61 protein-coding genes and 1 tRNA gene (2 of these 62 running past the window's edge) are annotated in these 56,940 nt (G+C 51.6%); 22 read left to right on the plus strand and 40 right to left on the minus strand.

From position 1 onward, the window contains the following. The 7 genes from EKM91_RS01735 to EKM91_RS01765 all read right to left on the minus strand — a co-directional run. Positions 1-309 carry the 5' portion of a type II secretion system protein gene (locus EKM91_RS01735; protein ID WP_125748822.1) on the minus strand. Its footprint begins 12 nt before the window's first position, so the window shows 309 of its 321 coding nt (coding positions 1-309); its start codon is at positions 307-309; its stop codon lies beyond the left edge, outside the window. Between the two features lie 17 nt (positions 310-326). Beyond that, positions 327-1,283: a type II secretion system F family protein gene (locus EKM91_RS01740; RefSeq protein ID WP_125748825.1), complete on the minus strand. Its 957-nt coding sequence runs from the start codon at positions 1,281-1,283 to the stop codon at positions 327-329. Next, on the minus strand, positions 1,280-2,131 hold the full coding sequence (locus tag EKM91_RS01745) for an ATPase, T2SS/T4P/T4SS family (RefSeq protein WP_125748828.1): 852 nt from the start codon (positions 2,129-2,131) through the stop codon (positions 1,280-1,282). Before EKM91_RS01745 ends, EKM91_RS01740 begins: the two co-directional genes overlap by 4 nt. A gap of 87 nt (positions 2,132-2,218) precedes the next feature. Beyond that, positions 2,219-2,962: a YebC/PmpR family DNA-binding transcriptional regulator gene (locus EKM91_RS01750; RefSeq protein WP_125748831.1), complete on the minus strand. Its 744-nt coding sequence runs from the start codon at positions 2,960-2,962 to the stop codon at positions 2,219-2,221. Positions 2,963-3,041: 79 nt separating this feature from the next. Further along, entirely contained in the window at positions 3,042-3,542 is a 501-nt protein-coding gene (locus tag EKM91_RS01755) for a VanZ family protein (RefSeq protein ID WP_125748834.1), read from the minus strand. Positions 3,543-3,656: 114 nt separating this feature from the next. After that, a complete protein-coding gene (glmS, locus tag EKM91_RS01760) occupies positions 3,657-5,471 on the minus strand; it encodes a glutamine--fructose-6-phosphate transaminase (isomerizing) (RefSeq protein ID WP_125748837.1) in 1,815 nt (604 codons plus the stop codon). Positions 5,472-5,698: 227 nt separating this feature from the next. After that, the gene (locus tag EKM91_RS01765) at positions 5,699-7,117 is read right to left on the minus strand and encodes a C69 family dipeptidase (protein WP_125748840.1); all 1,419 of its coding nucleotides are present in this window, start codon (positions 7,115-7,117) and stop codon (positions 5,699-5,701) included. Between the two features lie 145 nt (positions 7,118-7,262). On the opposite strand from EKM91_RS01765, the gene EKM91_RS01770 reads away from it, so the two are divergent. The 3 genes from EKM91_RS01770 to EKM91_RS01780 all read left to right on the plus strand — a co-directional run bounded on the left by EKM91_RS01770 (position 7,263) and on the right by EKM91_RS01780 (position 7,982). Next, a tRNA-Gln gene (locus tag EKM91_RS01770) sits at positions 7,263-7,333 on the plus strand. Positions 7,334-7,578: 245 nt separating this feature from the next. Continuing rightward, a complete protein-coding gene (locus EKM91_RS01775) occupies positions 7,579-7,827 on the plus strand; it encodes a GlsB/YeaQ/YmgE family stress response membrane protein (RefSeq protein ID WP_056989036.1) in 249 nt (82 codons plus the stop codon). A 14-nt stretch (positions 7,828-7,841) separates the two neighbouring features. After that, the gene (locus tag EKM91_RS01780; RefSeq protein WP_125580446.1) at positions 7,842-7,982 is read left to right on the plus strand and encodes a hypothetical protein; all 141 of its coding nucleotides are present in this window, start codon (positions 7,842-7,844) and stop codon (positions 7,980-7,982) included. 496 nt (positions 7,983-8,478) lie between these two features. On the opposite strand, the gene EKM91_RS01790 is transcribed toward EKM91_RS01780, so the two are convergent. The 16 genes from EKM91_RS01790 to EKM91_RS01860 all read right to left on the minus strand — a co-directional run bounded on the left by EKM91_RS01790 (position 8,479) and on the right by EKM91_RS01860 (position 19,089). Continuing rightward, complete coding sequence (locus EKM91_RS01790; RefSeq protein ID WP_125748843.1) at positions 8,479-8,772, minus strand: head-tail connector protein; 294 nt, start codon at positions 8,770-8,772, stop codon at positions 8,479-8,481. Between the two features lie 58 nt (positions 8,773-8,830). Further along, on the minus strand, positions 8,831-10,372 hold the full coding sequence (locus tag EKM91_RS01795) for a phage major capsid protein (protein WP_125748846.1): 1,542 nt from the start codon (positions 10,370-10,372) through the stop codon (positions 8,831-8,833). Further along, positions 10,362-11,540 (minus strand): phage portal protein, encoded by a 1,179-nt coding sequence (locus EKM91_RS01800; RefSeq protein WP_125748849.1) that lies wholly within the window; start codon positions 11,538-11,540, stop codon positions 10,362-10,364. Before EKM91_RS01800 ends, EKM91_RS01795 begins: the two co-directional genes overlap by 11 nt. A 4-nt stretch (positions 11,541-11,544) precedes the next feature. Further along, positions 11,545-11,724 (minus strand): hypothetical protein, encoded by a 180-nt coding sequence (locus EKM91_RS01805; protein WP_125748853.1) that lies wholly within the window; start codon positions 11,722-11,724, stop codon positions 11,545-11,547. After that, the gene (locus tag EKM91_RS01810) at positions 11,690-13,393 is read right to left on the minus strand and encodes a terminase large subunit (RefSeq protein ID WP_125748856.1); all 1,704 of its coding nucleotides are present in this window, start codon (positions 13,391-13,393) and stop codon (positions 11,690-11,692) included. The genes EKM91_RS01805 and EKM91_RS01810 overlap by 35 nt, the downstream gene beginning before the upstream one ends. Beyond that, positions 13,390-13,860, minus strand: coding sequence for a phage terminase small subunit P27 family (locus tag EKM91_RS01815; RefSeq protein ID WP_125748859.1), 471 nt, complete (start codon positions 13,858-13,860; stop codon positions 13,390-13,392). The genes EKM91_RS01810 and EKM91_RS01815 overlap by 4 nt, the downstream gene beginning before the upstream one ends. 101 nt (positions 13,861-13,961) lie before the next feature. Continuing rightward, entirely contained in the window at positions 13,962-14,399 is a 438-nt protein-coding gene (locus EKM91_RS01820) for an HNH endonuclease signature motif containing protein (protein ID WP_125748861.1), read from the minus strand. Then, positions 14,396-14,581 (minus strand): hypothetical protein, encoded by a 186-nt coding sequence (locus EKM91_RS01825; protein ID WP_125748864.1) that lies wholly within the window; start codon positions 14,579-14,581, stop codon positions 14,396-14,398. Before EKM91_RS01825 ends, EKM91_RS01820 begins: the two co-directional genes overlap by 4 nt. A gap of 4 nt (positions 14,582-14,585) precedes the next feature. After that, positions 14,586-14,921 (minus strand): phage head closure protein, encoded by a 336-nt coding sequence (locus tag EKM91_RS01830; RefSeq protein WP_125748867.1) that lies wholly within the window; start codon positions 14,919-14,921, stop codon positions 14,586-14,588. A gap of 12 nt (positions 14,922-14,933) precedes the next feature. Then, the gene (locus EKM91_RS01835) at positions 14,934-15,131 is read right to left on the minus strand and encodes a hypothetical protein (RefSeq protein ID WP_125748870.1); all 198 of its coding nucleotides are present in this window, start codon (positions 15,129-15,131) and stop codon (positions 14,934-14,936) included. A gap of 266 nt (positions 15,132-15,397) precedes the next feature. Beyond that, positions 15,398-16,852: a VapE domain-containing protein gene (locus EKM91_RS01840; RefSeq protein ID WP_125748873.1), complete on the minus strand. Its 1,455-nt coding sequence runs from the start codon at positions 16,850-16,852 to the stop codon at positions 15,398-15,400. Further along, positions 16,824-17,993 carry a hypothetical protein gene (locus EKM91_RS01845; protein ID WP_125748876.1) on the minus strand — a complete coding sequence of 390 codons (1,170 nt, stop codon included), beginning with the start codon at positions 17,991-17,993 and terminating at the stop codon, positions 16,824-16,826. Before EKM91_RS01845 ends, EKM91_RS01840 begins: the two co-directional genes overlap by 29 nt. Before the next feature lies 1 nt (position 17,994). Beyond that, positions 17,995-18,147, minus strand: a complete 153-nt coding sequence (locus EKM91_RS13760) for a hypothetical protein (protein ID WP_164508414.1) — start codon at positions 18,145-18,147, stop codon at positions 17,995-17,997. A 45-nt stretch (positions 18,148-18,192) separates the two neighbouring features. Next, a complete protein-coding gene (locus EKM91_RS01850; protein ID WP_125748879.1) occupies positions 18,193-18,384 on the minus strand; it encodes a hypothetical protein in 192 nt (63 codons plus the stop codon). Between the two features lie 137 nt (positions 18,385-18,521). Next, positions 18,522-18,740, minus strand: a complete 219-nt coding sequence (locus tag EKM91_RS01855) for a hypothetical protein (protein WP_125748882.1) — start codon at positions 18,738-18,740, stop codon at positions 18,522-18,524. A 67-nt stretch (positions 18,741-18,807) separates the two neighbouring features. Continuing rightward, a complete protein-coding gene (locus tag EKM91_RS01860) occupies positions 18,808-19,089 on the minus strand; it encodes a helix-turn-helix domain-containing protein (protein ID WP_125748885.1) in 282 nt (93 codons plus the stop codon). A 170-nt stretch (positions 19,090-19,259) separates the two neighbouring features. Between EKM91_RS01860 and EKM91_RS01865 the strand changes: the two genes are divergently transcribed. From EKM91_RS01865 to EKM91_RS14160, 5 genes are all read left to right on the plus strand, one after another. Beyond that, positions 19,260-19,826 (plus strand): helix-turn-helix domain-containing protein, encoded by a 567-nt coding sequence (locus EKM91_RS01865; RefSeq protein WP_125748888.1) that lies wholly within the window; start codon positions 19,260-19,262, stop codon positions 19,824-19,826. A 72-nt stretch (positions 19,827-19,898) separates the two neighbouring features. Beyond that, a complete protein-coding gene (locus tag EKM91_RS01870; protein WP_125748892.1) occupies positions 19,899-21,071 on the plus strand; it encodes a site-specific integrase in 1,173 nt (390 codons plus the stop codon). Positions 21,072-21,523: 452 nt separating this feature from the next. Next, the gene (locus tag EKM91_RS01875) at positions 21,524-21,790 is read left to right on the plus strand and encodes a hypothetical protein (protein WP_125748895.1); all 267 of its coding nucleotides are present in this window, start codon (positions 21,524-21,526) and stop codon (positions 21,788-21,790) included. A gap of 84 nt (positions 21,791-21,874) precedes the next feature. After that, complete coding sequence (locus EKM91_RS01880; RefSeq protein WP_125748898.1) at positions 21,875-23,077, plus strand: metal-dependent hydrolase family protein; 1,203 nt, start codon at positions 21,875-21,877, stop codon at positions 23,075-23,077. 26 nt (positions 23,078-23,103) lie between these two features. Continuing rightward, complete coding sequence (locus EKM91_RS14160; protein WP_274379965.1) at positions 23,104-23,229, plus strand: hypothetical protein; 126 nt, start codon at positions 23,104-23,106, stop codon at positions 23,227-23,229. 74 nt (positions 23,230-23,303) lie between these two features. On the opposite strand, the gene manA is transcribed toward EKM91_RS14160, so the two are convergent. The 5 genes from manA to cdaA all read right to left on the minus strand — a co-directional run bounded on the left by manA (position 23,304) and on the right by cdaA (position 28,737). Beyond that, positions 23,304-24,275 (minus strand): mannose-6-phosphate isomerase, class I, encoded by a 972-nt coding sequence (gene manA, locus EKM91_RS01885; RefSeq protein WP_125748901.1) that lies wholly within the window; start codon positions 24,273-24,275, stop codon positions 23,304-23,306. A gap of 27 nt (positions 24,276-24,302) precedes the next feature. Continuing rightward, a complete protein-coding gene (locus EKM91_RS01890) occupies positions 24,303-25,304 on the minus strand; it encodes a serine hydrolase domain-containing protein (RefSeq protein ID WP_125748904.1) in 1,002 nt (333 codons plus the stop codon). Between the two features lie 114 nt (positions 25,305-25,418). After that, on the minus strand, positions 25,419-26,774 hold the full coding sequence (glmM, locus tag EKM91_RS01895) for a phosphoglucosamine mutase (RefSeq protein WP_125748907.1): 1,356 nt from the start codon (positions 26,772-26,774) through the stop codon (positions 25,419-25,421). 23 nt (positions 26,775-26,797) lie between these two features. Continuing rightward, positions 26,798-27,895, minus strand: coding sequence for a CdaR family protein (locus tag EKM91_RS01900; protein WP_125748910.1), 1,098 nt, complete (start codon positions 27,893-27,895; stop codon positions 26,798-26,800). Next, positions 27,892-28,737: a diadenylate cyclase CdaA gene (cdaA, locus tag EKM91_RS01905; protein ID WP_125748914.1), complete on the minus strand. Its 846-nt coding sequence runs from the start codon at positions 28,735-28,737 to the stop codon at positions 27,892-27,894. Before cdaA ends, EKM91_RS01900 begins: the two co-directional genes overlap by 4 nt. Before the next feature lie 266 nt (positions 28,738-29,003). Here cdaA and EKM91_RS01910 point away from each other — a divergent pair, with 266 nt between their 5' ends. After that, positions 29,004-31,763 carry a cation-translocating P-type ATPase gene (locus EKM91_RS01910; protein ID WP_125748917.1) on the plus strand — a complete coding sequence of 920 codons (2,760 nt, stop codon included), beginning with the start codon at positions 29,004-29,006 and terminating at the stop codon, positions 31,761-31,763. A gap of 96 nt (positions 31,764-31,859) precedes the next feature. On the opposite strand, the gene EKM91_RS01915 is transcribed toward EKM91_RS01910, so the two are convergent. Next, complete coding sequence (locus tag EKM91_RS01915) at positions 31,860-32,207, minus strand: hypothetical protein (RefSeq protein ID WP_125748921.1); 348 nt, start codon at positions 32,205-32,207, stop codon at positions 31,860-31,862. Positions 32,208-32,371: 164 nt separating this feature from the next. On the opposite strand from EKM91_RS01915, the gene EKM91_RS01920 reads away from it, so the two are divergent. Both EKM91_RS01920 and pepF read left to right on the plus strand, forming a co-directional pair. Beyond that, complete coding sequence (locus EKM91_RS01920) at positions 32,372-33,166, plus strand: transporter substrate-binding domain-containing protein (RefSeq protein WP_125748924.1); 795 nt, start codon at positions 32,372-32,374, stop codon at positions 33,164-33,166. Positions 33,167-33,314: 148 nt separating this feature from the next. Then, complete coding sequence (gene pepF / locus EKM91_RS01925) at positions 33,315-35,126, plus strand: oligoendopeptidase F (RefSeq protein ID WP_125748926.1); 1,812 nt, start codon at positions 33,315-33,317, stop codon at positions 35,124-35,126. Positions 35,127-35,529: 403 nt separating this feature from the next. Here pepF and EKM91_RS01930 read toward each other — a convergent pair whose 3' ends face one another. The 3 genes from EKM91_RS01930 to EKM91_RS01940 are packed head-to-tail and all read right to left on the minus strand — an operon-like array spanning position 35,530 to position 37,345. Next, positions 35,530-35,832, minus strand: a complete 303-nt coding sequence (locus EKM91_RS01930) for a CHY zinc finger protein (RefSeq protein ID WP_125748929.1) — start codon at positions 35,830-35,832, stop codon at positions 35,530-35,532. After that, a complete protein-coding gene (locus tag EKM91_RS01935) occupies positions 35,810-36,781 on the minus strand; it encodes a biotin--[acetyl-CoA-carboxylase] ligase (protein ID WP_125748932.1) in 972 nt (323 codons plus the stop codon). The genes EKM91_RS01930 and EKM91_RS01935 overlap by 23 nt, the downstream gene beginning before the upstream one ends. 18 nt (positions 36,782-36,799) lie before the next feature. Continuing rightward, positions 36,800-37,345, minus strand: coding sequence for a biotin transporter BioY (locus tag EKM91_RS01940; RefSeq protein WP_125748935.1), 546 nt, complete (start codon positions 37,343-37,345; stop codon positions 36,800-36,802). Between the two features lie 129 nt (positions 37,346-37,474). On the opposite strand from EKM91_RS01940, the gene EKM91_RS01945 reads away from it, so the two are divergent. After that, a complete protein-coding gene (locus EKM91_RS01945; RefSeq protein WP_125748938.1) occupies positions 37,475-37,771 on the plus strand; it encodes a hypothetical protein in 297 nt (98 codons plus the stop codon). On the opposite strand, the gene EKM91_RS01950 is transcribed toward EKM91_RS01945, so the two are convergent. Next, positions 37,772-38,263, minus strand: coding sequence for a flavodoxin domain-containing protein (locus EKM91_RS01950; RefSeq protein WP_125748941.1), 492 nt, complete (start codon positions 38,261-38,263; stop codon positions 37,772-37,774). 102 nt (positions 38,264-38,365) lie between these two features. On the opposite strand from EKM91_RS01950, the gene EKM91_RS01955 reads away from it, so the two are divergent. Beyond that, positions 38,366-38,857, plus strand: coding sequence for a thiol peroxidase (locus EKM91_RS01955; RefSeq protein ID WP_125748945.1), 492 nt, complete (start codon positions 38,366-38,368; stop codon positions 38,855-38,857). 59 nt (positions 38,858-38,916) lie between these two features. Here EKM91_RS01955 and EKM91_RS01960 read toward each other — a convergent pair whose 3' ends face one another. Together EKM91_RS01960 and EKM91_RS01965 are read right to left on the minus strand one after the other, a co-directional pair. Then, complete coding sequence (locus EKM91_RS01960) at positions 38,917-39,900, minus strand: AEC family transporter (RefSeq protein WP_125748948.1); 984 nt, start codon at positions 39,898-39,900, stop codon at positions 38,917-38,919. A gap of 129 nt (positions 39,901-40,029) precedes the next feature. Continuing rightward, positions 40,030-41,685, minus strand: a complete 1,656-nt coding sequence (locus EKM91_RS01965; RefSeq protein ID WP_125748951.1) for a malolactic enzyme — start codon at positions 41,683-41,685, stop codon at positions 40,030-40,032. A 111-nt stretch (positions 41,686-41,796) separates the two neighbouring features. On the opposite strand from EKM91_RS01965, the gene EKM91_RS01970 reads away from it, so the two are divergent. Then, positions 41,797-42,666: a LysR family transcriptional regulator gene (locus EKM91_RS01970; RefSeq protein WP_125748954.1), complete on the plus strand. Its 870-nt coding sequence runs from the start codon at positions 41,797-41,799 to the stop codon at positions 42,664-42,666. A 9-nt stretch (positions 42,667-42,675) separates the two neighbouring features. Continuing rightward, a complete protein-coding gene (locus EKM91_RS01975; protein WP_125748957.1) occupies positions 42,676-44,046 on the plus strand; it encodes a class II fumarate hydratase in 1,371 nt (456 codons plus the stop codon). 81 nt (positions 44,047-44,127) lie between these two features. On the opposite strand, the gene EKM91_RS01980 is transcribed toward EKM91_RS01975, so the two are convergent. The 3 genes from EKM91_RS01980 to EKM91_RS01990 form a co-directional block, all read right to left on the minus strand. Then, entirely contained in the window at positions 44,128-45,111 is a 984-nt protein-coding gene (locus EKM91_RS01980) for an AEC family transporter (protein WP_125748960.1), read from the minus strand. Between the two features lie 36 nt (positions 45,112-45,147). Continuing rightward, the gene (locus EKM91_RS01985; protein ID WP_274379966.1) at positions 45,148-46,842 is read right to left on the minus strand and encodes a malolactic enzyme; all 1,695 of its coding nucleotides are present in this window, start codon (positions 46,840-46,842) and stop codon (positions 45,148-45,150) included. Positions 46,843-47,155: 313 nt separating this feature from the next. Beyond that, positions 47,156-48,067: a hypothetical protein gene (locus tag EKM91_RS01990; protein ID WP_125748965.1), complete on the minus strand. Its 912-nt coding sequence runs from the start codon at positions 48,065-48,067 to the stop codon at positions 47,156-47,158. Between the two features lie 105 nt (positions 48,068-48,172). Between EKM91_RS01990 and EKM91_RS01995 the strand changes: the two genes are divergently transcribed. The 7 genes from EKM91_RS01995 to EKM91_RS02025 all read left to right on the plus strand — a co-directional run bounded on the left by EKM91_RS01995 (position 48,173) and on the right by EKM91_RS02025 (position 55,692). Next, positions 48,173-49,105 carry a magnesium transporter CorA family protein gene (locus tag EKM91_RS01995; RefSeq protein WP_125748968.1) on the plus strand — a complete coding sequence of 311 codons (933 nt, stop codon included), beginning with the start codon at positions 48,173-48,175 and terminating at the stop codon, positions 49,103-49,105. A gap of 93 nt (positions 49,106-49,198) precedes the next feature. Continuing rightward, positions 49,199-50,143, plus strand: a complete 945-nt coding sequence (locus EKM91_RS02000; protein WP_125748971.1) for an AEC family transporter — start codon at positions 49,199-49,201, stop codon at positions 50,141-50,143. A gap of 229 nt (positions 50,144-50,372) precedes the next feature. After that, positions 50,373-51,557, plus strand: coding sequence for an RNA-guided endonuclease InsQ/TnpB family protein (locus EKM91_RS02005; protein WP_125748974.1), 1,185 nt, complete (start codon positions 50,373-50,375; stop codon positions 51,555-51,557). Positions 51,558-51,718: 161 nt separating this feature from the next. After that, positions 51,719-52,180, plus strand: coding sequence for a hypothetical protein (locus EKM91_RS02010; protein WP_125748976.1), 462 nt, complete (start codon positions 51,719-51,721; stop codon positions 52,178-52,180). Between the two features lie 155 nt (positions 52,181-52,335). Beyond that, positions 52,336-52,923: a WxL domain-containing protein gene (locus tag EKM91_RS02015; protein ID WP_164508416.1), complete on the plus strand. Its 588-nt coding sequence runs from the start codon at positions 52,336-52,338 to the stop codon at positions 52,921-52,923. A 65-nt stretch (positions 52,924-52,988) separates the two neighbouring features. Next, positions 52,989-53,957, plus strand: a complete 969-nt coding sequence (locus tag EKM91_RS02020; RefSeq protein ID WP_164508417.1) for a WxL protein host-binding domain-containing protein — start codon at positions 52,989-52,991, stop codon at positions 53,955-53,957. Beyond that, a complete protein-coding gene (locus EKM91_RS02025; RefSeq protein WP_125748986.1) occupies positions 53,941-55,692 on the plus strand; it encodes a hypothetical protein in 1,752 nt (583 codons plus the stop codon). The genes EKM91_RS02020 and EKM91_RS02025 overlap by 17 nt, the downstream gene beginning before the upstream one ends. A gap of 64 nt (positions 55,693-55,756) precedes the next feature. Here the strand turns inward: EKM91_RS02025 and lexA are convergent, their stop codons facing one another. Both lexA and murQ read right to left on the minus strand, forming a co-directional pair. Further along, on the minus strand, positions 55,757-56,383 hold the full coding sequence (gene lexA, locus EKM91_RS02030; RefSeq protein WP_125748988.1) for a transcriptional repressor LexA: 627 nt from the start codon (positions 56,381-56,383) through the stop codon (positions 55,757-55,759). 233 nt (positions 56,384-56,616) lie between these two features. Further along, a protein-coding gene (murQ, locus tag EKM91_RS02035; protein WP_274379967.1) for an N-acetylmuramic acid 6-phosphate etherase crosses the window boundary here: on the minus strand, positions 56,617-56,940 show its end. 567 nt of this gene lie beyond the right edge of the window; the window shows 324 of its 891 coding nt (coding positions 568-891); its start codon lies off the right edge, out of view — the gene reads right to left on this strand; it ends in the stop codon at positions 56,617-56,619.

The raw sequence follows: 56,940 nt of genomic DNA on the forward strand, positions 1-56,940 counted from the left end.
GAATTGCGGCGGAGATTCATTCAACGATAACTTCAGCCGCGCCGCCTGTTCCAATTGTGCACTGGAAAGGATCCCGGCTTTAGCCATGGCAGACGGCGACGTGAAATCGATTTGTTCGCGGCCGGGTTGATCATACGCCACGCTGATCTGCATGTTCATCGTCGCCATCGCCGCTTCTAAATTTTGCCGATCAGCGCGTTCCAGCTGCCCGCGGATCGTGACCACCAGCGCCAAGGTCAACACGATAATGATCCCTAATGCGGCCAGCACTTCGATCAAGGTAAAACCTTTCTGTCGTTTTTTGCGCACTACTGCTTCCTCCCTTGTCATGGTGATCCGATCCCGTGATAAAGCGGGCCTAAGATCTGCAAGTACACCCACACGATCTGCGCACCGATCGCCAAAAACAGCACCGGCTGGATCAAGGCCAACAGCCGTTCAAAACGCGCCGCCAATGCTTGAAATAAACTTTGCGCAAATAATGCCATGCCGGCTTGCACCAATTCAGGCGGCTGGCCCAATTGCACCAGCTCAGCTGCCGGCGCATAGATCAAAGGCTCTGCCATGGCGTCGCCTAACGCCGCGCCTGTGGCTAAACGGCTGATCACCCGCGCGCCGACGCCTTGCAAGACGCCTGGCGGCAGCTTCGCCAGTTGTTGACAATAAGCGCTTAAGCCTTGACCTGCGCCGAGAAAATGACTCGCCCCGACCACGAACTGATATTGATAATACCCGCGCACCACCCCTTTGATTCCTGGCACCCACCAACTCAGCTGCAGCCGCAAAGTCGGCCGCCGGCGCAATGCTAACGCTGCGATCCCGCTTACCAGCACCACTGCGGCCATGACAGCTAAAGGGACCCACCATCGCGGATCAGGCTGCATCTGCAAGGTCGGCAAAATCGCCAACCACAACACCAGCTGCAAGATCACTAACAACCCCATCAACACCGCCGGGTAAATGAGCAATTGCTGCAATCGGCGGCGATTGGCCACTTGCAGCTGCAAATAAGCTCCAGCTTGTTGCAAGCTTTCGGCTAATTGGCCATGCACGCTTGCCAGCTGCACTTGCAACACGATCACCGCGTGAAAATGCGCCTGCGCTAAGGCCTCAGCAAACCCGCTGCCTGCCGCCAAGGCCGCTTGCAAGGCCGTCCAAGCCGGCTTTTGCTTGGGCAGTGCCACCCCTAAATAGGCCAATCCTTGAGGCAAGCTGAACCCGGCGGCCAGCAGCTCGCCTAACAGTTGACAGGCGCGCAATTGGCTTTGGATCGGGACTTTCATGACACCACCTCCCCATGCTGCCACCGGATCAAATGCACTTGGGCATGAACTTGCGGCTCAAGCATCAACCGCACTTGCGCAGACGCCACCAAAGCCGCTTGCACTAAGGCTTGCCCTGCGCCTAGCGCCGTTAATCTCAGCGGTACCAGCTCGGCGCTGCGCGCATGCACAGTCGCTAACACAATGTGTCCGCTGATCGCCGCTTCGCAAGCACTGCGCGCGGTTTCGCCATCGCGGATCTCCCCGATAACCAAGATATCCGGGCGGTGCCGCAATGCCGCTTTCAACAGCGCCGCATAACCCATTTGAGCGGATTCATTGACTTGAAGTTGTAAAAATTCCGGATGCACGATCTCGACTGGATCTTCAATGGTCATCACCATCTTGTTCGGGGCTAGGCGTTTGGCCACTTGATACAACAATGTGGTTTTACCGCTGCCAGTCGGCCCGCTTAGTGCCAACAATCCTGGTTGGGCCAGTGTGTCCGCTAATTGCTGCACCGTCTTTGCGCTGACAGCATTCAACTCCGGGATCCCGTAGATCAAGCGGGCCACCAAGGTTTCGGCGCCTTGGGCATCGGCAACCGTACTGAGGCGCAATGCCACTTCCAACTGGGCCAAACGCAACGCCCCTAACTGCACGCGGCGGTGTTCGGCCACATTCATCCCGGCTTGATACTTCAAATAATTGATCCAGCGCGTTGCTTCTTCAGGCGGGACTGCGACTTGATGCACAAATCCGGCTGGCAGCCGAAAAAACAGCCCATAAGTTGCCGCTTGCGGCAACAAATACACATCACTTGCTTGTAAACTCACCGCCTGCGCCAGCCACGCGAGTAATTGCTCCACCTCCTCACCTCCTCAGACAATAAATTCGCCAAAAGGCACAAAAAAACACCCGCACAGTCATGACTGCGCAGGTGTTGATCCAACCGCTTATTCTGCGGTTTCTTCGTCTGGCCATTCGGCACTGGTGTAGACGTTTTGCACATCATCGTCGTCTTCTAAGGCGTCGATCATGTTTTGCATGGTTTCCAGCTTGTCTTCTGGAATTGGTACGGTGTTTTGCGGCACCATGGTCAATTCACTCGTGGTGAAGTGGAAGCCTTGTGCTTCAAGAGAATCACGAACCGCTGTGAATTCTTTAGGATCTGTATAGATCGTGAATTCCTCGTCCGTTGTTTGCAGATCTTCGGCCCCAGCTTCCAACACCGCTTCAAGCATCTGATCTTCATCAACGTCAAGGTCTTCACGATCGATCACAAACATCCCGCGTCGATCGAACATATAAGACACTGCACCGGCGCCTGCCATCGTGCCGCCATGACGAGTGATCGCCACGCGGACAGAAGAAGACGTCCGGTTCTTGTTATCCGTCAACGCTTCGACCAATACCGCGATCCCAGCCGGGCCGTAGCCTTCGTAGGTCACTTCATCATACTTAGTCGTATCGCCGCCATCAGCTTTATCTAAGGCACGCTTGACGTTGTCTTTTGGCATGTTGGCCGCACGGGCCTTATCCATGACTAACCGCAGCGCCGGGTTGTTGTTGGGGTCAGAACCACCTTGCTTAGCAGCCATGAAGAGCTCACGGGAGATTTTTTGGAAAATTTTTCCGCGCTTAGCATCTTGGGCGTTTTTACGGCCCTGGATGTTATGCCATTTGGAATGTCCTGACATCGTTAAACCCTCTTTTCTTGAATGTAAAGAAACTCATAAACGTTATGAGTATACCAAAAATTTTTTCTCCAAACAACGCCTAGCGCCTTTTTCTTCGCCAAAATGCCTGCACGATCAACACGATCACGATCGCGACTAACGCAGCGACGGTATCCAAAGCCACATCATCAAACGTCGGTTGACGATCACCAGTCAGCATCTGATGAAATTCATCTAATGCCGCTAACCCAGCGATACTAAGCACCGTCAACACCGTGCGCAGCCAAGTTGGCTTGACGTACTGGCGCAGCCCTAATGTGGCAAATATCCCGATCAAAAAATACGTCGACACATGGGCGGCTTTGCGCATGAAAAATTCCACCACATGATAATAGCCGATCGCATGCACGCTCACCACATCACCGGCGTAAGTGAAATGCAGCCGGCTGATTTGAGCCTCAAAAGGCTTGTTGCTAAAATAACGTTCGAGCCACGGAACGCTGGTTTGTTGCTGATAAGTCATGCTGGAGCTCACAAACAAGGTCGCGATCACCACCAAGGCCAACAATAACCATCCGTAGCGTTGCATAAAGGTCTTCATACTTGCCATCCTTTCACAAAGACCAATATACCATATTCGTCAAAACCGCTGATCAACAAAAAAACGCGCAGTCGTCACTGCGCGCAAAGGTGAAATTTGAATTGATGAAACGGCTTATTCCACGGTGACAGACTTCGCCAAGTTACGCGGCTTGTCAACATCGTAGCCGCGGTCAACGCTGGTGTAATAACCTAGCAATTGCCCTGGAATGATCGTCAACAGCGGCGAAACCAATGGATCGATATCATTGACCACTAATTGATCTTCATCTGTCGCTTGCGACGCACTGGCGATCCGCAAGACCTTCCCGCCGCGAGCGGCGATTTCATCGGCATTACTGCGGGTATGCGCCGCGGTGACGGGATCAGAGATATAAGCCACGACCGGCGTATCTTTTTCGATCAGAGAAATCGTCCCGTGCTTAAGCTCCCCTGCTGCAAACCCTTCTGCTTGGACATAAGAGATCTCTTTGAGCTTCAAAGCCGCTTCCAAGCTGGCATAATAATCGGTCCCACGCCCAATATAAAAGGCATTGCGGGTCGTCTTAAACATGTCTGTGGCAATTTCATGCAGGCGGTCTTTTTGATCGATCAAGGCTTGCTGCCCAGCCGCAGCCAAGCCGAGCTGATGAGCCGCATCAAATTCAGCCGCTTTTTGATTGCCTTTGGCGATCCCTAAGCCTTGCGCGACTAATGCTTCCAACCCGATCTGGCCGGTGTAAGCTTTCGTGGAGGCCACCGCGATTTCAGGGCCGGCATGCAATTCGAGGCAATAATCTGCTTCCCGCGCCAAGGTCGACGAGCCCACGTTCGTGATCGTTAGCGTTGGATGTCCCAGCGCCTTGATCTTGACTAAGACTTGGCGAATATCTGCAGTTTCACCACTTTGACTCAGGAAAATGAAGAATGGGTGCTTTGAAAGTAACGGAATGTGATAGCCAAATTCGCTGGCCAAATCCACTTCGGTCGGCACGCCGGCTAAAGTCTCGAATAACGGCTTGCCGACTAACCCAGCGTGATAACTCGTCCCAGCAGCCACGATATATAACCGATCAGCTTGCTTCAAGGCTGCTAACAAAGCTTCTGGCAAGACAACATTTCCATGACCATCCGTGTACTTTTCAACTAGGCGCCGCATCACCACTGGCTGTTCATCGATTTCTTTGAGCATGAAGAAAGGATAAGTGCCTTTGCCGACGTTGGCATCATCGATCACCACGGTGAATGGTTCGCGGCTGATCTTATCTCCAGCCAAGGTTTCGATCTCGATGGCGTCTTTGGTCAAGGTAACGATTTCTTCATCTTTTAATTCAACGTATTGGTCAGTTTCATTGATCATAGCCAACGCATCAGAAGCCACCACATTGAACCCGTCGCCTTTGCCGATCAATAATGGGCTCTTGTTCTTCGCCACATACAAAGCTTCTGGGTGATCGCGATCGATCAAGGAAAACGCATAGGAGCCATGCAGCAACTGCAGGGTCTTGCGCAATGCGGCTTTGGCATCTAACTGATCTTGAGCGGCAAATAACGCGATCAGCTGCACCACGATCTCAGTATCCGTATCCGAATGCAGCTCCACATCTGTCAGGTATTGTTGCCGCAAGCTGGCAGCATTGGTGATCACCCCATTATGCACCAAGTAAAAGCGGCCATCGTTAGAAACATGCGGATGCGCATTGGCTTCGGTTGGGCCGCCATTAGTCGCCCAACGCGTATGGCCGATCCCTAATGTCCCTTGGACTTCTGGACCAACCGCGTCTTTAAGGGCCTGGATGCGGCCCACCCGCTTGACCAAATAGTCATGGCCGTTTTGGTCATTGACATAGATCCCTGCTGAATCATAGCCGCGATATTCCAGTTTATCCAAGCCATTCAACAGCACTTGGGTTGCATCTGCCTTACCAATGACGCCAACGATTCCACACATAAACAACATCCTTTTCTTTTCCGCCTATAAATCGGACTAGACGGTTTTTTTTAATTGGTTTATTTGATAACGACACTAAATATATGACTATAGCAGTGAGTTGTCAAACATTTTTATGAGTGGTATATAAAAAATTAACTAAATTGGTATAGTTCATTTCCATCGAATTAGGCAACAAAAAAGCGCAAACGGTTAAAAACCACCGGTTGCGCTTCGTTCAGTACCGCTTATAAATTCTTGTCCATGTTGAAAGTGAGTTGCGAAAGTTCCAATCCTTGCATCACCATGCTGGCGATTTGCTGTTTGGTTTCCGCTTTGACCATCGCCACCAGTTGATAATTCGCCGCGGTGAGCGCTTCGGTCAACTCAGTGCCGCTTAATTCCGCCGTGGCGGCATCAGTTTTGGCGATATGCATGCGGAAGCGCTGATTGAGCTTGGTCAAATAGTCGCGGTTTTGCTGAATGAAATGGCTATAATGGCTTTCCACCAACATCCCCAACTCCCGATGCAGCCAATATGCGGAGTCTTTATCCACGTCAAATGTCATCGGCGTTTGGTTATACGACGGATCTGTATCTTCTGCGTTGCAATAAAACGGCACATACGGACTGTATGTCGGAATCCCAATGTTCAGCCACATGATGGCTTCTGCTCCATTGCGGACCTGCAAGATATGGGAATTTTGCGTGCGGTTCAAGCCGATCGGCCGATACCGGCGTTTGTCTGCTTCACTGCCATGGCCCAAAGGATCAAAGCGCGTCTCATTGTAATGGCTCCCTAAGATATAGGCGATGTCTTCGCGGGTGATCAAATGATCGGTGCGCATGATGAACGGCAATTCTGCCGATTCAGGTGTTTCTGGTGTTTCAGGATTCAAGATATGATGGGCATACCACACCCGCGGCGTATTATAGTGGCGGTCTTTTTCATTCATCGTGCCAAAGATATGGCGGAAGTTGAAGCCTGCTTTATCAGGATTCAGCTGATGCGCCTCAACAAATTCCTGCAGCCCTTCACTCCAAATGAAATTGTCCGCGTCTTCAAAGTCGACTTGCTGGATCGCGACTTGGTTGGCGGCCACCGCGTAGGCATCATCTGGGATGCGCTGAGCGACCCAGTGATGGCCGGTGACGATTTCCATGTACCAAACATTATCTTTATCAGAAAAAAGGACCGAATTACCTGCAGGCGACCCATACTGTTTGATCAATTGGCCGAGGTATTCGACCCCATGGCGCGCAGATTCGATGAATGGCAACACCATGTTCACCATTAAGTCTTCGTCTAACCCATCCACCACCAGCGGGTCGAAAGCTAACGCGCGTTCATTGCCATAAGTACTTTCAGTGGCCGACATCGCCACATTTTTTTCGTTGATGCCGCTTTCTTCGTAGTCCCCTTCAGCAGCCGTGTCGACGTTTGGCACCGCATTGTAGCGGTAGCCGTTTTCTGGCAGCGGTGCTTCAAACCCATTCAGCGGCGATTTGACCTTGAGCGCTTTTTCCCCCTTCCAGGCGGGATGCATATAAAACCGGTGCGGGGATAAAACGTGGAAAGTGTCGTCATTGCGCGCAATCATGGTCGTGCCATCGATGCTGGCATTTTTCCCCACCAAGATCGACGTGCATGCAGATTCAATTTTCATTAGTTGCCCCTCTTTTCCAAAGTGTTACTATTAGTGTACGCTCTGCAGTGCTTTTTTGCATCTGCCAGGGGAAAAGTTCCGGTGACCCGTTGACAACCTCAGGCTTATTTTGTAAGATATTACTCGTTGTTAAACAACGTCTTATTGGGTAGTAGCGAAGTGGTAACGCAGTGGACTCTGAATCCATAATCATAGGTTCGATCCCTATCTACCCAATTAATAACATTCATTGGCTGTCACTGGTTATAAAAATTCCGGTTTGACAGCTTTTTTATTTCTAAAAATTGTCATTGAATATCATTGGTTTTCAACTTTATAGAGTGGCGATAGAGTGGCGAGGATTTTTGCTAGGCAGGCGGTGGCCGTCCATTATGGGCGGCTATTTTATTATTTATTGTTGCTACTGTATGTTATACTGTGTTCGTCTATAGAGACAATATAACCAAAAAGGAGGAATTATCATGCATTTTCTTTGGGCTTTAATTGTTGGTGCTATTATTGGTGCAATTGCTGGTGCTATCACTAGCAAGGGCAAATCGATGGGCTGGATTGCAAATATCGTTGCTGGCCTTGTCGGTTCCTCTTTAGGGGAAGCACTCCTTGGGCACTGGGGTCCTCAGTTGGCTGGAATGGCCATAATTCCATCGATAGTCGGAGCAGTTATTATTGTCGCTGTTGTATCTTTCTTTGTTGGCAGATCTAAAGACTGACGGGAGGTCGGACTATGGACGCATTAAAATCGGTTTTTAAGTTCATGGTAGCAAGCACTTTTCTTGTTGGTGGTGTCTTGGTAGCTGGTACAATTTGGGCAGCTAAGGGGATCGACAAGGCTGGAGATAAATTGCAAGATTCGATTCACGATTGATAGGTGTTCTGGCCGTCCATCATGGACGGCTATTTTTGTGCCAGTAACTGGTTCTGATATTCGTTGTCTAGTGCAGCCACGACCGTACCTCAAGGAACAGTCGTTGAAATTGTGTCAGAACGCGTCTGTCAGCGCCGTATTCAAAGTGGATTTGAGCCACTTAGGACTTTTCCAGAACTCCATTGTTCCAGGTCAATTAGATTGACCTTAAATCCTGATGGCTCTTGCCCATAACGGATTATCAGCACACAAAAAAAACGGGCATTTCTGCCCGCTAGATGAAAACGGCAAGTCACGTAGTCAGCTTCCAAAGCAGAACGATCTGCCGGTGAAGTTGTCTATTTTTGTGGCTACGGAGTACAAACGCTTCGCGATGATGAGCCACGGTCTGTAAAATGCGCCACCGGTTAGCTATGCCGTGCGTCGGTTAAAACGGATCTACCCGCTTATCGCCTAGGACTGTCTTAATTATATCATAATCTATTGGTTATTGATACTATACGTCTGCTGCGAACAAGCCACGTAGCTGCTGGATCATGCTGACCACTGAATACGGTGGTTCTTGACTCGCCGTGCTGACCTCACCCCGGTTTTGATACCAGAATTCGGTCATCATCGCCACGGCGACGTTGAACTGTGAGTATTCTTCCATCTTGGCAATGTCTGCGGTGCTGTCTACCGCATTGTGGACGTAGTCTTGAGCGGCTGTAATGTAGTTTTGAATGAGTGTGTCGTCAGTATCAGTCTGCACACGCAGGCTATTTTTAATGTCATCAGTAGTGACAGTCATGTGCTCATCTCCTATATAAAAATAGGGCGTACCCCAAGGTACACCCCAGACTGTTTCATTAAGCTGCTGGCTTGGTTACCGGTGTGATGTCAACAATTCGAGCAGCGTCTGGATCAACCACTTCATAGTCGTTGCGGATCACGACTGCCAAGCCTTGACTATAACTGTCGAACCGTTCCCACTGGGTGTTGACTTCGTTCTTCTGGGCTAAGAAAATTGCTTGAGAAAAGTCTCCGATGATGATCCGATAGGTGCCCGCCTTAACGGTTGGCAATACCTTATTCGCGATGACAATCACCGGTGCACCGAACAGCTGCTTGCCAGATGGTGCCGTGATAGAGGGTTGAAGCAGGTAGCGACCTTCGCTGTCCTTGAGGGTGTCAAGGTAGTTGTAGGCGTCCTGATTAACGATCACAGACAGGGACAGCGCCGGGTCCAGTTCGATGTTGAACGTCTGCTTGATGTCGTCTAAGCCGGTACCGGTGATGTGCTTGAAGTTATCGTTGGTGCCCGTCTTGCCAGTCAAAACACTGATAATGTTGCTATTGTCCGTGTTTTGTACCAGCTTCTTGAGTTGGTTCTTAACCTCGGCAACAATATCAACTTCACTGTCTTCTACCAGTTCATTAGACAGATAAATCTTGCCAGCACGGGTAGCAACCTTGTAGTCAACACCACGGAATAGGGTTGCATCGATCTCTGGCACGTCTGCGAGTTCTGCCTTTGTGGCTAAGACACCATTGTTGGTAAGGGCGATAGGGTAGGTGCCGACTGGGGTGCCGACCTGTTTAACAGTGACGTATTTAGCCAGATCGTAATCAGATTCTTTTAGATCGAATACGTCATTGATAACTTCTTGAGGAACGACTGCACCAGCGGTGGTCGTGGTCAAGCCGTCACGTTGTTCACCCATGCTGCGGATGTAGTCTTCGTAAGCGCGGGATTCGGTATGCTCTTTGTTGTCGATAATTGTTTTTTCGGTCATGGTTTTATCTCCTTTTTCTGGTTGTTCAGTATTAGTTTTTAGCCACTCAGTGTAGCTGCGTTTGTCCACTTGGACGTTGGTATCGTCATACGCTGGAATAGCTACCAGTGAGACGTCAAACAGGCTCTTGACTTGCTTGATGGTACGGATCACTTGGCCACTGTCGTCCTTAGTGAACGTGTCACCATCGGGTGCTGCGTTGAAAGTGAAGCTCATGGCTGACAGGTTTCCAGCTTGGACATTCGTGTACGCATCGTTGGCGGTGGTGGTGTCGGGGAGAGTAGCTTCAAAGTGAAGTCCCTTGTCGTCTACGTCAAGTTGTAGGGTGCCGGCTTTAGTGCTGGCGAGGACCTTGCTAAAATCGTGATCAGATACCAGATAGACGTCTGACAGATCCACGCCATCGAAGGCACTAGGATCGACGACTTCCTTAAAACCACCTAGATCCTTGCTTGGACTATTGAAGACTACGGCATAGCCGGTGAGCTTCTTGGGTGTATCATTTGGTGCGGTGCTTGGATCCTTTTGGTCTTGGCTGTCGTCTGCTGTGGTAGGTTCGGCGGCAGTTAGATCAGCGTCAGGGTTCAGGCGCTTTTCTGCGTCATCATTGTTCATTTGACGCACTTCCTTTCTGCTTGTCTTGGTAAGTGATGAGGTTGCTTAGCGGCGTATAGTTCAGGCTGGCCATGATCTCATCACCACCGGGAATTGGGGGTAAGTTTAACTTAGCGCGTGCTTCATTGGTGGTCAGCAGTCCGCCTTGCAGCCCCTTAACGGCTAGTTCTTGCATCGTCGTGGGGTCAGCACTGAATAGCTTGTCTGTGTTGAAACTAAACCGGTTGTCACCCGTTGACAGCTTGGCGTCCATCTCGCTAGTGAAACAGGTGAAGTATTGCACCAGCGTGTTTTGCAGGTAGACTAGGTTTGATTGCACGGCGTTAGAGTGCTCGCTCTCAATACCTAATCGATCTAGTGGTAAGCCGAACGCCTTGGCGATCTGCGCTGTGGTCCAGTCGCTGGAATTGACTAGATTCAGCACGTCAGTATTAACTTCGAGTTGCTTGTAGTCCATATCATTGTCGAGAATGATGGTCTTGAGGGCATTGTCACCGCTGTTAGCAGCCTCAAACTTCGATCGGATATTCTCCTTGGCCTTGGCATCGAGCTGTGACTTGTTCACCTTGAGTATGCCAGTCCCTTGGACACCGGTATCGAAGAAGCCTTTGAGCAGCTTGTGCCCCGCATGTTGCACCCGAACTTCATCATGCAAGCTGTAAAGAGGCGATATGCCCTTGCATCCGTCTTGTGTGAAGCACTTGAAGTGCAATACCTCGCTGGCACTTAAACGCTGTGAGCGGCCATTCTGGGGCGTATACGTGTAGCTGATAATGCCGGTCGTATCGTCTTGCTTGACCACCATTTGGCTGTTTGGAACAAACTCGAAGCCGGTGACTTGTCCGCTTGGGTTCTTAGTAACGCGTGCGAAGCTATTACCATTCAGTAGCATGTTGGCCACTAGGGCAAACTTGAACGACCATGCTGTCATGTGATCGTTAGGGGCCTTGTTGAGTAACCCGCTGATGCGCTTGTCATTGTATTCAATCGGGTTAGTCGCGAGGTCGCTGGCAATCACGCGCACTGCCGTAAATACGTCCGAGTTTTGCAAAGCATGAACGCCCACATAAACGCCGCTGTCGTTGCTCGTCATGCTTACAAGGGCATCTAGGAACGGTTCGCTATTGTCATCGCGAGGTTGTGTTGTGTCATTCGTGAAAAAGCTCATTGTTTCACCTCCCTTTGTTGAAGTTGATGATGACTGCGATGGAGATCAGGGCTGCGCCGATTGCTACCATGCCAACGCCACACCCGAACAGCCACCAGATACCAGTGACGATACAGATCATGCCTAGCAGTAATAGCACGGTCTGTGCGTTAAAAGCTGAAGTCATCGCCCGAATAAAAGTCATTGTCCGCTACCTCGCTTTCTTTGTTTTGGTCCATGGCAATGGTGTAAGCATTCATCAAAGCCGCTATGGGATCGATCCGTGTCGCATTGTGCGCCTTGTCGATGATCGGGTTGTTGTTGGCGTCATACTTTAGAATGGCGTTGTTCACCGCATAGGCTAGTAGTTGGTTGTCGGCATGCTTGAGTAGGCCGTTAAAGAGATCATCACGGAACCGCACAGTCGGTATTGACAGTGTGCGCTGGCCTTGGCGTACCTCAACCATTGGTAAGTCTCGTTTCTCAAACTCTGGCAGTAGGTAGCCGAACGACCACGGATCGTAACAGATGGCGCGCACATTCCAGTGGTTCCGCTCGATCATGTCGAGAATGAAGCGTAGCACCTCGTCATAGTCGATCATGCCGCTGTCGAGTTTGGTAATGCTACACTCGCCGCGACTGGCGCCACTGATGTAATCGAACCCGTCACGCTTGATCTTCTCTTCCAGTCCGTACTTCGTTCCCACGAATGAATGGCTGTCAGCATACAGGTAGCTGTCTTCGGGAACCAGCCACGAGATGCTGGTCAGGTCGCTAGACTTAGAGAGGTCCAGCCCGATATACACATCCTTGCCTCTAGTGTCTGGTGGCTCGATAGTGGCTTTCTCCCAGTCGTCAAGACTGATGTAACTGTCTGCTCTAGCTGATTGCCACATGTTGAAGTTCTTGACTAGAATTGGCCGCAGGGTTCCTTGCTTGGCTGCTAGATCAACATCAGCCTGCAAGCTAGGCCGCATTGTCTTCGCTCTTTCAGCATTAGCCAGTAGTGGATTGGACTTCTCCCAAGTCTCTGGCGCAAAGGCTTCATCCTTGCTATCCTGCTCAAAAATGGCAATAAAATACCGATCAGCTTGTTCGCGACCGGTTAAGATTTTGGAGACGAATTTATATTCTTTATACATAGGACCATTCAGGTTTGGCCCCGTGGTCGAGATGACGGCCAGTAAACTGTTGTCACTGTTGATCTGGCCGGATTTGAGTGTTCGCATAATCTCATCATTACGAGCTAAGGCGAACTCATCAATAATAGCCAAGTCACTTTGATAACCATCTAGGCTGTGCAGATCAGACGCAAGCGGCACGGCTCGGCTGTTGCTCGGCAAGTCGATGATCTCGTTGCGGTTGATCTTCAAACGTTCTCTCACAGAGGTAGAAACTTTCCAAACTTGACGTAAGCCGCTAGACAACATATCGAATGCTAAGTGTGCTTGGGCGTTGCTGTTGGCCGTATAAACGATTTCTCGGTTCATGGCGGGCTTGTTCTCCATGAGGAGATACAACGCACCTAGATCAGCCATCAGGAAGCTCTTACCATTCTTGCGTGCCATGCTAATGTAGGCTCGATCATACCGGCGGTTGCCAGTTTCCTTATCACGCCAGCCGAACAGCTCTGAAATCAACCACTTCTGAAACAGCTCTAACTTGAGTGGTGACCCATCACGTGCCGGCATCAGTTCGATGAATTCAATGGCTTTGTTGGCAAAGTCCTCATCGAAGTAATACGGCCATGGGTTCTTCTTGCGCTTGCTGGCTTTCAGGTCCCGCCGATAACGTCTTGCAGCTTGCTTGATTTTCTTGCCGGCCACGATATCGCCGCTTAGTACCTTGTCGGTATATTCAGTCGCATAGTTCATTGGGCTATCAACTCCGCGAACGGGTCGTCAGGCTTCTTCTTAGTCTCGCTCTTAACCGCTAACTTAGCCCGGCTGTAGACTGACAAGCCAAGCAAGTCATCAATACGGATCATCTGATTAGTGGCGTCCAGTTTCATCTTCACGGCCGGGTTGGCTTTCACGCTATCAGTGGTTTCAACCGTCATGCCTTGCTCTTTTACAAGCTCGGCTGCTTTCTGAATGTCAGAATAGGCTTGGCAGTGACTGGCAATCAGGGCAGCGTCCAGTTCGCTCACTGGAATGTCCTTTTTGAGTAACGGCACAATACGTTGCCACTCGGTCACGGCATAGTCATCAAGCCATGCAGGGGGCTGTTCAACCAATTCTTGATAGGTAAATAATGCTTCTTCCATGTCACGCCGATCGGCGAGCTTCTTCTTGCTCATCGTGCCACGCATTTGGGTAATGGATTTAAGCGGTGCGCCCATTGCTATCGCGTCCTTTCTTTATAATTCTGATTAGACTTATCTAATCTAATTATAACACGAATTTTCTAGTTTACATAATTAATTACGGTAATCACTGATTTTCAATATTTAAACTGGGATGCTTGGTCCCCATGATTATATGACCTAGCCCCCATAACTAGATGGGGATAGCGTGCGGCGTCTTCGACTTTCGTCTTCACGCCATGGCAAGCGTTGCACAGGCTTTGTAGGTTGCTCTCGTCGAAGCGTCGGCTCCAGTCCACACGTATCGGTACAATATGATCTACGACGTCAGCTTGCACGTATAAGCCGTTGGCCTTGCATCGTTCACACAGCGGATGTGCAAGACGATAGGAATACGACAGCTTGCGCCACGCTTTGGACTTGTAGAACTTAAAGTAACGACCACCGATTGCTTTGCGATATGCATAGCGTTCATTGTCGGACGCTCGTGGTTCTGGCTGGTGCTTATCACAGTACCGTTGATTGAACGGCACCATGGTGTTGCAACCAGCATGGTTACATAGCTTCATAATCATGACAACACGCCTGCCTTTTCGGGTTCAGGCTTATCGTCGCGATAGTAAAGCTGAACGGTTATCATATTATCTGGCGCAGAGAATACCCGAATGAATCCGACTTGCCACCTGTGTAGCACCATGAACTTGTCGATGATACCGTTTAGTTCTCCTTGATGCGCAGTATATTCAAATAGTTTCATCGTTCTAAGCTCCTTTGGTTGTCTTCTTGAGTGTCACAACATCGAATGCATTAGGATCATCATCATAGGCAATGGACTGAATATCATATACAGTGCCAGCCAGCCTCACCAGCATACTATCGTTAAGAGTGTCTGTGTGCCGCACAACAATGGCTATGGTGTCCGCTAGGTCTGTGCCCGTAATCTGGTAGGTCTGTGTAACAGTGCGGTTATATGAACCATAGAACAGCGTGCCAGTCGGCTCAAATGTAGAGATGTTAATACCTGCACCAGTCCTGCGACTAACTGTCTTACCGATTTCAGCCACCTTGTTCAGCCGGGCGATTGAATACTTCTTCATATCGTTACCCCCTTAGTCCCATCGTTCATCGTCGGCCCAGTCGGTCGTGGCGTGCTTCTTTAAGTCTGCAATGGCTTGCTTTACCAGGACGTTGGCACTGCTGGCGTTGCTGTCCTGCGATCCATACAGCAAGCGGGTGACCGTTTCCAGTGTCTGGATAACCTTGTTCGTGCTCTGCTTTGAAATGCGGTTGTAATTGTGCTGCGTCATTATTTTGGTTCCTTTCTTCGTTGTGGTACCTACCCATCTGCCTACCGGGGTTAGCCCTTGCGGCTCTAAGGCTGGGGGTGCTTTAGTAGGACGGTAGGCAGCTTTTACCATATACCCCAGATAAATGTCATGAACACATTGCCTATTTTGTTCATGAACTTTTCTATGCTCATTGGTTTAACGTGCCTACTTGCCTACCAAAGTGGGTTAAACTCTTGCGCCCCTAAGGGCAAACACGGTAGGCAAAACGGTAGGACGCGGGTAGGCTAAATCTTTATATATCCGCTGGTATTGAAGGCTCCCAGTTTGAGGTGTCGCCGTGGCTCCCACCCTGGCATTGTGTCCATGATTTCCCGCAGCTTGGCTTTAAGTCGGCCATACTGCGCCGTGCCGTCTTTGGTGTGGTCAAGGTTGAACCCGATATCTAGCAGCCACGGGATTGAAATGCGATCTAGCTTAATCGTGGCGCCGTTGTCTTCGTCAGGCCGACCGTCAAGCAGTAACCCCACACGGGTGCGCTGTGTGGCTCTGTCTGCCTTCCACCAGCCGGTGGGGTACTCTGCACCTAAAATCAGCTTCACACGCTCCGCCGTGTCGTCTACGGCCTCGAACGCGGCCTTTGCTTCGTCAATCATGGCTTGTTCTTCTGGCGCTGTGACTAACTTGGCCCGATCGTCGCCGTCCTTGAAGCGTGCCACCGCCTCGCCCAGTACCATGTCGATATCGGCGGGGGTTAGCTGCTTCACTGGTCGGGCAATCTCGCCGACACCGCACGTAATGACGTTGAAGCGACGCGATCCAGTGGCGTCTTTGAGAATGCTACGTTCGTTGGTGGTGCCTGCCAGCACGAAGCGGCGGGGGAACTTTTCCAGATTAGGCTTGTACGGTAGGCGCACTTCGTCGGCTTGGCGTGTAATGAACGACTTAACCACGGCGAAGCTGTTAGTCTTGTGATCGGTGATAACGGCCAGCTCATCGTCGTTGACAAGCAACTTCTGGGCGACGATCTGAATAGCGTCTTTGCTCTTCATATCCAGTAGCGCGTCAGTATAATAGTCGCCGCCGATCTTACTAAGTAGCCACGTCTTACCGATCCCTTGCTTTTGACTGTATAGAATCGTCATGAAGTCGAACTTAGTGCCCGGATCATACGCCCGCGCGATCAGCCCAGCGAAGAACAACCGTGTCATTAGTACCGTGGTGGGGGTGTCGGCGGCGCCTAGCGTCTCAATAAAGAAGCGATCGAGCACGGGCTTGCTGCCAGCGTCGCGCCAGGCGGCTTCTGCTCCGTCCATGCGATCCACTACCGGGTTAAATCGGTGCAGACGTGCAGAATACAGCATTGCTTTGGTGGTGATATCACTGGAAAAATTGACCGCCCAGGCGTCGTCGATAAGCAGTTGAAGCTGCCCGGTTAGCGTTGAATCGGCGACGCCTTCATCGGCTTGTAAGGTGGCGTTGTCCGTCACCATATTGTTATCTGTCACCATCACGTCACCGGTGAAGTCGTTGTAAGCTAACTTGTCGGCGAAAGTGGGGTCGTTGGTTAGAATCAGTGTGGCATTCAAGGGGCTGTTTGGCTCAATATCGCCACTATTTTTCTTGTAGTGCAGTTTCTGCGCCCAGACTTCACTTTGGACGTCTTTGTTATAATCGGCGAAAAGTGCATTCGCCTGCTTTCCGTACCCGGCTTTATCGACGGGCGGGACGACTTGAAGCAAGTCTGCTTGCGTTGGCGTTGTTCTTCGCCTCCATTCGTTTCTTGACGCTTAGGAATAGTCCATTAAGTTCGTGCGGCGGCAGCGGCGGCCGGTTGCGATCGTTTAGGTCGTTAGCGAACCTGGTAATGGTTGCTGCAACGACGTGCTGGTCGGTTAGGAATGACACGAAATTAAACATTGTGTAGTTCCTTGCCATGCGCTTGTCGCCCGTTTGCGTGTAGCCGATTGTTGCACCTTCGTCGGCGCCGTCGATCATCGTGGTAAACATGTCAGCCCAGTATTTCCGTTGCCGAAAGTTGCCGTCTACTACGTTGCTAGGCTTGCGCCGATCGGGTGGGGTGATCTGAATGCTGTCGAAGTAGTCAAGCCAACGGAATTTTTCCGCTTCGGTCATGCCGATATTCGTAAAGAAGCGGCTCACGTCTTTGTAGTCTGACTTCTTGGCAGTACCTTGTGCGATCCGATCCAAGGAAAAGCCTAGGGGCGTCTTGTGCCGTGGTGCTTGGTATGTGGCAGTTGGTTTTGTCAGTGTGGCAGCAGTATCGTCGTGATTCATCAGAATGGCTTTGAGCTGGTCACTAACGACAAGCGGGTCGCCGTCGTGTACACGGATCAGGTCGGTGGCGTTGTGCTCCGTCTGCACTGGTAAAAAGAAAACCTGTCCCCACGGCGTTGAAGCCTCGTCCAGTTCAGCCCCTAACACGCGCGCCAGGGCGTTCATTAAGGCTTGGTACTCTGCTGGCCGTGTTACCATGCGATCAAGCGGCACCAGAAGCCTGTACCGCACGTTGTCGGGGCGATAACTGAATGTCTTATATAGGACGTACCCGATCCGCCGGGGGTCAAGTTTGCCCGCTACGGCCTCTAAGAACTTGTCTTCATCTGCGATCCGGTCGAAGTCCAGCGGCAGAACGTCGCGCCCCACGGTGTTACGATTGCCGTGGCAGCTATTTGGAATCATCTCGCCGCCGACAGCGCCATTTAAGACGTACTGCTTTTTGTGATCTTTATCGTCCTTATCCGTGGCAGCCGCGACTTGTAGAGGGTGAAACGTCCTGAAGTAGGTTAGGTAGTCGGTAGGAATGTCAATCTGCCGCATTGGTGCTTTACTTTTGACGTGGCCCACATATAATGATGGCATCTTAGTCACCGCCTTTCTTCATACCAGCTTCTAGCAACCGACGGCTGTCGATGATCTTATCCATCATGCAGCTAAGTAAAGCTTCGCACGTACCACTTGAACGCGTCACTTCTAAGAGCACGAGTCCTTCATCTTTTTTGTTAATATCCATCATAAATTGCCTCCATTTTCCTTGACAAAAACATCTAATAGAAGCAAGCTAAAAGTCGATATAGATTTTTTCGCTTGTCTTCTTCTCGTCTTGAGCTGCAACTCTTGGCGATTTTTTTGTGGCCTCAATTAGTGAGCGCTTTTCGGCTTTTTGAGCTTGCCAATACCGATCACACTCGGCATCGGCTTGCACGTAGTCTCGCCACTGAAATCCGAACCTTGTGCTAACCATTTTTGCCATGACGATCGTCCTCCGAGAATTGAAAATAAGCGCCGCAGACAGCCCCAATCAGGAACGCCATGCAGAGTGCCGGGACGGTGAGCGGGTGGCTTAGTAGCCACGTAATTAGATTGGTCATTATGATCATCGTCATCACCTCACATATAAGCGTTTAAGAATTCATCATCAACGTTCTGGCCGATTTGATCGAAGATTGTTTCGGCTAAACTCTTCGCATATTCGGTTGATGAAACTTGAGTAGTATACATACCGTTTTTGTACACGGTATCGATCTGGTAAGTCTTTGATTCGTCCAGTTCACGGATTGTATTCGCAAGTTCAGCGATGAAGCCTAGTGTTTTTCTGTTAAATGTCATGATGTTGTTCCTTTCTGTGCTTTGTGCCTGTCATAAGTTGCTTACAATTTTCCGCCTGCCCAGCAGTCTAAACTTCCCTTGATGCCATGAACTTGATAAGCTGCGCCTTGCTGATACGCTTGGCCGTGCCGATGAACGTCACCTTAACGTCGCCTTGGTTAATCAGCTTCGTTAGGGTGCCGCGGCTGATACCTAAGAAGTCGGCCGCCTGCCCCAAGTTCAAGAAGTCGGGTGCGTCGGTCTGGGCCTTCGGCTGCGCGTGCATCATCTCTGCGACGGTCTGGCGTACTTCGCTATGGATCAGTTCGGTCAGTTCTGCCGGTAGTGTAATAGTTGCCTGTGCTTGCATGTGGATCACCTCCTTCGATTTGTAAACCATTGTCTACATCTGATTTAAAAATTGATGTAGCCTTTCGTCTACATCAATATTAAACCACGCGTACGAATGGGTGTCAATGATTTTTGTATACTTTTGTCTACCGGTGTAATACAATGGCTTTGGGAGGGAGATGAAACGCTATGTCCATAGGCGATAATATCAGGCAGCTTAGAAAATCTCGTGGGTACAATCAGGAGAAATTCGCCAAAATAATCGGTGTCTCACGTCCTTATTTAAGTGAGCTTGAGCACGACAAACGCAATCTGGGAACTGCGACGTTACGGAATTTGGCTAAGAAGATGAACGTTTCAATGTTGTATCTTATGGAGGGAAGTCAATATGATACTTCTGAACTTCCCCCAGAGACCGCTAAGCAACTTTCAGAACTTGAATCCCAGTGGTTTGATGATGGTCAAAAAGGCGCCGAACAACGTGTTGTTGAATTCGTTAGAGATCCTGACTATAAAGACACGCCTTTTCGTTTTGAAACGCTAACTGCAATGTCTAGCCTCGTCGAATATGCATACCGGAATAAAGAGCCGGGTTTAACTGACCATACGAAAAAGCTTAGAGCGATGGCGAACCTTCTGGATAATGTCAATAAAATGCTGGCTGACCCGGCTATGAGAACTGAAGAGTCTCTTCAAGAAACTAAAAATTTCATAGACCTGATCACTACGCCTGCTTCAGAGATTACATCTGACTGATTCACGGAAATTCAATCATTTCCGTTTCTCCATATCGCACCGCCTGCCCAGCGTGACGGATAGGAGAAGAATATGGCATCAATTACACGTTACAAGTTGAAATCTGGCGGCACTGCTTGGAAATTTCAGGCATACACCGCATCAGATCCGAAGACAGGCAAGCGACACAAGGTTACTCGTCAGGGGTTTGCCACCAAATCTGAAGCAAAAATAAAAGCCGCGCGGTTTGAAGAAAACCAACGGCGGCACGGATTTAGTGAATCAAACCGGTTAACATTTCAGGAGGTGTATAATTCGTGGTTTGAACAATATAAAAATACGGTCAGGGAATCGACATGGGTCAAAACACGGGATAATTTCAGGCTCCATATCTTGCCTAGATTCGGGGATAAGATACTTTCAAAGATAACCCCGTTAGACTGTCAGACAGCAATCAATGAGTGGTTCGCTGCTGGCTTTGCGAAGTACCGTCAGTTCTTAGGCATGGTGTCACGCATATTCAAGTACGCGATAAGAATGGATATTGCATATAGCAATCCAACTGTAAAAGTCATTGTGCCGGTGGATCGAGAGAAGCCAGCAACCACGATGAAGGATAATTACTACGCGTTAGACGAATTGAAGACGTTCTTTGAAGCAGCCACTGAATTCAACAACCCAAAGGCATATACGTTGTTTAGGCTACTTGCTTTTACTGGTATGCGACGGGGTGAAGCACTGGCGTTAAGGTGGTCTGATGTTGATTTTTCGGCTGGTACGATCACAGTCAATAAAACCGTCACAGAAGGCGACGGATATAGGCTAATGGTTAACTCACCAAAGACGTACGCCAGCAACAGGAATGTGAGTGTTGACCCTAAGACAATCAGCATTTTACAGCGCCGCCAGTGGGAACAGCGGCAAGAACTATTTGCTGTAGGTATGAGGCCAAGGGGCGCGAATCAGTTGATTTTTACGTCAGATACCAATGATCTATTGCAGCTAACGTATCCGCAAAAATGGCTAGACTGGATCGTCAAGGCTCACAACAATAAACACCCCGACAATCCGCTGAAACGGATAACCGTTCATGGGTTCAGACACACATACGCCACTTTGGCGCATGCGGGCAATATCGAGGCTAAAGAAGTTCAGGCTCAACTTGGACACAAGCGCCTTGCAACCACCATGGACATTTACACGTCGGTCACCGATGAATCTAAGTCAAAAATTGCGTCTAAGTTTGCTCGTTACGTCAACTTATAGAGTGGAAATAGAGTGGCGAAAGAAATTGCACAAGCAAGAATGCCGGCAAATCAACAGCCAATGAGCACCATGTGAAGGTAGTTCTGTTCCCTATCTACCCAATTAAAGGTTTTCATGGGCTGTCACCGGTGTTCAAAATGCCGGTATGACGGCTTTTTTAGTCCTCTGATTTTCACCGACTCACACCGATTTAATTTATTTTGGAAAGGTTTGGAAAGACCCAAGAATTTTTGACTAAAATCTCTTCCAATTTCAAACTATAAAACCGACTAAGACAATGCTGGACAGGCTGGAGTCTATTTCTTAAGTTGCGCTGCTCAATTTGAGGAGTGCTTTTTTACTGCTTTTTGCTAGGGGTATCTGGTGACGTGAATCGGCCACGAATCACTTTCGATATTGTGAATATTGCCGCGTTAACGCGGTATAATCAATGTCAAAAGGGGGTCTTTTGAATGCGTTATACTTGTTCAGATCTTGGTGCCAACCAGATGCTTGATTTAGCCGCTGCCATTGCACGCTTACCCGAACAACTCCGCCCCGGCCATGTCGGCCGCATCGTCGCTGAAACGACGGATGCTGACCCGCTGCCGGCCGTGGCGATCGATTATCAAGTCAGCCCTACTGGGGTGATCGAATTGGATTATGCGTTTTCTGCCAACATCGACCCTGCAGAACGTCACGCTTGGGAAAAAGCCCTGTCCCCTTATCTCAACGCGTGACCGTTGACACGCCTGATGGGGTGGCGTAACGTGAAAATTAAATGAGGAAATGCTCATTCGGCTTAATAAGGGGGAGCTTCAGATATGGCAACTATTTATATGAACTGTACATTATGGCATGGTGACGACCAAGCGGCCCAAGCCAATGCTTGGTTTGCGGTGGCAGACGGCAAGATCACGGCGACGGGAACTGGCAAAGCAGCCCAACAGCCTGGCGATACCATTGTTGATCTAGGCGGCCAATTCGTCATGCCTGGGTTGATGAATGCCCATGTTCATCTATCGATGGATCCCTATGGTGCGACCATGACCAATCAAAGTGAAACCGCGGTGGCGCTGCGGGCAGTGCAAAATCTGCGGCTTTTGCTGCACGCTGGTGTTACCACTGTCCGCGATTGCGGCTGCCCCTTTAATACCGACATCAAGCTCAAAGCCTTACGGCCGACGCTTGGCGAGCCGCTGCCAGACATCGTCGCTTCTGGCCGGCCAATGTCGATGACTGGCGGCCATGGCGATTTTGTTGAAGGCGACAACGGGGAAACTAATATGTCGTATCTCGTGGATTCACCAGACGAAATGCGCAAAGCCGTGCGGACCGCCTTTAAGATCGGTGCGGACAACATCAAGGTGATGGCCACCGGCGGCGTCATGTCGCCTAATGATCAAATCGATGACACCGCTTTGACCGTTGCAGAAATGCAAGTTGCCACAACCGAAGCGCACAATAAACACCGCACCGTCGCTGCCCATGCCCAAGGCCACAAAGGCATCCAAAACGCTTTAGATGCCGGGGTCGATTCCATCGAACACGGCATCTATGTCGATTCCGATCAAGTCGCTTACATGGCAGCCCATGACATCTACTTGGTGCCCACGTTAAATGCCCCAGTCGCCATCAGCCGCTATGGCCGGGAAACCTTGCCAGATTATATGAGCCGCAAAAATGATCAAGTCAAAGACGACTTTTTCACCCACTTGCGGATGGTCTTTCAGTCCCCGGTCAAAGTCGTGGTGGGTACCGATGGCGGCACCCCATTCAACTCATTTGACAAAGGCACCGCCGAAGAAATGGCCTTATGGGTCGACGAATGCGGCGCCACCCCGCGCCAAGCCCTGCTTGGCGCAACCAAATACGCCAGTGAACTATTGCGTCAAACTGACCGCGGCAGCTTAACTGCCGGTCAAGCCGCCGACTTTATCGTGCTTAAAGCCGACCCGTTTCAAGACATCCATGCTGTCGCTCAAGTCGACAAAGGCGTCTTCAAAAACGGGCAGCAAATTCAGTGATTATTCAACAATAAAGGAGTAAATATATGGCCAAACAGACATTACGCCCTTGGGGGATCTTAGCGACTGTCGCTGGTGGGGTCACGCTGGTGGCCGGCGCCCTCAGCTTGACCAGCGGCATCTTAGTTTTGATCAACACCAAAGCCAAGTAGCTCACCCAATGTTTCCAGAAGACCAAAAAACCAGCGCCCCAGTCTTGATGACTGAAGCGCTGGTTTTTTAGTGGTTAAGCTTTTGGTCCTGGTTCTGATGTGATCATCTCTAAGTCCCCGGTAAACTGCCAGGATTTGATCTGGTTGGGGATCAAGAAGTGCGTCCCTTTCTTGATGGCAAATGCTTTGCCATCAGCGATGAATTCGCCGCTGCCGGCAAGCACGGAAACCAGCGTATAAGGGGCTTGAGCTTGTTGCTGGAGCTTGCCGTTCAATTGGATCCGCTGCACGGCAAAAAATGGCGAGATCGGCGGCTGGACGTATGTCGTGATCGTGGCATCATCTGCTTGTTCAGTTTGGATATCGAGTTTTGGATCCACATTCGGCACGTTGGTCGTGTCGATACTTTGCTGCAGATGCAACTCGCGTTTGTGGCCTTGCGCATCGGTACGATCATAATCATACAAGCGATAAGTCGTATCGGAGCTTTGCTGGGTCTCAAGTACCATGATCCCCTTGTTCAGCGCATGGATCGTACCGCTGGGAACGTACACGAAATCGCCGGTTTTAACTGGCACCTTGCGCAACAAATGTTCCCAATCGCCACGGTGGATCATGTCAGCCAACTCCTGGCGCGTCTTGGCATGATGGCCATAAATCAAATAAGAGCCTGGTTCTGCAGAGATCACGTACCAGCATTCTGTCTTACCTAATTCACCTGGTCGTTCATGCGCTGCCGCATAAGCATCATCAGGATGCACTTGCACAGACAAACTGTCATTGGCATCTAAGATCTTAGTCAACAATGGGAAGACCTTCCCTTTTTGATGACCAAAATAAGCTTGATCTTCGGCCCATGCGCGATCCAAAGTTTTGCCTGCTAACGGGCCGTTTTCGATCTTGTTTGGGCCATTAGGGTGAGCGGAGATCGCCCATAATTCACCAATTTTACCATCCGGGATCTGGTAGCCAAATTCAGTTTCGAGCTTGCGGCCACCCCAGATCTTTTGATGAAACACCGGTGCTAAGAATAATGGTTCCGTCATGACTTGCCTCCTCTTTTCATTGCGCTTTCATTTTACCACATCGTGTAAGTAGCGGCTGACGATCTCATCACGCCGCGGTAAAAAATCTGGATTCACCCGCGGATGGACCCGATTGCTCAACACGATCAAGGCTTGTTGCCGCTGCATCGACAAGAGCCAAAAGCCGCCGGTGTAGCCGGTATGATACAACCAGACCCCACCGTCAGGGTCGTGTCTGAGATCCCAGCCCAAACTGCGCCCGCCGGCATAATCTTGCGCCAACGCCGCAAACGCCTGTTGCGGCCAAGCGGCAGCGTTTCTTTGCCCAAACGCGTACTGTGTGAACTTGATCAGATCCGCCAGCGTAGCAAATAGCCCTGCCGATCCTGCATGCACGCCTAAGATCCGGGCTTTGGGATCATGCACGACCCCGCGCAACAACTCGCCATGTGCATATGTGGTCGGGACACAATCAGCAGGATCTGGGGTAAAAGTTGCCCCAGTCAACCCCAACGGTTGCAAAACGCGCGTCGTGATCAAGGTTTGGATCGCGTCGTCAAAGACGTTTTCCAGCGCCCAGCCGACTAATAACAAATTAAAGTCGCGATACAACACCGTTTTTGGGCCAGTCGGCGCCAATGTCGTGATCAAAGCCTGCCGCAAAGCCCGGGGAGCCAAGTCATCGCGATGCGGAATGTAGCCTTCAAGCCCGCTAGTATGCGTTAAGGCCTCGCGAAATGTCGTGGCCGGTTTAAATTCTGGCAGCCACTCGCGCAACGGCTGATCGATGGCGACTTGTTTAGTTGACAAAGCCTGTAAAAATACCATGGTGGTGCCAAGCACCTTGGTCAATGAAGCCAAGTCATAGACCATCCCTGGGCGCAATGGCATAACTGTCGGCTGCCACTGGCTAGCCCCAAATACCATAGTCGTCACACGCCGGCCATCCATTAACGCCGCACTCACACCAGGTACCACATGGTCTGACACCAGTTGGCGGAGGCGTTTTTCTGTCTGATTCAAATGGGTCAACTCCGATCTGTCGCCCATTTTACCACATGCTTTAGCCAGTCGCTCAGCATTGGACAACGAGCTGAAAACTCTGCCAATGGGGACAAAAAAGCGGGTAAGCCCAATGGTTTACCCGCTTGTCACTACTTATATTCACGCGCCCATTTCTTCTTGGACCACGGCCACGATCGATTCGACATACTGATCGACCAATGCTTGGGTCTTCGCTTCTGCCATCACGCGCAATAATGGTTCGGTGCCGCTTGGACGCACTAAGACGCGACCGTCGCCGGCCATTTGGGCTTCCACAGCGTCAATGGCATCTTGGATCGCCGGATACTGCTTCCAGTTATCCTTGTCTTTGACGGTGACATTGACCAACTTTTGGGGATAGGTGGTCACCGGTGCCGCCAATTCTGAAAGCGGCTTGCCGGTTTGTTTCATCACGTTCAACAAATGGATCCCAGTGAGCATGCCATCGCCGGTGTTGTGGTAATCCGACAAAATCACATGGCCGCTTTGTTCGCCACCGATGTTGTAGCCATTGGCCCGCATTTCTTCGGAGACATGCCGATCGCCGACTGCGGTTTGGACTGACTTCATCCCTGCTGCTTCAAGCGCTTTATACATGCCAAGGTTGCTCATGACCGTGGTCACGACCGTATCTTTTTTCAAGCGGCCTTGCGCTTGCATGTAATGGCCTAAGATGTACATGATCTTATCCCCATCAACGATATTGCCTTTTTCGTCAACAGCGATGCAGCGATCGCCATCGCCATCAAATGCCAGACCCGCTTGGGCGCCTTTTTCAACGACAAACTGTGCGAGCGCTTCTGGATGCGTCGAGCCGACGCCTTTGTTGATGTTGATGCCGTCGGGACTGGTCGCCATGGTGTCAAACTCGGTATCTAAATCAGCAAAAAGCCGTGAGACTAAGCCGCTGGTGGCACCGTTAGCGGCATCTAATGCCACATGCATGCCCGTCAAGTCATCAGACAAGGTTTGTTCCAAAAATTGGGTGTACTTCAATGCCCCTTCTGGATAATCCGTCACACTGCCTAAGCCTTCTGCTGCTGGCCGCGGCAGCGTGTCTTCTGAGGCATCAAGCAAGGCTTCGATTTCTTCTTCAGTTTCATCAGACAGCTTGAAGCCGTCTGGGCCGAAGAATTTGATGCCATTATCCGCTGCTGGATTGTGCGACGCCGAGATTTGGATCCCGGCAGCAGCTTCTTGGACCTTGATCAAATAAGCCACCGCCGGCGTGGTGATCACGCCTAAGGACAACACTTCGATCCCCACTGACAGCAAACCCGCGATCAACGCTGATGCCAACATTTCGCCACTAGCGCGGGTATCTCGGGCCACCAGCACCTTTGGGCGGCGATCATGATCGAGGTTGTGCTGAGTCAGCACATAGCCGCCGCAGCGTCCTAAGCGAAATGCCAGCTCCGGGGTCAATTCAACATTGGCGACCCCACGGACACCATCGGTTCCAAAATACTTCGTCATCTTGTAATTCCTCATTTCTCAAGTTAGTCGTTGCTATTGCTGTCAGCACTTTGGCTGCTGGCACTTTCACTGCTGCTGGTACTTTCGCTGCTGGCACTGGTGCTGTCAGCTTTGGCACTGCTGCTGGCGGCAGCTGGGGCGTTTGGCGTTTGGGTTGTGTTATCACTGACTTTGATCGCCACTTTCAGCGTGTCTGGGCTGGCCGCAGTTAATTTGGCATTACCCGCAGTGGTGGCGATGGATTTGGTGGTGGACGTCGTGATCCCGTCGATCGCCACCGGGATCGTTAAGCGATCGATATTATCCAATACGGATTGCGATCCGTAAATGGTCACCTCACTGGTCTGGGTGGATAAACTGACCGTTTTACCAGCGGCCGCCGTGCCAGTAGCCTTCAAGGACACCGGCACGCGTTTAGATGGCAGGCTGATCGGCAAGGTCACATGCACCGTTTCTGGGTTGACCACGACGTTGACGGTATTGCCGTCTTCATCCAGCGCCTGCAAGATCACCTCTTGGCTGACGGTTTCTTTAGTGTTGCGCTTCATCACCACGTTAGCCACGACTTGATAGACGCGGTTGATCTCCCCTTTGGCACCGGTGATCTCAGCAGTTTCAGTATTCAGCTTTTGTGTGCCTACCGTATAGCCAGGCGCAAGGGAGTCGCGATTATACTTGACTTGGATCGGCATCCGCCGCGTTTTGCGATCTTGGATATTCACAGTGATCGTGGCGGGTTTGATGCGATAAGACAGCTCTTTGTTCAAGCCGCTTTCTTTGAGCTTGACGGTATGTTTACCCACGCTGAGTTTAGACAGATCGGCAATGATCCGGAAGTTTTGCGTGTTAGCTGTCACGGTGACTAATGAAGCGGCACCTTCGACGGTCACCGAAACATTTTCAGGATAGCCGGTAATAAAATACTTATCCGTATCTGCATTCAACTGGAGCGGCACCTTCAACGTCCGCTTAGTCGTGGCGGTGATGGCGTTATCTGAGTGCGCATCTTGGCGCGTATTATTGATATTTTCGGCGTGGACATAGGCGAACAACCCGACAGCCAGCAAAAAGGCTAATAACCGATAAGCCCACTTGCTTTCCCAAAAGTTCTTAAAGTTCATCGCTTTGACCCCCTTTGCCGGGTCCCGGTGAGCCAAGCGATAACTGGATTTTGCTGTTTTTCTTCTTCAGCAGGTACCAGTTGCGCCGTCAATAACTTCAAATAATCCTCCCGGGTCAAATCGCGGATCAAGTGATTATTGTTGGTCACGGTGACGCCGCCGGTTTCTTCAGAAATGACGATCGTCAATGCGTCAGTCACTTCACTGATCCCTACGGCTGCACGATGGCGCGTGCCGAGTTCTTTGGGGATCAGATTTGATTCGGATAACGGCAAATAAGCAGCCGCAACTGCGACCCGGTTATCGCGAATGATCACCGCCCCATCATGCAGCGGGGTGTTAGGAATGAAAATATTGATCAACAATTCTCCTGACACATCGGCATCGATCGGGATCCCGGTTTCGATATAATCTTCCAGTCCCGTGTTTTGCTGGATCGTGATCAACGCCCCGATGCGGCGTTTGCTCATGTATTGGATCGCCTTATCCAGCTGCGCGACCAAGCGGGTCTCTGCTTCATGCTGGTTGGATTTGGTCCAAGGCAATACAGAACCGCGGCCGAGATGTTCAAGCCCGCGCCGGATCTCAGGTTGAAAAATGATCACCAGTGCTGGCACAGACCAGGTGATGACCATATCGGCGAGGTAGCCGACAGTTTTGAGCTGCAAATACCATGAGATGATCTTGATGATCGCAATCACGAAGACGCCTTTAAGTAATTGCACCGCTTTGGTCCCGCGGATCAACATGATCAAGCGGTAGATCACGTACCACACGACCGCCACATCGATCACATTTGCCACCGTCGACCAGGTCAACAGGTTGGCCAAAAATGTCTGCATGTCACGCCTCCCATTATATGTTTAATTGTCATTATACCACGATTTTCACAGGCCGTTTTGCCGGTGAAAAGCCGCGAGCTGGCGGCGTTAATATTAACCTGATTATTTATTCACGTACTGGCGAAGACGTCTGTCCTTACCCCTGCATACGCTGGCCATATCGATACGCTGATAATATTCTTTGAATTAGATGAAGAGTGGTGGTTGATGCGCTTCCAAAGCGTTAGAATGTGGTTATCCAAAGATTTGGAAAGGAACGTGAGTGTATGAATGCGACAGAGGAAAAACGTGCTCAATTCGCGCAGGCGACCCAAGCTCAAGTCCTCGCTCAACTAAAAACAAGTGCCACCGGATTGTCTCAAGACGATGCCGCACAACGGTTGAATCAATATGGGCCCAACACTATCACCAAAGGACAAGAAGGCTCCCAGCTCAAGGTCTTCTTGAAAAATTTTGCCAGCCTCATGGCGATTTTACTGTGGGTCTCTGGGCTGATCGCGATCTTGTCGGGCACATTAGAGTTAGGGATCGCGATTTGGCTGGTCAACATCATCAACGGCTGCTTTAGTTTCTGGCAAGAGCATCAAGCTAAAAAAGCCACCGATTCTTTGATGGCGATGCTGCCCACATTCACCCAAGTCTACCGCGATGGCAAAGTCCAGCAAATCGACGCCACCCAGCTGGTACCAGGCGACGTTTTCACCTTACAAGCTGGTAACGCGGTCCCAGTCGATGCGCGCCTTTTGGAAGCCACGTCGATGCAAGTTGACCAAAGTGCTTTGACCGGTGAATCCGTCCCTGAATCTAAAAACGTCAAATATGACCCTGGTGAAGGGGAATTTGCCGAAAGCAACCTGATTTATGCCGGCACCACGGTTGGCGCGGGGACGGGCTTGGCCGTTTGTTTTGCCAGCGGGATGAACACCGAATTTGGTCAGATCGCGACTTTGACCCAACAACAAGTCAAAGTCGACAGCCCCTTGACCAAAGAATTGAACCGGCTGACCAAGCAGATCTCGATGATCGCCATCGGCATCGGCATCGCCTTTTTCGTCGCAGCGATCTTCTTCGTCCATTATCCGATCGCCAAATCCTTCATCTTTGCCTTAGGGATGATCGTGGCCTTCATTCCTGAAGGCTTGCTGCCAACGGTGACCTTATCGCTGGCGCATGGGGTGCAGCGCATGGCCAAGCGCCATGCCTTGGTCAAAGACCTCAACTCAGTAGAAACCTTAGGTGAAACCACCGTCATTTGTTCCGATAAAACTGGGACGCTGACGCAAAACCAAATGACCGTTAACCACATTTGGCTGCTTAACCATACCTATGAACTAACCGGACAAGGCTATGTCAACAATGGCCACATCGAATTAGACGACCAAACCGTCGACTTTCATAGTGATCCTGACCTTGACCGCCTCTTGCGGGTCGCTGCATTGAACAACGATACCAAAGTCCAACAAGACCCCGAGACCCATAAGCCCAAACTCTTAGGCACACCGACTGAAGCCGCATTGATCATCATGGCTGAAAAAGCCGGGTTTGATCTGGCAAAAGCCGCCAAAGAAACGCCGCGGCTCAAAGAGTTCCCCTTTGATTCCGACCGCAAGCGGATGTGCACGATCCATCAACATGATGCCAACACCTTGTCAGCTTGTGTGAAAGGCAGCTTGTCAGACCTGCTGCCGCAATGCGATACCATTCAAGTTGCTGGGGCGATCCGCCGCTTGACGCCTGATGATATCGATAAGATCAATGCCGCCAACCGTAAATTTGCCGCTCAAGGGCTGCGCAGTTTGGCGATCGCCTACCGCCAGCTGCCTGGCGACAGTGACTTAGACAGCTTGACGATCGAAAATACCGAAACCCAGCTGACCTTCTTGGGGCTGACGGTCATGGCCGATCCGCCGCGTCCTGAAATCTATCAAGCGGTGCAAGAATGCCACGATGCCAACATCAAGATCATCATGGTGACTGGGGATTCCACCTTGACGGCCAAGTCGATCGCCGTGAAGATCGGCTTGACTTCTGATCAAGCGCGCGTCGTCACCGGTACTGAACTTGACGCCATGAGTGAAGCCCAGTTGCAAGAAGCCTTGCGCGGGGAGATCATTTTCGCCCGGGTCGCGCCTGAACAAAAGTACAAGATCGTGTCGACCTTACAAAAAAATGGCGAGATTGTGGCGTCCACCGGCGATGGGGTCAATGATGCGCCTGCTTTGAAAAAAGCCGATATCGGCGTGGCCATGGGGGTCACCGGTACCGATGTTGCCAAAGATGCCGCTGATATGATCTTGACTGATGATAACTTCGCCTCCATCGTCAGTGCGATCGAAGAAGGCCGAACGGTTTATGCCAACTTGCAAAAGTTTTTGACCTACATCTTGACCTCTAATGTTCCAGAAGCGATCCCTAGTGTCTTGTTCCTGTTCTCGCGCGGGTTGATCCCGTTGCCAATGACCGTGATGCAGATCTTGACCGTCGATTTAGGTACCGATATGCTGCCGGCATTGGGCTTAGGCTCTGAGCAAGCAGAACCCGGCATCATGCACCAGCCTCCGCGTGCGCGGGATGCACATCTGTTGAATAAGCAGGTGGTTTGGAAGGCCTTCGCCTGGTATGGCATGTTGGCCAGTGCGATCTCGACATTTGCCTACTTCTTCGTCAACTGGCAAAATGGCTGGCCAGACGTCGCCTTATTCGCTTCCGGCAATGGTTATGCGCGGGCAACGACGATGGTCTTAGGTGCGATCGTCTTCTTCCAGATCGCCAATGCGCTCAACTGCCGGACACAAAGTGCTTCTGTCTTCAAAACCGGCATCTTTTCCAATATCCGGATCTGGTATGGGATCATTTTTGAAGTGATCTTACTGGCGATCTTAACGCTGGTCCCATTCCTGCAAGGACTCTTCAACACCACCGCGTTAGCTTGGCAAGATTGGGTCTTCTTAGCGATCATCCCGATCCCAGTCTTCTTGATCGAAGAACTGCGCAAATCCTGGCTGCGCCGGCGGCAACAAGCTTGACCCCAATTTGGGGTGCCGCTGAGCTGGCGGCATGCAAATAAGGCGTGCGACTTTTGTCGCACGCCTTATTTTTTTCTCATTCAAATCATCAACGCTTTAATAATACCGACTGTGGTTATGCAAGTTCAGCTTAGCGATGATCGTGTTGGGATCACTTTCTTCTAACGGTTGGATCCACAAGCCCAAGCCATCGATCATCTTCAGCATATAATTGGTCACCGCGATTTCTTCCTCTGCTGGATCTAATGCCATCCCCGCACCTTCAGCGACTGCCATTGCGTCTTCGATCGAAAAAACGATCGTGTCGACAAACGTCGTGGCTAACTCTTGGTACATTTCTGTGATCTTATCGTTCACGTAGTCGCGTACGGCATCAAGAGCTTTCGAATTCTTGGCCTGCAGGTCATAATAGCGCGTGACCAAGTGGTTGTTGTCAATTTCCATAGTGTGTTGCTCCTCCCAATAAAACGCCTTAAGTGCTTCACTCATAGTGTACCCTTTCTATATTCTTTTTTGTATATAGACAATGAGAAATTCATGGCAAACTTGCACACTAAAAGTAAGCCCGGTACACTGAATCGTACGGAAAAATTGAGGAGGAGTCAACATTGTTTAAAAAATCACTGCGCATCGTTTTGGGTCTGGCATTATTACTCGGGTTGGCCGCCTGCGGCAAAACCACCAGCAGCGCCAAGCCCAGCCTCGATTCTGAGTTAGTCAATAAAGGCACCTTGACGATCGGCTTAGAAGGCACCTACCAACCTTATAGTTATCACAAAGATGGCAAATTAACCGGCTATGAAGTGGAATTAGGCAAGGCGATGGCTAAGGAAATGGGCTTAAAGCCAAAATTCGTCGAATCTAAATGGGATTCGCTGATCGCCGGCTTGGACGTCAATAAGTACGACGTGATCTTAAACAACGTCGCCAAAACGCCGCAACGGGCTGAAAAATATGCCTTCACCACCGCCTACACTGCCGGCAAATCTCAATTAGCAGTCAAGAAAAACAACACCACGATCAAATCCTTGCAAGATATCAAAGGCAAAAAAATGGCGCAAAGCGTCACCTCAAATAACGCTGCCAACGTCAAAAAACTCGGGGCTCAAATCGTCCCCGTTGACGGGTTCTCTCAATCCATTCAATTGATCGAACAAGGCCGCGTCGCTGGCACAGTCAACGATTCCGCGTCGTTTTATGCTTACTTGAAGCAAAACCCCAACGCCGACATCAAACTGATGTCAGTGGGCAAAACCATCCCTGCAACGCCTGCACGCGGCTTGTTACGCAAAAAAGACACCGCTTTACAAGCCAAAGCAGACCAAGCCTTGAAAACCTTACGCGCTAACGGCACCTTGTCGAAGCTGTCCAAACAATTCTTCGGCGGCGACGTCACCAAATAGTTAGCCCCTCACCGCAACGCCTTGACCCCACGGTTCATGTGAATCGCGGTATCAAGGCGTTTTTTTGGCCGGCTCGTGAGAGCGTATCTGCCGCTTAGGCCTGCCGCCGTGCTATACTAGCGACAAAAGCCTAAAAGGAAGTGTGTGTATGTCTTTGCCTCATCGAAGTGCGGTTGCTGAAGCTGAAACTTGGGATCTGACCCCGCTTTATGCTAATGACCAGGCATTTGCAGCCGACTTGCGCCGGTTAGCCGAATTGGTCCAAGATTTTGCTCATATCTACACCGGGCGCTTGACGCAGCCCGCGGTGATCGCTGATTGTTTGGATGACTACGCCAATATTTTGACGATCATGGATCATCTTGATCACTACGGTTTTTTGCCCCAATCAGCCGATACCACCGATGCGTCTGCCGCTGACCGCGCCAACCGCACGGCCACCGCGCTGGCGCAAGCTAATGGCCAATTGACCTTTGTGGAAGCTGAATTACAAGCCCAACCGGCTGACACCTTAGCCAGCGTGGCAGCGATCGACGCCGACCATGCCGCATTCATCCGCCACATTCAACAAGCCCAACAAGACGCATTGCCGCCAGCCACAGAAAAAGCCTTGGCGGAACTGGCGCCAGCACTTGACGCGCCTAATGACATCCGCAGTCAAACGGTTTTTGCGGACATGGATTTTGGCACTTTTACCGCCAACGGCCGCGACTATCCATTATCGTTTGTATTATACGAAGAAGACTATCAAAAGCACCCAGATGTCGCCGTTCGCCGCGCTGCTTATGCCAAATTCAGCGCCGTTTTGGCCCAATACCAAAACACCATGGCCGCCGGCTACTACGCGCAAGTGGCGAAGGAAAAAACGTTAGCGACCATGCGCGGCTATGATTCAGTGATCGACTACTTGCTGCGTGATCAAGAGATCCCGCGGGCGCTGTTTGATCGGCAAATCGATGTCTTGATGCAAGACTTGGCGCCAGTCATGCGGCGTTATGTGCACCACCTCAAGGAACAGTTAGGATTAGACCGGATCACCTATACCGACTTGCAGGCGGATCTCGATCCTGATTTTGCCCCGCAAGTCACTTGGGCCCAAGCACCAGCATATGTAAAGCGCGCCTTGGCGCCGCTTGGTGATGACTATGCCAGACGCATTGCACAGGCGTTTGACCAACGCTGGGTCGATCGCGCGGCGAATGTTGGCAAGGAATCTGGGGCATTTGCCACAGCGCCATATGGCTTGCATCCTTATGTGTTGATGACTTGGCGCGACGGGTTGCCGGCTTTGTACACCTTGATCCATGAACTGGGCCATTGCGGCCAAATGACGCTGGCAGATGAGCACCACAGCATCTTAGCCCATGAACCGAGTTTGTATATTGTCGAAGCGCCTTCGACTTTTCACGAGCTCTTATTGACGCACAGTTTATTGACGCAAAATGATGACCCGCGCTTGCAGCGTTTTGCGCTGAGCCGCTTGTTATCTGACACCTATTTTCACAATTGCGTTACGCATTTGCTTGAAGCCGCTTTCCAACGCGAGGTCTACACCTTGATCGATCGCGGGGAAAGTTTTGACGCTGCCAAACTCAATGCCATCAAGCGCAAGGTTTTAGCCACCTTCTGGGGCGATGCTGTCGACCTTGATTTTGGTGCACCTGAGCTGACTTGGATGCGGCAAAGCCACTATTACATGGGCTTGTATTCATACACCTACTCCGCCAGCATGGTCGTCGCCACCGGTGCTTATCTGCGGTGGCAAAATGGCGACGTGGCTGATTTAAGCGACTGGCGCAACTTCTTAGCCCTCGGCGACACCCAACCCCCGATCGAAGCCGCCCGCGTCGCCGGTGTCGACATCGCCAACACCGACGCCCTCCACGCCATGGTCGCTTTCTTAGACAGAACCGAAAAACAAATGGAAACCCTCTCCCAAAGCGGAGCACCGCGGGCTTAGGCATGTGCATATGGCGGCTTGGGTGCGTGATGGCAACGCCATCGCGTGCACGAGACGACTTATGCGCAATGCCGTTGCGTTGCGCAGCTCGACGAAGCCCAGAGCGGAGCAAGCCGCTCTTAGGGGTGTGGGTAAGGCAGCCTGGTTGCGTCGCGGCACGCGGCGTGACCGGGATGACTTACCCGCAACCCCGTTGGCTTGCGCAGCTCGACGATAACCCAGAGCGAAGCAAGGACGTACTTAGTGAGTCAAAATAACAGCCACTGGTGATGGGTTGCAACGCAACACAGCACCGGTGGTTTTATTTTGCGCTCACGTTGTCCTTGCGCAGCTCGACGCCAAACAGCCGCCTTAGCGATCCTCACACCACGAGGACCCCTAAGGCGGCTGTTTTCACCTATCATCATGCTTTAAAGTAGCGATCATAATGGATCTGACAATTAGGATTAAACGCATGGCCGCATTGCGGACATTGGCCTTTCGTATACTCAGCAAAGGTTAACTTTGCCTGACAGTTGCCGCACAACACCGCCAGTGAATCCTTTGGGCTAGGTGCAAAAAGATGATCGCACAACGCGTCATGGCACTGGTAACACGCATAATAGTCGCCACAATCAGCACAGCGCAATGCCGCGATATCATTGTCAGTATGGTAATGGCGACAGCGGCCTGCCGCATCGCAATCAAGTCCGTGGATCAACGTCAACTTTAACCACCTCGCCGCTCATATAAGTCGTGTTCCCTGCCGCCGTTTGCAACACCAGCCCGCCATTGGCCGCAATCGCTTGCGCCACCCCGGTGATGCGCCGGTCGCCTAATGCCAAAGTGACGGTGTGGCCTAACACCGTTGAAGCTTGTCGGTATGCCGGCAAAAAATCTCCAGTCGCAACGGTTTGATACATCGCTAAGATCGCCGTCAACAACTCTGCGGCTAAGCGATTGCGATCGACAGGCGCCGTGGTGATGCTGCCGGCAATCGCTTCGATAGCCGGCGGAAATTTGGCCGTGTTCAAGTTCAACCCGATGCCGACGACAAATGCGGCACTAGTTGCAGATTCGACTTCCAACACCGCTTCAGTGATGATCCCACCGACTTTTTTGGCGCCGAGCATGATGTCATTGACCCACTTCAACCCAAAATCCGCTTGGGGAAACCAGCGCTGCAACACGCCTAAGCAAGCCGTTGCCACGCCAGTCGTGACTAAACCGACTTGGGTCAGATCCGGCAAGGTATTGGGCAACACGACGCTAAAATACAACCCTGTCTCTGCGGGCGAATAATACACCCGCCCGCGCCGGCCATAGCCATTGGTTTGCTCCCCGGCAAAAAATGCCGCAGGCGCCACCGCTGCTTGGGTGGCAAGCCAAGTTTTAGCTTGGCCTTGCGTGGATTCAACGCTGGGGCGACAAGCGATCGCCGCCGCATCATGCGCATAATACGCGATCACGTCGGCATCCAATTGGTCGCAGCCGAGATAGCGATAACCTTGACTCTTGCGCGAATCGATCGCATGTCCTGCTTTGCGCAAGGCAGTGATCGCTTTCCACACCGATTCGCGCGAAAGCCCGAGTGCTTGAGCGATCGCATCACCGGATTGCCACTGTTGTCGTTGCGCTAACAAAGCGATCAACACGCGTTGTTTAGTCGTTTGCATCCTTGGCCTCCTTTTGCTTTAATGTAACACCTGCCGCAAGCGGCGCGCAATCGTCACCGCCAACGCGACTTTTAACAAGTCCCCAGGAATAAAGGCTAAATTGGACAGCAATGCGGCGGTAAGCGGCATATGGGCTTGGCCTGCCAAAAAAATCGCCCCGATCACATCCACCACCACGACCATGCTGACAGCCGCAACGCTAAACTCTACCCACCAAGCACGCTTAGGCGCTCGGCTGACGGTCAGCAGCCAGCCATTCAGCGCCGGGGCGATCAACCAGCCGATCAAATAGCCGCCGGTCGGCCCCACGAAGCTCGCTGCCCCGCCGCGACCGCCGGAAAGCAGCGGCAGCCCCAACGCCACCAGCAACAAAAACACCAGTACCGCCAGCGTCCCATACCGCGGCGGCAACAACTCCCCGGCTAACATCACCCCTAAGTTTTGCAGCACGATCGCCACAGGGATGATCCCCAAAGGAATCCCTGGAAACAATCCGAAAATAATCAGCAACGCGCAGATCATCGCCGCTTGGATCAATTCTTTTAACGCCCGTTTGTTACCCATGACTGTCACCCTTTCACTTAAAAACAAAGTCATTATATCCGCTTGTAACCCATCGGTCAACAGTGGGGTTACTATTACTGCTTCACTTCTGTTGCCGGCTTAGCTACAATCAGTCATGGAGGTGTCGCCATGCGGGTATTAGATCTCTTACAGCTGCTTCATGACTACGACAAAAATACCCCCGTCCGCGTTCGCGTTGGGGGGCAGCCAGTGAATATTGGACAATTTGAGCGGCGGATCTGGCGCGAACAGCCGCAATTGATCTTTCAGCCGCGCGCCAGCGGCAAGGCATTAAAATGCTGGGAATTGATGGTTTTGATCGATAAACATGACTGGCGGCAGCATTTTGTCTATGTGCAAGAAGCCGCGGACGTGCGGCCGCTGTTTGGCTTGCAAGCACAGCCCAGCGGATTAGTCCTGAATTGATCACCAGCCGCTAGTGGGCTCTTGGCGCACCACGGCTTCTAACAATGGGCGCACGGCTTGCGTGCCGATCACACATTGTGCCCGCTCCGGCTTCACGCCGCGGACCTTCATGCCGACACGCATGCGCAACGGGGGCTTGACGCGCGCCACATGGCCATGAAAGTAAAAAAATTGCGGCGGCGTGGTGCATTCGCCAAAATTCTGCTTGCGCAACCGTTGTTGGCTGTCCCCGTCCAGTTGCGCGATCCCGGTCCCAAACACAAACAAAGGGATGGGCAAAGCCGCTTGATATTGATGGTAAAATTGGCGAAAGCCGGTGATGCGCTGCCCAATGACATGGCCGCCATAAATCACCAAATTATTTTTCGCCAAGTCTTCTGTGGTGATGAACTTCGTATCCAGCACTTCACAGTGCAGGCTTTTAGCGATCCACAAGGCGTATTGTTGGGTAAACCCAGTTTGTGAGGTATAAACGACGACGATTTTAGCCATAACTGTGCCTCCCTTACCTCTTTATTGTAACAATTCGGTTGTACGCGACTCAACGATAACGCCTATGCTACACTTAAGACAGCAAAAAGGAGGGCTTAGTTTATGGAAATCACACGTCATGGTACCCCGCAACAAACCAACGGCAATCCGCCTGCACTTGAGGCAGCCTTGCCTGCATTCACCGTGTTCACTGCCGACAACCAGACTTTTGACCCGCACGCATTCGCCGGCCGCTACAACTTGATCAGTGTGGTGCCAGACATCAACACCCGCGTATGCAGCATTTCGACCAAGCAATTCAACCAGTCGATGGAAAACTTTACGGATGTCGGCTTTTACACGATCTCAACTAATACGATCCAGCAACAACAAAACTGGTGTGCAGCAGAAGGCGTCGACCGCATTCAATTACTGGCTGATCCTGATGGCAGCTTCGGTAAAGCCATGGGCTTGTACGTTGCCGAAAACAACACCAACGCGCGCAGCGTTTGGATCATTGACCCAACCGGCAAGATCAGTTATCGCGAATTGATCCTAGAACAAACAGATGAACCCAACTATGCAGCAGCCTTAGCGTTTCTTAAGGCGCATTAACACCAAAATAGCAGGTCGCCCAAAAGGCTGACCTGCTATTTTAATGGCCCAAATGATGGTTAGAGACCTTGCACCAATAACATGATGATCGGGACCACGATCGCAAATAAGACAGTCGACAAGGTCACCACGTTGGTCGCATATTCCACATCCCCATGGCCTTGGTTGGCCAAGATCGGCAAAACTGCTAATCCTGGCGCAGAAGCCTGGACGATCAGCGTCTGGGCTTCAGTCGTCGGAATCGAAAAGCCGGCGTGCATGCCGAACATGATCAATACGGTAATCAATGCCGGTGCCAGCACAAAGCGGCCTAATAATGCGATCACCGTATCCCGATCGAACTTGATCGCACCAAATCCTGCTTTGGCTAAGATGATCCCGATATAGATCAGCGATAATGGTGTCACCAAACTGCCCACATAATCCAGCGTGTTCACCGCAAAGCCCAGCCACTGGACATGCACAAATGGGATGTTGAGCAACAAGAAGACTAACGCCACCAAAAAGCCAAGCAGCGGCGCTGGCAACAATTTCTTCCAGTTAAATGCCTTTTTCTCGCTGCTGCCAGCAAGCTTGGTCGGATCATCCCAACTCATCAAGAATGCGCCTAATGTCCAAGTCGAAACGGTGTTGACGACATAGTACATCAAGAAATAAGGGGTCGCTTGATCGCCAAACAATGCCAAGTTCAGCGGCAGCCCGATAAAGATCGTGTTGGCATTGACGAACATATTAATAAACGTTCCCCGACGCCCTGGCCGAACCTTGAACAATTTCACGCAGATCAAGGCGATCAGATATCCTAAGATCACTGCCCCAAAACCGTAAACCAGCCCAGAACTCAAGCTGACTAGTTTCTTTAAAGTCAGTCGTTCCAATACTGAGATAAAAATCGACGCTGGTAACGCCACTTTCATCAATAATGTTGAAATGGTGCCGCCAAAAGCGTCATCAAACCAACCTTGCTTTTGTAATAGATAGCCCAAAGCGATGATCAAAACGATCGTCAAAATGCTTTGGACCGACGTGAATAATGCAGTCACGTGTTGTTTCCCCCTTTTCGGTGCGCACTAAACTCAAGTGGCACATGCGTTTAGCGGTGTGGTGTCGGCGAGTGGTGCTTCGCGCTAGTCTAGGCGCTTAGTGCGGCTTGTTCCGCTCTGGTGTTTTGGTTATTTGATCACTTCAATATCCAGATCTTGATATTCCGGCTGCCATTGGGTGGCGGCGACGGCTGCAGCGACGTCTTGGATGGGTTCTTGGTTGAGACCGTCAGTGACCGCTTGGTTGGCGACGGCCAAGGCGACGGTTTTGGAAAATGCATCTAACTTGGTCACTGGCGGCAAGACGGCTGCACCTGGTTGTTCAGGATCGACGATGCCGCCTAACGAGTGCGCCGCAGCGGAGATCATGTCATCCGTCAATAACTTGCTGGCCACCGCGATGGTGCCTAAGCCTAGGCCGGGATAAACCAAAGCGTTGTTGGCTTGCCCGATTTCATATGTCACCCCATTGTATGCCACTGGCGCTGCCGGGATCCCGGTGGCCACTAAAGCGCGCCCGTCGGTCCAGCGGATCAAGTCATCAGCGGTGGCTTCCGCCAGCTTGGTGGGGTTGGACAATGGGAAAATGATCGGCCGTGGGGTATTTTCGGCCATTTCCTTGATAATACTTTCCGTGAATGTCCCCGGCTGCGTCGAGGTGCCGACTAAGACTGTCGGGTGCACGGCTTTGACCGCTGCTTCAAGTGTGGTCAGCTCATCGGCATTGGCAAATTCACTGCGATCACGGGCGAATTCGCGCTGCGCCGGCGTTAAGGTTGGATCATCGGCAAATAATAACCCTTGTTTATCAACCAGGTAAAAATGCTGCTTGGCCTCTGCTGGGGCCATGCCTTGTTGCAAGAATTCTTCATAGACCCGCGCTGCGATCCCAGCACCCGCTGTGCCTGCACCAAAGGACATGTAGACTTGATCGGTCATTTTTTGCTTGGAAATATTCAACGCCCCTAACATCCCGGCCAGCACGATGATGCCGGTACCTTGGATGTCATCGTTGAACGTGGTGATTTCGTTTTTGTACTGGTCTAAAATATCGGCGGCATTGGCGCGGCCAAAGTCTTCAAAATGCAGGTATAACTTCGGAAACAGCCGCTGTGCCGTGGCGACGAACTGGTCGACAAAAGCATGATACGCGTCACCATACACCCGCTTGTGGCGGTTGCCTAGGTACAAGTCATCCGCCAACAATTCTTGGTTATTGGTCCCTGCATCTAACACGACCGGCAACACTTGAGAAGGGTCAATGCCGGCAGCGGCGGTGTACACCATCAGCTTGCCGACTGCGATGTCGACACCTTGTGTGCCCCAATCGCCGATGCCTAAGATCCCTTCCGCGTCTGACACGACGATCAAGCGGATATCGCGGCCGTTGGCGGAATGGCGCAAGGCCGATTCAATGTCTGCTTGCGCATCGATCGATAAATAGGTCGCATTTTGCGGTTCCATGAATAAGGCCGAGTAATTCTCGATCGTGTCGGCGATCGTCGGATCATAAACCACCGGCATGAATTCGGCGATGTGTTGGGAGAACAGCTTGTAGTACAACACATGGTTGGTGTTGAACAGCTGCATCAAAAACAAGCGTTGTTCCAACATATCCGCTTTGCTTTGAAATTGCGCATAAGCTTGGCGTACTTGTTGGTCTAAAGTTTGGATCGCACTTGGCAGCAAGCCGTTCAACCCATAAGCGTCTCGTTCAGCTTGGGTAAACGCTGTGCCTTTGTTCAAAAATGGATCGTGTAATAGTTGTTGTGGTGTATATGGCATAATTTTTCCTCCTGATCAATGACAAGGACCAGCATAACCGGCGAGAAAAACTATAGTCAAACGCGGCGGTTGTGATAAAATCCATTTATATGACGCGACAGGAGGCGGCTCATGAACACGCGTGACCTAGAATATTTCGAAGCGCTCGTCAAAATAAAAAATTTTTCGCAAGTGGCCGCCGACTTTGGCGTCACGCAACCCACGATCACCATGGCGTTAAAACGCCTGGAAAGCCACTTCGGCATTCAATTGATCGATCGCGACCAAAGCCATGGCCAATTGACCATTACCCCTGCAGGCGAGCAATTATTTACGCGCGTGCAAGTGATCAATGCCCAGCTGGCTTTGGCCCAAAAAGAATTAGCAGCTACCCGCCACCCGCAGATCCGCTTTGGGCTGCCGCCGATCATTGGCAGCTTTTATTTCCCGACGTTAGCGCCGCGCTTGGTGGCAGCGGACTTGATGACGCGCTTAGACACCCATGAAGACGGCAGCGCCAACTTGCTTACAGCGTTGCGCGCCGGCCATTTGGACGTGGCGCTGCTAGGAGCGATCAATGCGTTGCAAGCACCTGACTTAGACGTGCGCCAAGTGACCACCGCGCCATTTACTTTAGTGATGCCGACTGATCATCCGCTGGCCAAGCGCTCTCAAGTGGATTTTGCCGAATTGGCCACGGAACCGTTTGTCAGTTTGTCAGAAGGCTTCGTACATACCAAGGCATTGGCTTGGTTCGTCACCGCTACCGGGATCCAACCCAGCATTGTATACCGCACTCCGGATGTCACGTTATTAAAACAGATGATCCACGCACGCGTCGGCATCGGCTTGCTGGCCCAAATGGCGGTCACAGCAAACGACCATTTGGCGACTGTGGCTTTGACCAACGCCGGCCAGCCGCATTTTTCCATCTCAGTGGTCACCCGCCGCGGGCAAGTCTTCACGCCGGCGATGCAACAACTATTAACCTTATTGAATTAGGAGGCACTAATGCGTATCGAAAATGATTCTCTTGGCCCCGTCGAGCTCCCGGATGATGTCTGGTGGGGGCCGCAAACTGAACGCTCGCGGCACAACTTCGCCACCGGTCCCCAAATGCCCATTGCGGTGATCCGGGCGCTGATCACGATCAAACAAGCGGCGGCCAAAGTCAACGGCACCACCGGCGCCATCCAGGCCCCAGTGGCTGACGCCATTCAAGCAGCGGCGCAGGAATTGCTGGGGTTGGATGACGCAGCGTTAATGGCTCATTTTCCTTTGCGCGTCTACCAAACCGGCAGCGGCACGCAAACCAATATGAACGTCAATGAAGTGCTCGCCCATCGCGCCAGCGATCAACTTGGCCGCCGGGTGCTGCCTAACGACCACGTCAATTGCGGCCAAAGCTCGAATGACACCTTCCCCACGGCGATGCACATGGCCGCTTACCCAGCGATCAGCCAAGTGCTCACCAGCTTGAATTCCTTGATTGATCATCTTGAAGCCAAGCAGATCCAATATTGGCATACGGTCAAACTTGGCCGCACCCACTTGCAAGATGCCACCCCGTTGACCTTTGGCCAAGAGGTTTCCGGCTGGGTGGCGACTTTGCAACAAGATGTGGCAACCTTAACACAATTACAACCGCAATTGTTGGCTTTGCCTTTAGGCGGCACGGCCGTCGGCACCGGTTTGAATACGACGCCGCAAGCCACCCAAGCCATGATCGATGCGATCGCGCAATTGACCCAGCTGCCTTTTAACGAAATGCCCAATAAGTTCCACGGACTGGCAGCTCACAGCGAGTTGACCAGCAACCATGCGGCGTTAAAGACCCTGGCTGCTGACTTGTTGAAAATCGCCAATGACATTCGCTTTCTCGCCTCTGGCCCGCGCGGCGGCTATGGCGAATTGACGATCCCTGCCAATGAACCCGGCAGCTCGATCATGCCTGGCAAGGTCAATCCGACCCAAGCAGAAGCTCTCACCATGATCGCCACACGCGTGATGGGCAATGATGTCACTATTGGCATCGCTGACTCGCAAGGCAATTTTGAAATGAATGTTTACAAACCGGTGATCATCGCCACCTTCTTGGCGTCTGCTGAGTTGTTGGCTGGCGGCATCAGCCAATTCGATCGGCTCTTGGTTCAAGGCCTCACCGCCAACGAAGTTCGCATGCGCCAGCTGGTCGATCACAGCTTGATGTTAGTCACCGCCTTATCGCCACATATCGGTTATGCGGCCAGTGCCAAGATCGCCCAAACCGCGCAAAAAACCGGCTGTTCACTTAAAGAAGCGGCTTTGGCCACCGGCAAGATCACGGCGGCGCAATATGCTGCATGGGTCGACCCGTTGAAGTTGACCAACAGCGGCCGCTAACGCAAAAAGACCCTCAAAACCAGTGCTCAGCACTGCTTTGAGGGTCTTTTTAACGTTCTGGCTGTTCAGGATCCGTGACGCTTAAAACCCTTGGATCAACATCATCACGATCGGCACCACGATCACAAACAGCACCGTCGACAAAGTCACCACGTTGGTCGCATACTCGACATCACCATGCCCTTGATTCGTCAAAATCGGCAAAACGGCTAAGCCTGGCGCTGATGCTTGGACGATCAAGGTCTGCGCTTCAATCGTCGGCACTGCATTCCCCATGTGCATGCCAAACAAGATCAAGACGGTGATCACGGTTGGCGCCAGCACGAAACGCCCGAGCAACGCGATAATGGTATCCCGATCAAATTTGATCGCGCTAAAGCCGGCTTTGGCTAAAATAATGCCGATATAGATCAACGACAACGGGGTCACCAAACTCCCCACATAATTTAAAGTGTTGACGGCAAAGCCCAACCAGCCCACGTTTACAAACGGAATGTTCAACAACAAGAACACAAGTGCCACCACGAAGCCGATTAACGGGGCTGGCAGTAATTTTTTCCAATTAAACGTCTTTTTCTCTGCACTGTCTTTGGTCTTAGTCGGATCATCCCAACTCATTAAAAACGCGCCCAAAGTCCAGGTGGAAACGGTGTTCACCACGTAATACATCAAAAAATATGGCGTCGCTTGATCCCCAAACAAGGCCAGATTCAACGGCAGCCCGATGAAGATCGTATTGGCGTTGACAAACATGTTGATGAACGCGCCACGCCGGCCGGGACGCACCTTAAGCAGCTTCACTAACACCATCGCCACTAAATACCCAAAAATCACCGTCCCAAACCCATAGATTAATCCTGAGCCTAAACTGACCAAGGTCTTGAGCGTCAAGCGCTCCAATACTGAAATAAAAATCGACGCCGGCAAGGCCACTTTCATTAAGACATTCGACACGGTCCCGCCAAATGCATCATCAAACCAATTCTGCTTTTGTAAAAAATAGCCCAAGGCAATGATCAAAACGATCGTTAAGATGCTTTGAACTGACGTGTATAATGCGGTCACGTCGCTTACCCCCTTTAAATTTCGCCATCAAGCGGCTTACTTAATGACGTCAACATTGAGCGGCTGGTATTCTGGCTGCCATTGTAAGGCGGAAACGGCAGCTTCAACATCTTGGATTGGTTCTTGATTGAGCCCTTCTTTGACGGCTTGGCGGGCCGCTGCCAACGCTACCGTTTTAGAAAAGGCATTGAGCTTGCTGACCGGCGGCAGCACCGCCGCCCCTGGTTGATCAGGATCAACGATCCCGCCTAAACTATGCGCTGCCGCAGAGATCATGCTATCGGTCAACAGCTTGCTGGTTGCAGCAATCGTCCCTAATCCTAAACCTGGATATACCAGCGCATTATTGGCCTGGCCAATTTCATAAGTCACGCCGTCATAGTCGACTGGCGCCGCTGGAATGCCGGTAGCCACTAACGCGCGCCCTTGTGTCCAGCGGATCAAGTCGGCTGCTTTGGCTTCAGCTAACTTGGTGGGGTTAGATAATGGGAAAATGATCGGCCGCGGCGTATGGGCCGCCATTTCTTTCACGACGCTTTCGGTGAAGCTGCCCGGCTGCGTCGAAGTCCCCACTAAGACCGTCGGATGCACCGCTTTGACCACTGCTTCTAAGGTGGTCAACTCATCCGCATTGGCAAATTCGCTGCGTTGGCGTGCAAACACGCGCTGCGCCGGGGTCAAGGTCGGATCATCAGCAAACAGCAAGCCTTGCTTATCGACCAAGTAAAAATGCGTCTTCGCCTCTGCTGGTGCCATCCCTTGTTGCAAGAATTCTTGGTAGATCCGCGCCGCGATCCCAGCACCAGCGGTCCCGGCCCCAAAGGACAAATAGATCTGATCGGTCATTTTTTGCTTGGAAATATTCAATGCGCCCAGCATCCCTGCTAAAACGATGATCCCTGTGCCTTGGATGTCGTCATTGAATGTGGTGATCTGATTTTTATATTGATCGAGGATATCAGCCGCATTGGCGCGGCCAAAATCTTCAAAATGCAAATACAGCTTTGGAAATACGCGCTCGGCAATCGCCACGAACCGATCGACAAAAGCATGATAAGCTTCCCCATAGACCCGCGGATGACGATTGCCAAAATATAGCGGATCATCCAACAATGCCTGGTTGTTGGTCCCGGCGTCTAACACCACCGGCAATACCTGGGCCGGATCGATCCCAGCAGCTGCGGTGTACACCATCAGTTTCCCGACTGCAATGTCGACGCCTTGCGTGCCCCAATCTCCGATCCCTAAGATCCCTTCTGCATCGGTCACCACAAGCAGGCGAATGTCGCGGCCATTGGCAGAATGGCGTAAAGCCGCTTCGATGTCGTCTTGCGCATCGATCGACAAATACGTCGCATTTTGCGGCTCAACAAACAGGGCCGAATAGTTTTCGATCGTATCGGCGATCGTGGGATCATACACGACCGGCATGAATTCGGTCAGATGAGCCGCAAATAATTTGTAAAACAACACGTGGTTGGTGTTAAACAACTGCATCAAAAATAGCCGCTGTTCCAGCATCGTCGCCTTGCTTTGATATTGCGCGTATGCTTGGGTCACCTGTTGGTCTAAAGTTTGCACCGCACTTGGCAGCAGCCCATTGAGGCCGTATTGATCACGTTCCGCTTGGGTAAAGGCGGTGCCTTTGTTGACAAATGGGTCATGAAGCAATTGTTCTGGGGTGTATTGCATCTTTTTCTCCTCCTGATCAATGATCGAGTCTGCTAACATTCAAGAAAAAATGTCATGAAACTTGGCAGTACTCCTTGCGGTGCTCATTAGCTGCGTACCGCAAGCATTAACTCAAGGTTTTGCGCGGGTCGCCTTGGGTTGGGATACCATTTTTTGCAAAAAAGCAATTGGTCGCCAGATAATCCCTGTCGCCGCCTTTAAACTAGCACCACCAGCAGTGATCAGCAAACATTTAGTGTTATTTATTTTCGGTTAAAAAGCTGTTCATATGGTTAACCATGTTATTTAACCCGCTAAACGACACAAAAAAGCCTTTGAGCAAATGACGGCTCAAAGGCTTCAGGTTGATCAACTATTGTTGCGTGGTCGATGCGGAAACGGTCACGGTTTGTTGTTCGTTGGTTTGCAGATTCGTCACGGTGAAGGTGTACACCCCATTACTGTCACCGCTGGCAGCGATCGCATATTGATCGCTAGGATAACGTTGCGCCACTAGCGCTTGAGCTTGATCAAGTGTCAATGCCGCACTGCTGCTGGAAGCAGCGGCACTGGACTGACTGCTGGCACTGCTGGAAGCGGCCGCTTCACTGCTGCTATCGGCACTCACCGAGGAATTGTAATCAGTGCTCGGGGTGCTGGATGCCGGCGTTGACGACTCGGTTTCTGCACTGGTGTCTTGGGCGGCTGCCGTTGCGCTGACACTATCGACGGTATCTGTGGCGGTTTTCAGCTTCAGCCACTGACCGAGATAGTCATAGCTGCTCGGATGTTTAGCCGTTAAGCGCACCTGATTGTTCAAGGTATCGTTAAGCGTTTGCGGGTAAGCTTTGTGGCCTTGGCCATAACGGCTCATTTTCTCCGGCAGCGCATCATTATAATCGGCAGTTGACGCATAATCACACCGTACGGCACTGGTGCTTGACAAGGTCAATTGTTTGCCGCTTTTGGTGTAAGTGCCGCTGTCAACGAGCATGACCACGGTATTGCCGGTCGTGACGATTTGGCGGGCAAAACGGTGCTTGGACTTGAATTGCAATAAGATCTTGACGGTTTCACCGTTTTGCGTCGTGCTTGTCGCATAGATCCCGGTATCCATTTGCGGGGTGGTATCGATCACGCTGGTACTAACGGCACTGTTGGTGTCGTTAGGTCCTTGGACCTTGGCACCGCGAAAGATCAAAAACAAGCCACCAACCAATATGATGATGACCAGGATCAATAACGCGGGTAGTCCCCAATTTTTCTTTCGGTGCTGGCGTCGCATAGTGACCCTCCAATGAATGATAATTATGTTTACTATAACGCGTCTGGTGCAACTGAGGGAAGTTTCTCAGCAGATTTTAAGGTAAAATTGACTTGAGGTGAACTTATGCAAACACAATATCAGATCAACGCCCGCCAATTGCAACCGACCACGACTGCCGGCCAATGGCTGCGGGTTTGCGCACCAGACAAAGACGAACTCGAAGCACTGGCCAACCACTATCAACTGCCCTTTGATTACTGGCATGCCGGGTTGGATCCGCATGAAGACCCGCGCGTCGTCGGCGTCCACCCAGAGGCCCAACATCCCACTTTAGTGGTGGTCCGCGTGCCTTTTGCCACCCATAATGCCCAAGGCGATCAAGTCTTTGAAACGAAACCATTAGCCTTGATCTTGGTCAAAGACCAGCTGATCACAGTCGCCGCTCAGCCATTGGCTGTCGTCGACGCCTTTATCGCCAAAAAGCGCGCCGTTGACGACGCCGAAGATCTGGCTTTGGCGCTGATCCAAGCCGTATTGGATGAATTTGTTGCCAATACCGATCAAATGGATGCGCAAACTCGCGACATGGAAACGCGCCTGGCCACCGCGGCGCGCAATACCTTATTATATGAGATCATCGCCTTAGAGCGCAGCTTGGTGTATTTTGACTCAGCCTTGACCATGACCCAAGCCGTGGTCAAAAAACTGGCCGCCAGCGCCCGCGTCTTCACCACCGACGCCCATTTATACCGCCTGCACGCCGTCAATGTGGAATGCGGCCAAGCCTTGACAGTGGTCAATTGCAGCCGAGCGCTGCTGGATCAATATAACACGGCTGTCAGCGCGATCGTCGGGAATAATTTGAATTTGATCATGAAAGTGTTGACCAGCGTTTCGATCATCATGACCATCCCGGCGATCGTCAGCGGGATCTGGGGCATGAATACTTGGCTGCCTTTTCGGACTGGCATGACCGGCTTTTTCTTTTTGCTGGGCTTGATCGGGGTGTTATGCGGCTCATGCGCTTGGCTGTTGAAGAAAAAAGGGTATTTCTGACCCGCACCCATGCCGCATCGCGGCGGATGGCGCTATTAATCTTGGCGCAACTGCGCTAAACTGAGGCTATCTATTTTTAAAGGGGTTCTGTGTTTGACTGCATTTTTATCTAGTGTCTTCGGTGTTTTAGAGATCTTGATCTTGATCGCCATTGGTTATGGGTTAACGGCGGTGGGGTGGTTTGATGACCGCTCCAGCCGCTTGATTGCCAAAGTTGTCACCCAAGTCGCGTTGCCTGCTTATATGATCGTCACGATCACGCAAAAATTCACCGCCCAGCAATTGCTGACGCTATTGCCGGACTTGCGCTTTCCAGTGCTGTCGATGGCCATTTTGTTTGGCCTTTCGTTTGGCGTTTGTCGCGCCTTGGCAGTTCCTAAAGGACGGCGCGGGTTATTCAAGTCCATGTTTTTCAACTCGAATACGGTGTTTATCGGTTTGCCGGTGAATATGGCACTGTTTGGCCCGAAAAGCCTGCCTTATGTGTTGGTGTATTACATGGCCAACACCACGATCTTTTGGACCATTGGGGTGTATTTGATCCAAGCGGATGGACCCAAACCGGCCCACTTTGACCTGAAACAAGTGCTGGGAAAAGTCTTTTCCCCACCATTGTTAGGCTTTATCGTCGGTGTGATCTTCGTGTTATTACATATCCAATTACCTGATTTTTTAATGAGCGACCTCACTTATGTCGGCGACCTCACCATTCCCGGTTCGATGTTTTTCATCGGCATCGCGGTGTATCAAGCCGGCTTGCGCAATATCCGCTTCAACCGGGAACTGCTGGGGATCTTTGCCGGCCGCTTCGTACTGGCCCCGATCGTCATGTATCTGCTGGTATTTTTGGCGCCGGTGCCGACGATCATGAAACAAGTCTTCGTATTGCAATCGGCAATGCCGGTGATGACCAATGCCCCGGTAGTGGCCAAATTATATGGTGCTGATGCCAGCACGGCGTCGATCACCGTCAGTGCCACGACGCTGTTTGCCATGGTCGTGATCCCGATCGTGATGTTAGTCGCGCAAACCTTATAGGAGATTATTAACAGTAATCAATAACGTCGAATAGTGTGTTAATTTGTAGTAAATAGTCGTTCTGCGGTAATCAAGTGGAAGGCAGAATGACTAAGTGCTGTGAAATGGTAAACTCGTGAAAAATCGCTGACTGATGCATGGACAGATGATGACGGTTTTCATCATGTCTCGACAGGGTATCCTTATCTTAATTTGCTATGATATCTATAAGCAAGTTGGAGGTGAAACCATGTTGAGAACGCACAAGATCCGGTGCTACCCGAACGCGACGATGCGCCGCGTATTGGAGCAAGCATGCGATTATCGCCGCTATTGTTACAATCAGGCGCTTGCCACGTGGAATGAGCTGTACGACGCGTCACTCGTGCTGGCAGATAAGACGGCGCGGCCTAACGAACGTCAAGTCCGCAATGAGTTAGTTAACAACAAAGCAGACTGGCAATACAGTCGTTCAGCACGGATCTTGCAATTAGCAGTACACGATTTAGCCCAGGCTTGGGCAAATTTCTTCAACCCTGAGATGCCAGAACATCGCAAGCCGCGGTTCAAGTCGAAGAAGCGCAGTCGCTACGGATTCAAGACCGACAGAGCGATGGTCGTTAATGATAAGTTGCGGTTGGATAAACCGCATGGCTATCGTGATCGATGGTACGACATCCGCTTGGCTGAGAAACCACGTTGGCCAGGGACTATTAAACTCGCTGCTATCGTCAAAGAAGCAGATGGTTATTATGTTTGCCTAAGTATCGATGTCAGTCAGCCTGAGCCATTACCGGAAAGCCAACACGTATGTGGCGTTGATGCCAACATTGGTCAATTCGTCTATAACGATGGTGAGGCAATGGCTGCAATTCGCGGATTGACCGAGCAACTGGTCAGTTTATATCACCGCGTGTCCTTGTACCAGCGGCGGCTCGCCCGCAAACGTCTAGCGAATCCTAAGCACTTTCGCTCTAACAACTATTGCGCAACGAAAACCAAGTTGCAGCGGACCTATCAGAAAGTGACGCGGATTCAAAACGACCTCTTGCAGAAATTCACAACGATGCTGGTGAAGGCTAACGGCACCCTCGCCATTGAAGACTTGGACGTTAAGCATATGAAGATGAACCAGCGACTGGCGAAGAATTTACATCGCTCGTTGTTCGGTCGCTTCAAACTGCTGATGAAGGACAAGGCGCAATGGTATGGCCGCCAGCTGATTATAGTTGATCGGTTCTACCCTAGCACACAGCGATGCAGTCGTTGTGGGTTAGTGAAAACCGGTGACGATAAACTGACCTTAGCCGGTAATGTCCTTCACGGCACGAAACATCACGAGTTTCATTGTTACGGCTGTGGTGCTCAACTTGAGCGTGACGAGAATGCCGTACAGAACTTGATTCAATATGCTCAAGGGCAGGCTATGTCCTAAAGGTTCAAGAGCCAGTCAATGTTGCAAGGTGACTACCGACGTAAGCATACTGGTGTTAACGGGATCGAATAAAATACTGAATGTACAACTAAGAAAGGAAAAATATAATCCTTTACTAGTGTCATTAGACATTCTTCCACATTTTATATAGCAGGCATGCGATGCGGTATCTGATCTTGCTGTTGTCTGTCTTGACTTTAAGCGCCTGCCACCGCAAGCCGCCTGCCGCTGCCCCTGCGCCAACGCCTGCCGCTTCCAGCCGCGCTTCCCACGCCTCCGCCTCTAAGCGTTTGCAAGCACAGGTGGCTGACTTATTAGGGCATGCATTTGTAGATCGCGCCGATCACTCACAGGCGTTGGTGTTTACGGCGTCAACCAGCGGCTATTTTATGGATGTGCAAACGCGGTCTGCTGGTCAAACTTTTACCACCAGCGATGCCGGGATCTTTGCCGCTGATATCACCGTCAGCCAGCTCACCTACACCATCAAAGGCCAAGCCCAACCGCATGCCGCCACTGGGACGATGCAGTTTGTCAAACGCTCGGCGACGACGATCCAGCAACTGCCTGATGGGCCCGTTTATCGCCGCGTTAAAAACGACGACTTAAGTACGATTAAATAAGTCTTTCCTGCCACTGATGAAGTGGCTTTTTTATTATTTTTATTGTTATCAGTTATAATCACAAATCATTTATAAATTATATTTGTGTCATTCTATTGATTATTGATATTTAGCTTGATAAACTAAATCGACAAATCAATCAGGAGGAGATTTTTTTGAAACTGACAACGCTTCTTTTCACCGCCGCCTTGCTGCTTGGCAGCACTGCTGTGGCAGCCACCCCTGTGAAAGCCGCCGAAACCGAAGCCGTGGTGACGGTTCAAGACCCTGGCGATGCAGGGCAATTGACCTTGCAATCTGCCCCAGAATTCAATTTCGGCACCGTCAAGGCCGTCGAGATCTATAACGGCTTTGATAAAGACCAGCTGACCACCAATAAAGACTTAGTCATTGTCGATGGCCGTCCTGCCAACCTGCAAGGCGGCTGGACGTTGACCACCAGCTTGGCGCCTTTTAGCAAAGCTGACGACGCCAAGCAGACACTGGCGCAGTCGACCCTGCAGCTGACAGGCAAAAACACGGTGTTAGCCCTCGACGAACTGCTGACCTCTGATGCTGCAACGCCAGGCGCCTTGGCCTATGACGGCCAGCGCGGGACCTTGACGCTGCCGGCTGCTGCCATCAGCGCGCACTTGACGCAAGCGGCGACCCCTAACGCCAGCGTCAGCGATGGCGATCATTACGTCGCAAAGCTGACTTGGACACTGACGCCGGCAGTTGCTGCCAGCGCCTTGGGTAATTAATGCACACACCTGCTGTTTGTGGGGCTGGACGCGCTGCGGCCAGCCCTTTTTTAGGGGGAAAATCCATGCTGATCCGATTACTCGTGCTGATCGGCTTGCTATTAGGATGGCAATCGGCGCAACCAGTTGCCGCTGCAGGGGCAGAATTCACGCTGCAACCCGCGGCCAAAGCCGATCAACAACAAGGCTATTTCAAATTCCGCGCCCAACCTGGCGACCACCGCGATGTTTCGGTGATCATCACCAACACCAGTGCCGCTGCCAAAACGTATCACCTAAACGTCGTAAACGCCGGCGTCAGCGCCAATGGCCAATTGACCTACACGCCTGATGCGCACCTGACCAAAACATCTGGGCCCTTGCTACCAGCGATGGTGACCTTCCCGCAAAAAACCGTCACCATCCCGGCTCACCACAGCCAAGCGGTGACCGCAACGTTAACGGTGCCAGCGACCACGTTTGTCGGCGAACGCCTAGGCGCTATTGCCGTCACCGCAGCAGCACCCGCCACTAACAACCAGAATGCGCTGCAAAACCGCTTTACCATGGCGGTGCCGCTGGATGTGACCATCGCCCAAGCGATCACCACCCGGCCGCAATTGACCTTGACCAAAGCCGGTTTTGCCAAAGCGCGGGTGAGTGCCGACTTAGCCAATCATACGGCACGCTTATTCGGCGAGATCACGCTCAACGCCCAAGTGCGTAATGCCGCTGGCAAAGTCGTGACCACCCAAAAACTGACCAAAGCCCAAATGGCGCCTAACGCGATCATGGCCTTAGCCATCCCGCTGTCAGCCGCCAAGTTGGCGCCAGGCCGCTATCAACTGGCCGTCAGCTTAACTTCCGGCCAACAGCACTACCAACTCAGTGATCACTTCACGATCACCGCCGCCCAAGCGCAAGCAGCCGCGGCCAAGCCGACTGCGGCCGCCTTGCCATGGTGGGTCTATGGGCTGATCGCCTTAGTCGCGGCCTTGGTTGCAGTAATCGTTTGGCTGTTATTAAGGAGGCCTCGTCATGACCACCGCGCTTAACCTTTATGTGAGCGGTGCAGGCGGCACAGTTGCGCCTGGCCAGCTTTTGCCCCCGGAGGCGGCCGCGCTGCCAGCGCTTGGTGCCGCCAGTGATCATTGGTTGATCGGTTATGGCTTATTGCTGCTGGTGCTGATCATCGCAGGGCTCACCCGCCGCCACCGCCAATGGCTGCGCCGCTTGGCTTGGTTGCTCGGGTTATCGGCGCTGGGGATGGTGGCAGCCCCGCAGGCGGTACATGCCGCCAGCTTGCCAGACCTTAATTATGCGCAAGTCTCCCAATGGCGCCCTAACCGCTATGCCCAGACCCCGCCAGGCGATTATGACCACATTGGCTTTACGCCAGCGACTCACAGCGGCGGTTCCATGACCGTCAAAGCCAACACCCCGCTTGATCTTACCGCCACGTATCACCGCACGATGCTGCAAGACTTGTGGCAAGACGTGAAGTTTGAGCTGATCATCTGGCGCGTGGCGCCACAGACGCCTTATCAAGCCCAAGAAGTGTACCGTGAAGCCCACACCGCGCAACTCGGCGGCTTTCAATATGATATCCCAATTGGGTTCCACTTCACGCCTACAATCGGCGGGGTGTACTTTTTCCAGTATTATTCGGCGAACCATGCCGTGGCCACCGCACCAACGCGCCTCATGGTGACGCAAACCGCCGAACAGCTGACGATCCAAGCGCCAGACGTCATTTTCCCAACGACTGGCGCCCTCCCAGATGCCCAAGCGCGGGCCATTTTCACCCCAGCAGACGCGACGGCAACCGTTTCTTGGCGGATCTTGTTGAACCGGATCAAGCTGTCCCAAGCACAAGGGGATGTCATCGGCTTGCACGCGTCGATCCCGACGCTGATCAACCAATCGCCGACTACTCCAGGCTTGAATGACACCTTATCTGCGACTGGCGCCGGCATCCCCCAAGCCAAAACGATCGCCGTTGGCGGCTTGGCGGCCATTTCCACCACCATGGCCGCCATCCCGGCGACTGGCTTAACGCACAGCACCCAAGGGCTGACGGCCGCCGCCGCCAATTATCCCCCAGCCACATGGGAATACCATTGGCACCTTTACCCGTCAACGCGCTTAGGCAATGGGCAATTGGTCCGCGATGAAAATGGCAAACAAACCCTCAATGCCTATGCAGGGGTCATCAACGCCGCTGGTGAAACCAACACCCTCAGTGATCAAGCCGTCGCCTTTACGCTCACCAAACCAGGCAGCTTATTGCAAAAACTGACCCAAGCCACCGCCAACGGAACGCCCATGATCCTCCAACTGGAACTCAAGGCGATCATCGCCGGCCATGAAGCAACGATCACTTCTAATTACGCCAGCGTGGCCATTGCGCCTGATCCTGGCAGCCTCAATTTAGAAAGCGTCCCAGAAACCCTCCATTGGCAAATGACGTCGCTGGATGTCTACGACCACACGCCACAAGCGCTGCAGCCTGACCAGCCGCTAACGATCACCGACACCCATGACCAGCCGCATTGGACGTTAAGCGCGCGCTTGCACAGCGACCAAGCCTTTCCTTTTGCCTTGCGCATCAATCAAACGCCTTTGCCGCTCAACGGGCCGGCACAAGTGTTGACCAGCATGACTGTCGCCGAGTATCAGCAACGCCCACAGCTGTTGCTGACGCCGACGGCTGCCACCGCTGCTGGTGATTATCACGCCGCCATTGAATGGACGCTTGCCGCTAATGTGCCAGCAGACGCGTTGCCATAAACCTAAAAACAGCAGCTATCAATATGATAGCTGCTGTTTTTGCGTGGCGCATGCCGCGATGAGGTTAAACCAAGGCCGGACGGTATAAACTGACGACAACGCCTAACACCACGACGGCATCGAAATACATATCTGCCATACTGTCGTTTTCAGGATGCAAGCGGATGTGCCCGTCTTCTTTGTAAAAACGCTTGACGGTGGCTTCATTATCTTCGGTCATGGCCACCACGATCTGGCCGTTTTCCGCGGATTCTTGTTTCTTGACGATGATCTGATCACCATTCAAGATTCCGATCTTGATCATGGAATTCCCTTGCACCCGCAACATGAACAGTTCATCGGCGTCATAGGCGAGATCATCTGGCACCGGGAAGTAATCTTCGATGTTTTCGATCGCGGTGATCGGCACCCCAGCGGCTACGGTCCCGACGATCGGGATGCCTTCATGCGTAATGCCGATGAAGTCGCGTCCAGCCGCGGTGATCTCTAATGTCCGCGGCTTAGCCGGGTCCTTGGCGATATAGCCTTCATCCAAAAGACGTTCAAGATAGGCCGCAACCGTACTGGAACTGGATAACCCGACGGCGGCGCCGATCTCGCGCACGGTTGGCGGATAGCCGCGGGACTGAATCGATTCATGGATGGTATTGAGGATCTGTTTCCATCGTTTCTGACTGGCTTGAGTCGGCATGACGGCCATTCCTTTCTCACGCCTAAAAATCCTTTAGGCGTCCGGTGTTACACCGGTTTCTATTTATATTTAGTCTAACAGCACGAACGCCTGTTTGCAACACTTAAGACGCGTTTTTATGCGCTTTGCTGCCGAAAAATAGCGGATCGCGGCCCCGCTCGCCAAAAATCTCTGCGCCGGCAAAAAAAACAGCAGGTTTGCCTCAAAATTCTGAGGCAAACCTGCTGATGCTTTTAGATGATTTGGCCGACACGATTGTCATTGGTGGCCAACAAGGCTTGGGCTTGCTTTAAATCCACTTGCCGCCGGTGCATCACGATGGCTGCCGGCACGTTATTGTCGGCTTGAGCCAACAGCGCCGTCGCTGCTTGGGCATCGATTTGCAAGACTTGTTGCAAGATCCCGATCGCCCGGTGGACCAGTTTTTCATTCGTCGGCTGGACATTGATCATCAAATTCTCATAGACATAACCCATCTTGATCATCACGCCAGTCGAGATCGTGTTCAACACCAGCTTTTGTGCCGTGCCGGATTTCATCCGCGTCGAGCCGGTCAC

It is taken from the genome of Lacticaseibacillus baoqingensis (assembly GCF_003946165.1).
GTDB lineage: Bacteria > Bacillota > Bacilli > Lactobacillales > Lactobacillaceae > Lacticaseibacillus > Lacticaseibacillus baoqingensis.

Bases quoted from the DNA above. Each gene is read 5' to 3' on its own strand.
- EKM91_RS01740 (WP_125748825.1), bottom strand. From the start codon at position 1,283: ATGAAAGTCCCGATCCAAAGCCAATTGCGCGCCTGTCAACTGTTAGGC.
- EKM91_RS01750 (WP_125748831.1), bottom strand. From the start codon at position 2,962: ATGTCAGGACATTCCAAATGGCATAACATCCAGGGCCGTAAAAACGCC.
- EKM91_RS01755 (WP_125748834.1), bottom strand. From the start codon at position 3,542: ATGAAGACCTTTATGCAACGCTACGGATGGTTATTGTTGGCCTTGGTG.
- glmS (WP_125748837.1), bottom strand. From the start codon at position 5,471: ATGTGTGGAATCGTTGGCGTCATTGGTAAGGCAGATGCAACCCAAGTG.
- EKM91_RS01765 (WP_125748840.1), bottom strand. From the start codon at position 7,117: ATGAAAATTGAATCTGCATGCACGTCGATCTTGGTGGGGAAAAATGCC.
- EKM91_RS01775 (WP_056989036.1), top strand. From the start codon at position 7,579: ATGCATTTTCTTTGGGCTTTAATTGTTGGTGCTATTATTGGTGCAATT.
- EKM91_RS01780 (WP_125580446.1), top strand. From the start codon at position 7,842: ATGGACGCATTAAAATCGGTTTTTAAGTTCATGGTAGCAAGCACTTTT.
- EKM91_RS01790 (WP_125748843.1), bottom strand. From the start codon at position 8,772: ATGACTGTCACTACTGATGACATTAAAAATAGCCTGCGTGTGCAGACT.
- EKM91_RS01795 (WP_125748846.1), bottom strand. From the start codon at position 10,372: ATGAACAATGATGACGCAGAAAAGCGCCTGAACCCTGACGCTGATCTA.
- EKM91_RS01800 (WP_125748849.1), bottom strand. From the start codon at position 11,540: ATGAGCTTTTTCACGAATGACACAACACAACCTCGCGATGACAATAGC.
- EKM91_RS01805 (WP_125748853.1), bottom strand. From the start codon at position 11,724: ATGACTTTTATTCGGGCGATGACTTCAGCTTTTAACGCACAGACCGTG.
- EKM91_RS01810 (WP_125748856.1), bottom strand. From the start codon at position 13,393: ATGAACTATGCGACTGAATATACCGACAAGGTACTAAGCGGCGATATC.
- EKM91_RS01815 (WP_125748859.1), bottom strand. From the start codon at position 13,860: ATGGGCGCACCGCTTAAATCCATTACCCAAATGCGTGGCACGATGAGC.
- EKM91_RS01820 (WP_125748861.1), bottom strand. From the start codon at position 14,399: ATGATTATGAAGCTATGTAACCATGCTGGTTGCAACACCATGGTGCCG.
- EKM91_RS01825 (WP_125748864.1), bottom strand. From the start codon at position 14,581: ATGAAACTATTTGAATATACTGCGCATCAAGGAGAACTAAACGGTATC.
- EKM91_RS01830 (WP_125748867.1), bottom strand. From the start codon at position 14,921: ATGAAGAAGTATTCAATCGCCCGGCTGAACAAGGTGGCTGAAATCGGT.
- EKM91_RS01835 (WP_125748870.1), bottom strand. From the start codon at position 15,131: ATGACGCAGCACAATTACAACCGCATTTCAAAGCAGAGCACGAACAAG.
- EKM91_RS01845 (WP_125748876.1), bottom strand. From the start codon at position 17,993: ATGCCATCATTATATGTGGGCCACGTCAAAAGTAAAGCACCAATGCGG.
- EKM91_RS13760 (WP_164508414.1), bottom strand. From the start codon at position 18,147: ATGATGGATATTAACAAAAAAGATGAAGGACTCGTGCTCTTAGAAGTG.
- EKM91_RS01850 (WP_125748879.1), bottom strand. From the start codon at position 18,384: ATGGCAAAAATGGTTAGCACAAGGTTCGGATTTCAGTGGCGAGACTAC.
- EKM91_RS01855 (WP_125748882.1), bottom strand. From the start codon at position 18,740: ATGACATTTAACAGAAAAACACTAGGCTTCATCGCTGAACTTGCGAAT.
- EKM91_RS01860 (WP_125748885.1), bottom strand. From the start codon at position 19,089: ATGCAAGCACAGGCAACTATTACACTACCGGCAGAACTGACCGAACTG.
- EKM91_RS01865 (WP_125748888.1), top strand. From the start codon at position 19,260: ATGTCCATAGGCGATAATATCAGGCAGCTTAGAAAATCTCGTGGGTAC.
- EKM91_RS01870 (WP_125748892.1), top strand. From the start codon at position 19,899: ATGGCATCAATTACACGTTACAAGTTGAAATCTGGCGGCACTGCTTGG.
- EKM91_RS01875 (WP_125748895.1), top strand. From the start codon at position 21,524: ATGCGTTATACTTGTTCAGATCTTGGTGCCAACCAGATGCTTGATTTA.
- EKM91_RS01880 (WP_125748898.1), top strand. From the start codon at position 21,875: ATGGCAACTATTTATATGAACTGTACATTATGGCATGGTGACGACCAA.
- EKM91_RS14160 (WP_274379965.1), top strand. From the start codon at position 23,104: ATGGCCAAACAGACATTACGCCCTTGGGGGATCTTAGCGACTGTCGCT.
- manA (WP_125748901.1), bottom strand. From the start codon at position 24,275: ATGACGGAACCATTATTCTTAGCACCGGTGTTTCATCAAAAGATCTGG.
- EKM91_RS01890 (WP_125748904.1), bottom strand. From the start codon at position 25,304: ATGGGCGACAGATCGGAGTTGACCCATTTGAATCAGACAGAAAAACGC.
- glmM (WP_125748907.1), bottom strand. From the start codon at position 26,774: ATGACGAAGTATTTTGGAACCGATGGTGTCCGTGGGGTCGCCAATGTT.
- EKM91_RS01900 (WP_125748910.1), bottom strand. From the start codon at position 27,895: ATGAACTTTAAGAACTTTTGGGAAAGCAAGTGGGCTTATCGGTTATTA.
- cdaA (WP_125748914.1), bottom strand. From the start codon at position 28,737: ATGCAGACATTTTTGGCCAACCTGTTGACCTGGTCGACGGTGGCAAAT.
- EKM91_RS01910 (WP_125748917.1), top strand. From the start codon at position 29,004: ATGAATGCGACAGAGGAAAAACGTGCTCAATTCGCGCAGGCGACCCAA.
- EKM91_RS01915 (WP_125748921.1), bottom strand. From the start codon at position 32,207: ATGGAAATTGACAACAACCACTTGGTCACGCGCTATTATGACCTGCAG.
- pepF (WP_125748926.1), top strand. From the start codon at position 33,315: ATGTCTTTGCCTCATCGAAGTGCGGTTGCTGAAGCTGAAACTTGGGAT.
- EKM91_RS01935 (WP_125748932.1), bottom strand. From the start codon at position 36,781: ATGCAAACGACTAAACAACGCGTGTTGATCGCTTTGTTAGCGCAACGA.
- EKM91_RS01940 (WP_125748935.1), bottom strand. From the start codon at position 37,345: ATGGGTAACAAACGGGCGTTAAAAGAATTGATCCAAGCGGCGATGATC.
- EKM91_RS01945 (WP_125748938.1), top strand. From the start codon at position 37,475: ATGCGGGTATTAGATCTCTTACAGCTGCTTCATGACTACGACAAAAAT.
- EKM91_RS01950 (WP_125748941.1), bottom strand. From the start codon at position 38,263: ATGGCTAAAATCGTCGTCGTTTATACCTCACAAACTGGGTTTACCCAA.
- EKM91_RS01955 (WP_125748945.1), top strand. From the start codon at position 38,366: ATGGAAATCACACGTCATGGTACCCCGCAACAAACCAACGGCAATCCG.
- EKM91_RS01965 (WP_125748951.1), bottom strand. From the start codon at position 41,685: ATGCCATATACACCACAACAACTATTACACGATCCATTTTTGAACAAA.
- EKM91_RS01970 (WP_125748954.1), top strand. From the start codon at position 41,797: ATGAACACGCGTGACCTAGAATATTTCGAAGCGCTCGTCAAAATAAAA.
- EKM91_RS01975 (WP_125748957.1), top strand. From the start codon at position 42,676: ATGCGTATCGAAAATGATTCTCTTGGCCCCGTCGAGCTCCCGGATGAT.
- EKM91_RS01985 (WP_274379966.1), bottom strand. From the start codon at position 46,842: ATGTTAGCAGACTCGATCATTGATCAGGAGGAGAAAAAGATGCAATAC.
- EKM91_RS01990 (WP_125748965.1), bottom strand. From the start codon at position 48,067: ATGCGACGCCAGCACCGAAAGAAAAATTGGGGACTACCCGCGTTATTG.
- EKM91_RS01995 (WP_125748968.1), top strand. From the start codon at position 48,173: ATGCAAACACAATATCAGATCAACGCCCGCCAATTGCAACCGACCACG.
- EKM91_RS02005 (WP_125748974.1), top strand. From the start codon at position 50,373: ATGTTGAGAACGCACAAGATCCGGTGCTACCCGAACGCGACGATGCGC.
- EKM91_RS02010 (WP_125748976.1), top strand. From the start codon at position 51,719: ATGCGGTATCTGATCTTGCTGTTGTCTGTCTTGACTTTAAGCGCCTGC.
- EKM91_RS02020 (WP_164508417.1), top strand. From the start codon at position 52,989: ATGCTGATCCGATTACTCGTGCTGATCGGCTTGCTATTAGGATGGCAA.
- EKM91_RS02025 (WP_125748986.1), top strand. From the start codon at position 53,941: ATGACCACCGCGCTTAACCTTTATGTGAGCGGTGCAGGCGGCACAGTT.
- lexA (WP_125748988.1), bottom strand. From the start codon at position 56,383: ATGCCGACTCAAGCCAGTCAGAAACGATGGAAACAGATCCTCAATACC.